At 28.9% G+C, this 57,671-nt stretch carries 52 protein-coding genes and 1 other RNA gene (2 of these 53 only partly in view); 43 read left to right on the top strand and 10 right to left on the bottom strand.

From position 1 onward, the window contains the following. The 15 genes from hemA to ABNT65_RS05625 form a co-directional block, all read left to right on the top strand. Positions 1 to 730, top strand: the 3' portion of a protein-coding gene (gene hemA / locus ABNT65_RS05695) for a glutamyl-tRNA reductase (RefSeq protein WP_348706505.1). Its footprint begins 539 nt before the window's first position; the window shows 730 of its 1,269 coding nt (coding positions 540–1,269); the start codon falls outside the window, past its left edge; the stop codon is at positions 728 to 730. Further along, positions 714 to 2,303: a hydroxymethylbilane synthase gene (gene hemC / locus ABNT65_RS05690; protein ID WP_348706161.1), complete on the top strand. Its 1,590-nt coding sequence runs from the start codon at positions 714 to 716 to the stop codon at positions 2,301 to 2,303. The genes hemA and hemC overlap by 17 nt, the downstream gene beginning before the upstream one ends. A 51-nt stretch (positions 2,304 to 2,354) precedes the next feature. After that, entirely contained in the window at positions 2,355 to 3,320 is a 966-nt protein-coding gene (gene hemB / locus ABNT65_RS05685) for a porphobilinogen synthase (RefSeq protein WP_348706163.1), read from the top strand. A gap of 22 nt (positions 3,321 to 3,342) precedes the next feature. Then, on the top strand, positions 3,343 to 3,648 hold the full coding sequence (locus ABNT65_RS05680; RefSeq protein ID WP_348706165.1) for a hypothetical protein: 306 nt from the start codon (positions 3,343 to 3,345) through the stop codon (positions 3,646 to 3,648). Between the two features lie 25 nt (positions 3,649 to 3,673). Beyond that, on the top strand, positions 3,674 to 4,960 hold the full coding sequence (gene hemL / locus ABNT65_RS05675) for a glutamate-1-semialdehyde 2,1-aminomutase (RefSeq protein WP_348706167.1): 1,287 nt from the start codon (positions 3,674 to 3,676) through the stop codon (positions 4,958 to 4,960). Between the two features lie 89 nt (positions 4,961 to 5,049). After that, the gene (gene hemE / locus ABNT65_RS05670) at positions 5,050 to 6,075 is read left to right on the top strand and encodes a uroporphyrinogen decarboxylase (RefSeq protein WP_348706169.1); all 1,026 of its coding nucleotides are present in this window, start codon (positions 5,050 to 5,052) and stop codon (positions 6,073 to 6,075) included. Positions 6,076 to 6,102: 27 nt separating this feature from the next. Next, a complete protein-coding gene (locus ABNT65_RS05665; RefSeq protein ID WP_348706171.1) occupies positions 6,103 to 6,720 on the top strand; it encodes a TlpA family protein disulfide reductase in 618 nt (205 codons plus the stop codon). Positions 6,721 to 6,805: 85 nt separating this feature from the next. Beyond that, positions 6,806 to 7,552: an EI24 domain-containing protein gene (locus ABNT65_RS05660; protein ID WP_348747395.1), complete on the top strand. Its 747-nt coding sequence runs from the start codon at positions 6,806 to 6,808 to the stop codon at positions 7,550 to 7,552. Between the two features lie 126 nt (positions 7,553 to 7,678). Then, positions 7,679 to 8,584 carry an oxygen-dependent coproporphyrinogen oxidase gene (hemF, locus tag ABNT65_RS05655; RefSeq protein WP_348747394.1) on the top strand — a complete coding sequence of 302 codons (906 nt, stop codon included), beginning with the start codon at positions 7,679 to 7,681 and terminating at the stop codon, positions 8,582 to 8,584. 90 nt (positions 8,585 to 8,674) lie between these two features. Further along, a protein-coding gene (locus ABNT65_RS05650) for an IS3 family transposase (protein WP_412766822.1) occupies positions 8,675 to 9,969 on the top strand; the annotation gives its coding sequence in 2 pieces (ribosomal slippage) (positions 8,675 to 9,041 and positions 9,041 to 9,969; 1,296 coding nt in all). Between the two features lie 268 nt (positions 9,970 to 10,237). Next, the gene (locus ABNT65_RS05645; protein WP_348747822.1) at positions 10,238 to 11,554 is read left to right on the top strand and encodes a dihydrolipoamide acetyltransferase family protein; all 1,317 of its coding nucleotides are present in this window, start codon (positions 10,238 to 10,240) and stop codon (positions 11,552 to 11,554) included. Positions 11,555 to 11,641: 87 nt separating this feature from the next. Continuing rightward, positions 11,642 to 12,379 carry a hypothetical protein gene (locus ABNT65_RS05640; RefSeq protein WP_348739236.1) on the top strand — a complete coding sequence of 246 codons (738 nt, stop codon included), beginning with the start codon at positions 11,642 to 11,644 and terminating at the stop codon, positions 12,377 to 12,379. A gap of 84 nt (positions 12,380 to 12,463) precedes the next feature. Beyond that, positions 12,464 to 13,507, top strand: a complete 1,044-nt coding sequence (locus ABNT65_RS05635; protein WP_348706177.1) for a helix-turn-helix domain-containing protein — start codon at positions 12,464 to 12,466, stop codon at positions 13,505 to 13,507. A 109-nt stretch (positions 13,508 to 13,616) separates the two neighbouring features. Then, entirely contained in the window at positions 13,617 to 14,144 is a 528-nt protein-coding gene (locus ABNT65_RS05630; RefSeq protein ID WP_348706179.1) for a nuclear transport factor 2 family protein, read from the top strand. A gap of 5 nt (positions 14,145 to 14,149) precedes the next feature. After that, positions 14,150 to 16,312, top strand: coding sequence for a DUF5916 domain-containing protein (locus ABNT65_RS05625; protein ID WP_348747393.1), 2,163 nt, complete (start codon positions 14,150 to 14,152; stop codon positions 16,310 to 16,312). Between the two features lie 227 nt (positions 16,313 to 16,539). On the opposite strand, the gene ABNT65_RS05620 is transcribed toward ABNT65_RS05625, so the two are convergent. The 4 genes from ABNT65_RS05620 to ABNT65_RS05605 form a co-directional block, all read right to left on the bottom strand. After that, positions 16,540 to 17,427, bottom strand: coding sequence for a TIGR01777 family oxidoreductase (locus ABNT65_RS05620; protein WP_348747392.1), 888 nt, complete (start codon positions 17,425 to 17,427; stop codon positions 16,540 to 16,542). Between the two features lies 1 nt (position 17,428). Continuing rightward, positions 17,429 to 17,998 carry a YdeI/OmpD-associated family protein gene (locus tag ABNT65_RS05615; RefSeq protein ID WP_348747391.1) on the bottom strand — a complete coding sequence of 190 codons (570 nt, stop codon included), beginning with the start codon at positions 17,996 to 17,998 and terminating at the stop codon, positions 17,429 to 17,431. 179 nt (positions 17,999 to 18,177) lie between these two features. Then, on the bottom strand, positions 18,178 to 18,561 hold the full coding sequence (locus ABNT65_RS05610) for a DNA-binding protein (RefSeq protein ID WP_348747390.1): 384 nt from the start codon (positions 18,559 to 18,561) through the stop codon (positions 18,178 to 18,180). Between the two features lie 650 nt (positions 18,562 to 19,211). Continuing rightward, the gene (locus ABNT65_RS05605; RefSeq protein ID WP_348706211.1) at positions 19,212 to 19,559 is read right to left on the bottom strand and encodes a DUF6249 domain-containing protein; all 348 of its coding nucleotides are present in this window, start codon (positions 19,557 to 19,559) and stop codon (positions 19,212 to 19,214) included. 143 nt (positions 19,560 to 19,702) lie between these two features. Between ABNT65_RS05605 and ABNT65_RS05600 the strand changes: the two genes are divergently transcribed. From ABNT65_RS05600 to ABNT65_RS05485, 24 genes are all read left to right on the top strand, one after another. Then, positions 19,703 to 20,281, top strand: a complete 579-nt coding sequence (locus ABNT65_RS05600; RefSeq protein WP_348739346.1) for an RNA polymerase sigma factor — start codon at positions 19,703 to 19,705, stop codon at positions 20,279 to 20,281. Next, entirely contained in the window at positions 20,268 to 20,672 is a 405-nt protein-coding gene (locus ABNT65_RS05595; protein WP_348706212.1) for a hypothetical protein, read from the top strand. The genes ABNT65_RS05600 and ABNT65_RS05595 overlap by 14 nt, the downstream gene beginning before the upstream one ends. A 7-nt stretch (positions 20,673 to 20,679) precedes the next feature. Further along, positions 20,680 to 21,393 carry a hypothetical protein gene (locus tag ABNT65_RS05590; protein ID WP_348747389.1) on the top strand — a complete coding sequence of 238 codons (714 nt, stop codon included), beginning with the start codon at positions 20,680 to 20,682 and terminating at the stop codon, positions 21,391 to 21,393. A gap of 151 nt (positions 21,394 to 21,544) precedes the next feature. Next, a complete protein-coding gene (locus tag ABNT65_RS05585) occupies positions 21,545 to 22,132 on the top strand; it encodes a nucleoside monophosphate kinase (protein ID WP_348706217.1) in 588 nt (195 codons plus the stop codon). A 183-nt stretch (positions 22,133 to 22,315) separates the two neighbouring features. Beyond that, entirely contained in the window at positions 22,316 to 23,374 is a 1,059-nt protein-coding gene (gene rsgA, locus ABNT65_RS05580; protein WP_348739225.1) for a ribosome small subunit-dependent GTPase A, read from the top strand. A gap of 54 nt (positions 23,375 to 23,428) precedes the next feature. Then, positions 23,429 to 23,977, top strand: coding sequence for an N-acetyltransferase (locus ABNT65_RS05575; RefSeq protein ID WP_348739223.1), 549 nt, complete (start codon positions 23,429 to 23,431; stop codon positions 23,975 to 23,977). A 201-nt stretch (positions 23,978 to 24,178) separates the two neighbouring features. Then, a complete protein-coding gene (locus ABNT65_RS05570; protein ID WP_348739222.1) occupies positions 24,179 to 24,895 on the top strand; it encodes a L,D-transpeptidase family protein in 717 nt (238 codons plus the stop codon). Between the two features lie 88 nt (positions 24,896 to 24,983). Continuing rightward, a complete protein-coding gene (locus ABNT65_RS05565; protein WP_348747388.1) occupies positions 24,984 to 25,562 on the top strand; it encodes a DUF1131 family protein in 579 nt (192 codons plus the stop codon). Positions 25,563 to 25,708: 146 nt separating this feature from the next. Then, positions 25,709 to 26,608 (top strand): alpha/beta hydrolase family protein, encoded by a 900-nt coding sequence (locus ABNT65_RS05560; RefSeq protein WP_348747387.1) that lies wholly within the window; start codon positions 25,709 to 25,711, stop codon positions 26,606 to 26,608. 81 nt (positions 26,609 to 26,689) lie between these two features. Beyond that, entirely contained in the window at positions 26,690 to 27,736 is a 1,047-nt protein-coding gene (locus ABNT65_RS05555) for a pentapeptide repeat-containing protein (protein ID WP_348747386.1), read from the top strand. Between the two features lie 303 nt (positions 27,737 to 28,039). Next, the gene (locus tag ABNT65_RS05550) at positions 28,040 to 28,513 is read left to right on the top strand and encodes a GNAT family N-acetyltransferase (protein WP_348747385.1); all 474 of its coding nucleotides are present in this window, start codon (positions 28,040 to 28,042) and stop codon (positions 28,511 to 28,513) included. 35 nt (positions 28,514 to 28,548) lie between these two features. After that, complete coding sequence (locus ABNT65_RS05545) at positions 28,549 to 28,935, top strand: hypothetical protein (RefSeq protein WP_348706235.1); 387 nt, start codon at positions 28,549 to 28,551, stop codon at positions 28,933 to 28,935. A 15-nt stretch (positions 28,936 to 28,950) separates the two neighbouring features. Beyond that, positions 28,951 to 29,373 carry a hypothetical protein gene (locus tag ABNT65_RS05540; RefSeq protein WP_348706238.1) on the top strand — a complete coding sequence of 141 codons (423 nt, stop codon included), beginning with the start codon at positions 28,951 to 28,953 and terminating at the stop codon, positions 29,371 to 29,373. Between the two features lie 35 nt (positions 29,374 to 29,408). Further along, positions 29,409 to 30,206, top strand: coding sequence for a cation transporter (locus tag ABNT65_RS05535; protein WP_348739217.1), 798 nt, complete (start codon positions 29,409 to 29,411; stop codon positions 30,204 to 30,206). 488 nt (positions 30,207 to 30,694) lie between these two features. After that, the gene (locus ABNT65_RS05530; RefSeq protein ID WP_348747384.1) at positions 30,695 to 31,465 is read left to right on the top strand and encodes an SH3 domain-containing protein; all 771 of its coding nucleotides are present in this window, start codon (positions 30,695 to 30,697) and stop codon (positions 31,463 to 31,465) included. Between the two features lie 114 nt (positions 31,466 to 31,579). Continuing rightward, entirely contained in the window at positions 31,580 to 31,867 is a 288-nt protein-coding gene (locus tag ABNT65_RS05525) for a hypothetical protein (RefSeq protein ID WP_348747383.1), read from the top strand. Continuing rightward, entirely contained in the window at positions 31,867 to 31,998 is a 132-nt protein-coding gene (locus ABNT65_RS05520) for a hypothetical protein (RefSeq protein WP_348739211.1), read from the top strand. The genes ABNT65_RS05525 and ABNT65_RS05520 overlap by 1 nt, the downstream gene beginning before the upstream one ends. A gap of 40 nt (positions 31,999 to 32,038) precedes the next feature. Then, on the top strand, positions 32,039 to 32,566 hold the full coding sequence (locus tag ABNT65_RS05515; protein ID WP_348747382.1) for a GldL-related protein: 528 nt from the start codon (positions 32,039 to 32,041) through the stop codon (positions 32,564 to 32,566). 327 nt (positions 32,567 to 32,893) lie between these two features. After that, positions 32,894 to 33,181 carry a hypothetical protein gene (locus ABNT65_RS05510; RefSeq protein WP_348739208.1) on the top strand — a complete coding sequence of 96 codons (288 nt, stop codon included), beginning with the start codon at positions 32,894 to 32,896 and terminating at the stop codon, positions 33,179 to 33,181. A 320-nt stretch (positions 33,182 to 33,501) separates the two neighbouring features. Then, complete coding sequence (locus tag ABNT65_RS05505) at positions 33,502 to 33,984, top strand: hypothetical protein (RefSeq protein ID WP_348747381.1); 483 nt, start codon at positions 33,502 to 33,504, stop codon at positions 33,982 to 33,984. Between the two features lie 91 nt (positions 33,985 to 34,075). Further along, complete coding sequence (locus tag ABNT65_RS05500) at positions 34,076 to 34,630, top strand: hypothetical protein (protein ID WP_348747380.1); 555 nt, start codon at positions 34,076 to 34,078, stop codon at positions 34,628 to 34,630. Positions 34,631 to 34,694: 64 nt separating this feature from the next. Next, positions 34,695 to 35,366, top strand: coding sequence for a hypothetical protein (locus tag ABNT65_RS05495; protein WP_348747379.1), 672 nt, complete (start codon positions 34,695 to 34,697; stop codon positions 35,364 to 35,366). A gap of 80 nt (positions 35,367 to 35,446) precedes the next feature. Then, positions 35,447 to 36,025: a DUF4738 domain-containing protein gene (locus ABNT65_RS05490; RefSeq protein WP_348739202.1), complete on the top strand. Its 579-nt coding sequence runs from the start codon at positions 35,447 to 35,449 to the stop codon at positions 36,023 to 36,025. A 554-nt stretch (positions 36,026 to 36,579) separates the two neighbouring features. After that, positions 36,580 to 47,184 carry an amino acid adenylation domain-containing protein gene (locus ABNT65_RS05485; protein ID WP_348747378.1) on the top strand — a complete coding sequence of 3,535 codons (10,605 nt, stop codon included), beginning with the start codon at positions 36,580 to 36,582 and terminating at the stop codon, positions 47,182 to 47,184. A gap of 226 nt (positions 47,185 to 47,410) precedes the next feature. Here the strand turns inward: ABNT65_RS05485 and ABNT65_RS05480 are convergent, their stop codons facing one another. Then, positions 47,411 to 49,855, bottom strand: coding sequence for a TonB-dependent receptor (locus ABNT65_RS05480; RefSeq protein ID WP_348747377.1), 2,445 nt, complete (start codon positions 49,853 to 49,855; stop codon positions 47,411 to 47,413). A 12-nt stretch (positions 49,856 to 49,867) separates the two neighbouring features. Continuing rightward, on the bottom strand, positions 49,868 to 51,559 hold the full coding sequence (locus tag ABNT65_RS05475; protein ID WP_348747376.1) for a M23 family metallopeptidase: 1,692 nt from the start codon (positions 51,557 to 51,559) through the stop codon (positions 49,868 to 49,870). Positions 51,560 to 51,707: 148 nt separating this feature from the next. On the opposite strand from ABNT65_RS05475, the gene ABNT65_RS05470 reads away from it, so the two are divergent. The 4 genes from ABNT65_RS05470 (at position 51,708) to rny (ending at position 54,082) form a co-directional block, all read left to right on the top strand. Continuing rightward, a complete protein-coding gene (locus ABNT65_RS05470; RefSeq protein ID WP_348739197.1) occupies positions 51,708 to 51,998 on the top strand; it encodes a hypothetical protein in 291 nt (96 codons plus the stop codon). Between the two features lie 13 nt (positions 51,999 to 52,011). After that, complete coding sequence (locus tag ABNT65_RS05465; RefSeq protein WP_348747375.1) at positions 52,012 to 52,299, top strand: cell division protein ZapA; 288 nt, start codon at positions 52,012 to 52,014, stop codon at positions 52,297 to 52,299. A 60-nt stretch (positions 52,300 to 52,359) separates the two neighbouring features. Continuing rightward, positions 52,360 to 52,468: non-coding RNA, 6S RNA (gene ssrS / locus ABNT65_RS05460), on the top strand. Positions 52,469 to 52,516: 48 nt separating this feature from the next. Then, on the top strand, positions 52,517 to 54,082 hold the full coding sequence (rny, locus tag ABNT65_RS05455; RefSeq protein ID WP_348706255.1) for a ribonuclease Y: 1,566 nt from the start codon (positions 52,517 to 52,519) through the stop codon (positions 54,080 to 54,082). A 449-nt stretch (positions 54,083 to 54,531) separates the two neighbouring features. On the opposite strand, the gene ABNT65_RS05450 is transcribed toward rny, so the two are convergent. The 4 genes in view from ABNT65_RS05450 to ABNT65_RS05435 are tightly spaced (at most 23 nt apart) and all read right to left on the bottom strand, a layout consistent with a single transcriptional unit that may run on beyond the window. After that, complete coding sequence (locus ABNT65_RS05450) at positions 54,532 to 55,248, bottom strand: DUF6733 family protein (RefSeq protein WP_348706258.1); 717 nt, start codon at positions 55,246 to 55,248, stop codon at positions 54,532 to 54,534. A gap of 22 nt (positions 55,249 to 55,270) precedes the next feature. Beyond that, entirely contained in the window at positions 55,271 to 56,044 is a 774-nt protein-coding gene (locus ABNT65_RS05445; RefSeq protein WP_348747374.1) for an enoyl-CoA hydratase-related protein, read from the bottom strand. A gap of 23 nt (positions 56,045 to 56,067) precedes the next feature. Continuing rightward, the gene (locus ABNT65_RS05440; protein ID WP_348747373.1) at positions 56,068 to 57,381 is read right to left on the bottom strand and encodes a hypothetical protein; all 1,314 of its coding nucleotides are present in this window, start codon (positions 57,379 to 57,381) and stop codon (positions 56,068 to 56,070) included. Positions 57,382 to 57,384: 3 nt separating this feature from the next. Further along, positions 57,385 to 57,671, bottom strand: partial view of an AMP-binding protein gene (locus ABNT65_RS05435; protein WP_348747372.1) — the 3' end only. It continues 1,348 nt past the right edge of the window; 287 of the gene's 1,635 nt are visible here — the last part of the coding sequence; the start codon falls outside the window, past its right edge; its stop codon occupies positions 57,385 to 57,387.

The following is a 57,671-nucleotide window of genomic DNA, read 5'->3' as shown; positions in this document are numbered from 1 at the left end:
ACCAGATTACAATACTAAAAATATCTTAGTATTTGGTTTGGGAAAAATGGGGAAGCATACCTGCAAAAACTTAGCTGAGTATACCAAAAATAAAACCGTTAGTTTAGTAAATAGAACGGAAGAGAAAACAAAAGAGTTTGTTAAAGAACACCCATTTATTAGAGAAGCTAGCTATAACAACTTAAAAGAAGAAATAGCCAATGCAGATGTATTGATAGTATCTACAGGAGCAGATAAACCAACAGTAACTTCTGAGTATATATCTGGTAAAGAATTATTGATTTTAGATTTATCTATGCCAGCAAATGTAGCAAAAGAAGTATCTGAAAAAGAAAATATCACATTGGTGAATGTTGATGAATTATCTAAGATAACGGATGAAACATTGGCTATAAGACAACAAGAAATACCTGTTGCAGAAGCAATTATAGATACACATAAAGAAGAGTTTAATGAATGGTTGAGTCATAGAAAGTTTACACCTGCTATAAATGCATTAAAACAATCTCTACTAGCTATTCAGAAAGATGAAATAAACTTTCATAAGAAAAAAATAGAAGATTTTAACGAGGAACACGCTGAAGTAATTACCTCAAGATTTATTCAAAAAATAACTACACAGTTCGTAAAACACTTAAAAGATGAAAATACTTCAATAAATCAAAGTATTGAAGTAATGTCAAGAGTATTCGGAACAACTTTACAATCAGTTAATGCAGAAGATAATTAGAATTGGTACACGTGAAAGTGAACTAGCTTTATGGCAAGCCAATAAAGTAAAAAAACAATTAGAAGAGTTAGGGTATGAAACTACAATAGTACCTATTAAATCAACAGGAGATATTGTACTAGATAGACCTATTTATGAGTTAGGAATTGTAGGAGTGTTTACAAAAAACTTAGATATTGCCATGTTAAATGGTGATATAGATATTGCTGTACATTCTATGAAAGATGTACCAACGGTTTTGCCTAAAGGTATTGTACAAGCAGCTGTATTAAAAAGAGCGAATCATAACGATATTTTAGTTTTAAAAGATAACGAAGAATTTTTAGGTCAACCTAAAGGAGTAATAGCCACAGGTAGTTTACGAAGAAGAGCACAGTGGTTAAACAGATATCCAACACATGAGGTAGAAGACTTACGTGGTAATGTAAATACACGTTTAGAAAAGCTTGATAATAGCGAATGGAATGGAGCTGTATTTGCAGCTGCAGGTTTAGAAAGAATAGGAAAAAGACCTAAAGGAGCTATTTCATTATCATGGATGATACCAGCACCAGCACAAGGAGCAATTATGGTTACGGCTTTAGAGGAGAATACATATGTTATTGATGCTTGTGAGCAAATAAATGATAGAGACACTCAAACCTGTACAGGAATAGAAAGAGAGTTTTTACACCGTCTAGAAGGTGGATGTACTGCACCTATTGGAGCCTTGGCTTATATTAATGAAGTAGAAAAAGAAATTAATTTCAAAGGTGTTTTATTGAGTAGAGATGGTAGCAAAAAAATAGAGATAAGTAAAAAGGTACCATTAGGGAGGCATAAATTTTTGGCCAAAGATTGTGCTGCTTATATTATTGATAGAGGAGGAAAATTAATGATGTTGGAGGATGAAGGAATAGAAAAAGAATTTTCTGTTTATTCTACTAAAAAATTATCTGAAGCACAAAAAAAATTATTACCAACTACGGTAAGTGTTGAAGATAGTGATTTTATCAAAATACGATTTAATCGCATTGCTCCAAAAGTAGTGAAACAAAAAATAGAAAATGTTGTAATAACTAGTAAAAATGGTGTTGAAGCACTTTTAAATAGTTTTACAAAAGAAGAATTACAGTTTGAAAATATTTATTGTGTTGGAAGAAGGACAAAAAAGTTAATAGAAGAAAGAATAGGAAAAGTAACTCATGTAGAAAGAAATGCTAGAAAATTAGCTCAATATATGTCGGGAGTTTTAAAAGGAGAAAAAGTAACTTATTTCTGTAGTAACATCCGTCTAGATACTTTATCTGCTATTTTAAAAGCTAATGATGTTAATGTAGAGGAAGTAGAGGCATACAAAACAATGTTAAGTCCTGTAAAATTATCTGAAAAGGTGAATGGAGTATTATTTTATAGTCCTTCAACTGTTGAGAGTTACATGAAGGAGAATGAGGGAGATAAAATCGCTTTCTGTATAGGAGAAACTACAGCAAATGAAGCGAAGAAACATTTTAAAGAAGTACAAATAGCTAAAATGCCAACGGTAGAAAGTGTACTTGAGTTAGTTAGTTTACATTTTGCTAAAGAATCATAAAAGCTAAAGATAGAATTTTAAATTCTATCTTTTTATTTACACATATATTATATGTTTAGAACAAGAAGACTTAGAAAAACAGAAAGCATCCGCAGGTTAGTTAGAGAAACAAAACTATCTGTGGATGATTTTATTTACCCTCTGTTTATTGAAGAGGGAACAGGTATTGAAGTAGAGATTCCATCTATGCCTGGTATAAAGAGATATTCATTAGATACTATTTCTAAAGAACTAGAAGAAGTAGTGTCTTTAAATATTCCAGCAGTATTACTATTTGGAGTTCCTTCTGAAAAAGATGATTCAGGAACCGAAACTTGGAATGATGAAGGAATTATGCAACAAGCCATTCGATTTATTAAAGAAAAATATCCAAGTTTATATGTAATTACAGATGTTTGTTTTTGTGAATATACATCTCACGGTCATTGTGGAGTAATACACAATAATGATGTTGATAATGATGCTACTTTAGTAAATATAGCTAAGCAAACAATTTCTCATGCCAAAGCAGGAGCAGACATGGTAGCTCCATCAGGCATGATGGATGGTACTATTGCAATGATGCGTGAAGCTTTAGACAATTCAGGGTATCCAAATTTACCAATAATGGGGTATTCAGTGAAGTATGCATCAGCATTTTATGGACCATTTAGAGATGCAGTAGACTCAGCACCTTCTTTTGGCGATAGAAGAACCTATCAAATGGATCCTTCTAATAGAGATGAAGGTTTACGAGAAGCTACTTTTGATGATGAAGAAGGCGCAGATATTTTAATGGTAAAACCAGCATTATCTTATTTAGATATTATTAGAGATTTAAAAAATAATTTTGATAGACCTATAGCTTGTTACAATGTAAGTGGAGAGTATGCTATGGTAAAAGCAGCAGCAGAAAAAGGTTGGATTGATGGTGATAGAGTAATGATGGAGAGTTTGTTGTCAATGAAAAGAGCAGGGGCAGATATAATTATCACCTATTTTGCTAAAGAAGCGGCGAGAGCTTTGTTAAATAAATAGGTAATATAGTTTTATTAATAAAATGGATTTTGAAAAAATAAAGACTAAGCTTGAAAGTAAATTTCCAGAATATAAGTATAGTATAGGGAATAGAAAATTAGCAGGAGATTGTATAATTGTGAAAAACACAAAATATAGTGGAGTTGATATTTTTATTAAAAAAGATAAAATATTAATAGAGGCTGCTATTCCAGAAATGAAAACAAGGCTAATGATTGGTACTGGAGTTTTATTCTTGAAGCTTTTTAGTAAAAAATTTAAAGAACCTTCAAATAGAATTCATAACTATCTAAAAGAAGAGGGGATGAATGTAGGTTATAGAGTTTAAAACAAAACAAATAATAATAGAGTTTATGTTTAAAAAATCACAAGAATTATATAATAAAGGGCTAGAAAATCTAGTTGGAGCAGTGAATTCACCCGTAAGAGCTTTTGCTTCAGTAGGAGGGAACCCATTATTTATAAAAAAGGCAAAAGGAAGTAAGATCACCGATGTTGATGGTAACTCTTATATAGACTTAGTATTGTCTTACGGACCTATGATTTTAGGACACCGTCATAAAAAAGTTCAAAAAGCAATTACAAAAGCTTTACAAAATGGCTATTCATTTGGAGCTTCAACTAGAAACGAAATAAAATTAGCAAAAATTGTATGTGACGCTTTTCCAGGGATGGATAAAGTACGTTTTGTAAACTCAGGAACGGAAGCTGTTTTAAGTGGAATCCGTTTAGCAAGAGCTTACACAGGAAAAGACAAAATTATTAAGTTTTCAGGATGTTATCATGGACATCAAGATGCTTTATTAGTAGCAGCTGGATCAGGATTAGCTACATTAAGTTTACCTGGAAGTAAAGGAGTACCTGAAGGAGCCGTGAAAAATACATTAATAGCAAATTATAATGATTTAGAAAGTGTTAAAGCACATTTTGAAAGTCATGATGATATTGCTGGAGTTATTTTAGAGCCTGTAGCTGGTAACATGGGTGTTGTAACTCCGCAAAATAATTTCTTAAAAGAGTTAAAAGAATATGTAAACTCTAAAGGAGCTTTATTGATTGTAGATGAAGTAATGACAGGATTCCGTTCAAAATTCGGAGGAGCTCAAGAACTTTTTGAAGTAGAAGCGGACATTACTTGTTTAGGTAAAGTAATTGGAGGAGGATTTCCTGTAGGAGCTTATGGAGCAAGAAATGAAATAATGGAAATGGTAGCTCCACTAGGAGGAATGTACCAAGCTGGAACATTAAGTGGTAATCCAATAGCAATGGCTGCAGGAATTTCTACATTAACAGAATTAAAAAAGCAAAATCCGTATGATAAGTTTAATGAAATAGCTCAAATTATTGAAGTATTTTTATTAGAGTCAGCAAAAAAGTATGGTGTAGAAATTACCGTAAATAGATTTGGTTCTATGATTAATCCTTTTTTCAGTAATAAGACAGTTACTAATTTTGAAGAAGCACAAAGCTCAGATACAAAGAAGTTTGCCACTTTCTTTTGGGAAATGATAAAAAACGGTGTTTTCCTACCACCTTCGCAATTTGAAGCATGGTTCTTATCTTCAGCTATTTCTGAAAAAGATATAAAGAAAATAGCAAAAGCTATAGATAAGTCTATGGAAGCTGTATCAAAAATGTAATTAGTACTTATAAATTAAGTATATAACCAGTATATTCTCAAGTAAAATAAAAATTACTTTTAGTATATTCGTAGTGACGTAAATAAAACATGATAAAAAACGATTTATTTTTAAGAGCTTTAAAGGGAGAAACAGTAGAACGTCCACCAGTATGGATGATGCGTCAAGCAGGTAGATATTTACCTGAATTTATGGAAATCAGAAAAAAATACGATTTCTTTACTCGTTGTAGAACTCCAGAACTAGCATCAGAAATAACAGTACAACCAATTCGTAGATACGGAATGGATGCTGCCATTTTATTTTCAGACATTTTAGTAGTACCTCAAGCAATGAATGTAGAGGTAGAAATGAAACCTAATTTTGGACCTTATTTACCAAACCCTATTAGAGATAGAAAAAGTTTAGATCAGGTAATTATACCTGATGTAGATGAAGAATTAGGGTATGTAATGGAAGCTATAAAGGCTACTAAAGAAAAACTAAATGATGAAATACCATTAATAGGATTTGCAGGATCTCCATGGACAATTTTGTGTTATATGGTACAAGGCCAGGGGTCTAAAAACTTTGATAAAGCAAAAGAGTTTTGTTTTTCACAGCCAATTTTGGCACACGAATTGCTTACTAAGATAACAGAGACCACAATTGCTTATTTAAAAGCAAAGGTAAAAGCAGGTGTAAATGCTGTTCAGGTTTTTGATTCTTGGGGAGGAATGTTATCTCCAACAGATTATCAAGAATTTTCATGGCAATACATTAATCGAATAATAGAAGCATTAAAAGATGATGTTCCAGTGATAGCTTTTGGTAAAGGATGTTGGTTCGCGTTAGATGTAATGGCCAAATCAAACGCATCAGCTCTAGGAGTAGACTGGACATGTAGTGCAAGAAATGCTCGCTATTTAACAGGAGGAAATATAACCTTACAAGGTAATTTTGACCCTTCAAGATTATTGTCTCCACCCGCTGAAATTAAAAAAATGGTAAACCAAATGATAAATGAGTTTGGTAAAGACAAATATATTGTTAACTTGGGGCATGGAATTTTACCTAATATTCCACTAGCAAATGCAAAAGCTTTTGTAGATGCTGTTAAAGAATATAAAGTTTAATAAGGAAATCCCCTTAAATAATTAATTATGAAGAAAATATTACTTGTATTATTAGTGTTAACCGTACAATTGAGTTTTTCACAATCAAAAGAGTTTTACAAAGATGCAGTTAAAGATTGTATAGTAAATTCAAACAAAGATGCTACTATGTTGAATGATATAGTTGACAACTGTGTAAAAGGAAAGTTTATTTCTAATTACGATTTTACAACTATTGGAGGAGAGGTAGTAAGTACAGATAAAATTGATAAACCAATTTTATTAATAGCAGCAGCTACTTGGTGTGCACCTTGTTGGGGAGAAATTCCTGCACTTAACAAAATGGTAGAAAAATACAATGGACAAATGGAGTTCATTATGTTATTTTGGGATAAAAAGGCTGGTGTTGAAAGAATGGCTCAAAAATTAGATAAAAGAATAAAGTTAGTTGCTTCTTCTGATGAAACTACGGATAAATCAACTATTGAAGTAAATGGGTTTGTTCATAAATTAGATTATCCAACTGCTTATTTAGTGTCAAAAGATAAAGAAATTATTAATTTTAAAAGAGGTGCAGCTTCACCATCTAAAAAAATGACTTGGGATCAAGTAAATGAAATTAATGAAAAACAATTAGAGGAATTCATAAAGCCTGTATTACAATAATACAAAGGTCTTCATAAAAATAAAATACAACCTCTTTCTATTAATTTAGAAAGAGGTTGTATTTTTATGGAAAATTAAAAAGATTATGATTCAAAAAATTGTAGAAGCAATAAAAGCATATTTTACTGCATTTGGGTTGATTTCTAAACTTAAGTTATGGAAATATTTTACTATACCTATCCTAATTAGTATTGTAACAGCCGTTAGTATTATAGCGCTATCTTTAAGTTATGCAGATAATATAGGACATTATGTAGCTAACTTTTGGAAATGGGAATTTGGAAAAAGTACATTTGAAATAGTTAGTACTTTTTTAAGTGGTTTACTAATTTTAACTATTGGACTTATTTTGTATAAACACATTGTTATGGCATTATCAGCACCATTTATGAGTCCGGTTTCAGAAAAAATAGAAGATTATTATAGAGGGGAAAATCATAAACACAGAGAAACTTCTTTTCATGAGCAATTAATTAGAGGAATAAGAATAAATGTTAGAAATCTTTCTAGAGAATTAATGTTAACAGTTCCTATTCTATTATTAGGGTTACTCCCTATTATAGGTTTAGTAGCTCCTATTATTTTATTCCTGATGCAAGCCTATTATGCAGGTTTTGGTAATATGGATTATACCTTAGAGAGACACTTTAAATATAGAGAAAGTATAAACTTTGTAAAAATAAATAAAGGAGTAGCTATTGGTAATGGAATTGTATTTATGCTACTCTTATTAATCCCAATAGTTGGTATTATTTTAGTCTTTCCTTTATCTGTAACAGCAGCTACTACAGAAACTATTAAGATTATTCAATCAAAAGAACTTCCAGAATAACTATTTTTGCTTTTCTAAAACTACTTCTAGATAAGACTACGAGGTATTTAATAAAGTAACAATTTTAATTTCGAGGCAAAGAAATAAGAGTATTATATCTTTTTACGATGCTAATAACCAAAAGTAATGAAAGACCAATTTTACGCATACATCCAAAATTTACAAGACACTATCACTTCTACGTTAGAAAAAGTAGACGGAAAAGCTACCTTTAAAGAAGACCTTTGGAAAAGAAAAGGAGGTGGAGGCGGAAGAACTAGGGTTATTGAAAATGGAGATATCTTTGAAAAGGGAGGCGTAAATATTTCTGCTGTTCATGGAGAATTACCAGAAGTACTTAGAAAACAATTTAAAGTAGAGCATGGGAACTTTTTTGCATGCGGCTTAAGTTTAGTAATACATCCTAAAAATCCATTTATACCTACTGTTCATGCAAATTGGCGTTATTTTGAGATGTATGATGCTTCTGGAGCTATAGTAACCCAATGGTTTGGAGGAGGACAAGATTTAACTCCCTACTATTTATTTGATGAAGATGCTATTCACTTTCATCAAACATGCAAAGAAGCGTGTGATAAACATGACAGTAACTTTTATCCAAAGTTTAAAAAGACTTGCGATGAGTATTTTTGGAATGCACATAGAAATGAAGCTAGAGGAGTAGGAGGTTTGTTCTTTGATTATTTAAAAAAGACGGATGAATATACAATGGAAGATAGGTATAACTTTGTTACAGAGGTAGGAAATAGCTTTTTAAAATCGTATGTACCTATTGTTGAAAGAAGAAAAGCAATAGCTTATACTAAAGAAAACAAAAATTGGCAAGAAGTGAGAAGAGGTAGATATGTAGAGTTCAATTTAGTTCATGATAGGGGAACTTTATTTGGGTTAAAAACAAATGGAAGAATTGAAAGTATTTTAATGAGTTTACCACCAACAGTACAATGGATATATAACCATCATCCAGAAGAAGGAACAGAAGAAGCTAAATTACTTAAGGTTTTAGCCGAACCAAAAGAATGGATAGAATAAACAATAAAAAAGGTAGCATAAAAGATAGTTACCTCTTTTTTTATAAAATATGTCTCGTCCTGAAATAGCGTTACACAATTATGTAACATTATGAATGACAATATTTACCGCAAACGTACACAGAAAGATTATACTATGAGTTTTAAACTTTCGGTTGTATCGGAAGTAGAAAAAGGCGAACTAACTTACAAACAGGCTCAACTTAAATATGGGATTCAAGGTCGTAGCACTGTTTTAGTATGGTTAAGAAAATATGGTAACTTTGATTGGGATCATCAAACACCATCTACTATGCCAAAATCACCAGAACAAAAACTATTAGAGTTAGAACAAAAATTACGTCAATTAGAAAAGCAAAATAATCGTTTAAAAGCTCAAGCAGCAGCAGTAGAGAAGAAAGCGATACTATTTGATATGATGATTGATTTAGCTGAGAAAGAGTATAAGATTCCTATCAGAAAAAACTCCAAAACCGAGTAATTGATATGTTTGTTTTACAAAAGAAAGAAAGTATTTCTTCCACCTGTAAATTACTCGGGTTTAGTAGGCAGGTGTATTATCGAGCTAATTATAGAGTTACCAAAGCTCACACCATAGCCAATAAGGTTGTTGAGTTGGTTAAGGATGTAAGAATGGAACAGCCAAGAATTGGAACAAGAAAACTGTATTATATTCTTTCAGAAGAATTAGGCAGTTTAGGTGTAGGAAGGGATCGATTATTTGATATTTTACGAGCTAATAAACTATTGATAAAACGACAAAAAAGTTACCATATTACAACCAACTCACATCATCGTTTTAGAAAACATGCTAATCTTATTGAAACTTTGGAAGTAAATCGACCAGAACAAGTATGGGTAGCAGATATTACTTATTTAGGGAGCCGTAAAAAACCTATGTATTTATCATTAATTACAGATGCATATTCTAAGAAAATTGTGGGATACCATTTGGATAAAACTTTAGCGGTGAACTCAACTGTAAAAGCCTTGGTCATGGCTATAAAAAACAGAGTATATCCAGAGAAGGAACTTATCCATCATTCAGATAGAGGGATACAGTACTGTAGTAACATCTATCAAGATATTTTGTCAAAACAAAAGCTTAAATGCAGTATGACAGAATCATATGATCCATATCAAAATGCCATAGCTGAAAGGGTTAATGGAATCTTGAAACAAGAGTTCTTTACCAATACTACAAATCTAGATATTAAGATAATGGAGAAAATAGTAAAACAATCAATAACTATTTATAACTCTAAAAGACCGCATTGGTCATGTCATTTTAAAACTCCTGACCAAGCACATCAACAAAACATTATGAAAATAAAATCATATCGAAAAAAAACATCATCTAAAGCTATAACTTTAGATGATGTTTAATATATTTAATCAATAAATAACTGTAACGGTTATTTAGGACTAGTCAATATTATAATCTAAGAACATCATAAATAGATAAAACTATAAATGAATTATTCTTAATATAAGGTCTTTTTAAGATGTTTTTTAATAATTAATCACTTGTGTTTTAGGTTTTTTTTAGGAATAATTTAATTTATTTCAACGTTGCTACTAAAAAAACATGCCAAAAAACATGGAAAAATCACTGGATTTTAGTAACTTCGCAAGCGTTAAAAACTATACATTAATGGCTAGATACGAATTGAAGTTACCTAAAATGGGCGAAAGTGTTGCTGAGGCAACGATTACTTCTTGGGTTAAAGAAGTAGGTGAAACTATTGAAATTGATGACACCATAGTAGAAGTAGCTACGGATAAAGTAGATAGTGAAGTGCCTAGTGAAGTAGAGGGTAAACTTATTGAAATATTATTTGATAAAGATGCCGTAGTTCAAGTAGGACAAACTATAGCTATTATAGAAGTTGAAGGAGAAGGAGCAGTAGAAGAAAGTACTAATGAAAGTGTAGTGGTTGAAGAAGCTGTTGCTGAGGTTGAAAAAACTATGGAACAAGCAAAAGAAATGGTAAGTCTTAGTTCAAATGCTACATTAGATACTACAACAAGTAACCGTTTTTATTCACCTTTAGTAAAAAGTATAGCACAAACAGAAGGAATATCTGTAAGCGAGTTAGAAACTATAAAAGGAACAGGTAAAGAAGGACGTGTTACTAAAACGGATATTTTAACTTATATAGAAAATAGAGGAACTACTACTGTAGCTACAGAAACTGTAACCTCTCAAGTAACACAAAGACCAGCAGTAAAACAAGCAGCCGTTCCTGTTACTATGAGTGGAGAAGATGAGATCATTGAAATGAGCCGTATGGGGAAATTAATCTCAAAGCATATGGTAGATTCATTACAAACCTCAGCGCATGTACAATCGTTTATTGAAATAGATGTCACAAATATTGTTAATTGGAGAAATAAAGTTAAAGATGCTTATTTAAAAAGAGAAGGTGAAAAACTAACGTTTACACCAATCTTTATGCAAGCTGTGGCACAAACTATTAAAAAACATCCTTTAATAAATATTTCTGTAGATGGAGATAAGATCATCAAAAGAGGAAATATCAATTTAGGAATGGCAGCAGCTTTACCTGATGGTAATTTAATTGTTCCTGTAATTAAAAATGCAGATCAGTTAAGTTTAGTTGGTATGACTAAACAAGTAAATGACCTAGCAACTAGAGCGAGAGCTAATAAGTTAAGCCCAGATGATATTCAAGGAGGAACTTATACAGTTACTAATGTTGGAAGTTTTGGAAGTATTACGGGTACACCTATCATAAACCAACCACAAGTAGCCATTTTAGCATTAGGAGCTATTGTAAAGAAGCCTTCAGTTATTGAAACTCCAGAAGGAGATTTTATTGGAATTCGTCAAAAAATGATTGTATCACATTCTTATGATCACAGAGTTGTTAATGGAGCTTTAGGAGGCATGTTTATCAAAACGTTTAAAGAAATATTAGAAGCTTGGGATGTAAACCAAGACTTTTAAAACTATTTTAAGATAAAATAAAAATGCTCAGGAAACCCTGAGCATTTTTATTTATGTATATTCGCTGAAATTTATAAATAATTAAAAATGACAAAAAAATTAATTGCTTTATTATTGTTTGTAACAACAATAAGTATGGCACAAGAAAAGGCTTTACTTCGATTAAACTATGAAAAAGGGGATGCATTCGTAGTTAAAATGAAAATGAATCAAGTGGTAGAGGGCGCTATGGAAATGAATATTGGAATGAATATGGAAATGGATATTAAAGATGTTCAAGATGGAGTGTATTCCTCTGAAATGAGTTTTAAAAATACCTCTATAGATATGATTATGGCTGGGCAAACGATGAGTTATAACTCAGATATGAAAGAGGAAGAAATGGATCCATTTGCTAAAGGAGCGCATGGACAAATGAAAACACTTTTAGAAACTGTAGCCATGTTCAAGTATAATGAATTTGGAGAAATAACAGAAACAAAAATTATATCTGGTTCAGGAGATGTATCTAAATTTAAAGAAAACAATAACTCAATTGTCTATCCAAAAGAAGCAGTGACTGTTGGTATGGAATGGAAGGATTCCAAGACAACTTCTGAAGGTGTAAATACAAATTTTGTTTATAAAGTAACTTCAATAAAGAAAGATAAAGTACTATTAGATGTTACAGGAACTGTAGGTGGTATCGCCAAAGGAGATATAAAAGGTACTGCAACTATTGATAGAGCAACAGGTACTATTGATATAATGGATATATTAATGAATATGGATATTATGGAGAAAAAAATGAAATCTAACATCAAAATAACAACAGAAAAAAAATAAATAAAAATTATTTAATTTTGTGAAAAGCTCAGAAACTTCTGAGCTTTTTTTATTTTAGTGCTACTTAATATTTTTATAATTACTGTGAATTTTAACACACCTATATTATTCTTTTTTTGTGCTTTAGGCGTATTTAACGGCTTTTTATTAAGCCTTTACTTTATATTTTTTCATAAGGTAAAAAGAGTCCAAAATTTATTTTTAGGCATTTTACTATTAGTACTAAGTACAAGAATAGGGAAGTCAGTTTATACAATTTTTACTCCACGTGAAGATAGAGACTTGCTAATACTTCAAATTGGCTTATCAGCCTGTTTTTTAATTGGTGTATCGTTATTTTTCTATATAAAAACCTCCATAGAAAATAAAAAGAAATTTCCTAAAATAGGAAAGTTACATTATGCGGTTTTAATAGCAGTTATTCTAATAGTAGGTCTACTCAAGCCCTATAAAACACACAGAGCTTTTTGGGCTAACTATTTTGTTCAGTTTATTTACGGTGTTTGGGGTGTTTATGTATTAGCGGCTGGATATTTATTAAAAGATATTTTTAGCAAATTGATAAAAAGAGAACGTACCACTACTTCTGAAATATGGTTAATAGCTGTATTCTTAGCCAATTTGCTGATTTATATAGCCTATATAATAGGATATTTTTACTTGTATTTAATAGGAACATTAACCTTTTCTTTCGTGTTTTATGGTTTGTTAATTTTTTTACTATTTAAAAAAAACAGAGAAACTATTTTTAAAGACATTCCCGAAAAATACAAGGCAAAAAAAATTGATAAAACAGAAGTTGATAAACTCATTTCTGATTTAAATAAATTAATGCAGGAAGAAAAACTATATAAAAATTCAACCTTAAAATTAAAAGATGTGGCAAAAGAATTACATATAATTCCTCATAAACTATCTCAATTAGTAAATGAAAATCTAGGTAAAAGCTTTGCACAATTTATTAATGAATATAGAGTTGAAGAAGCCAAAAATATTATAAAACAAAATACACAATACACCTTAGAGTCTATAGGATATGAAGCTGGCTTCTCTTCAAAATCTAGCTTTTACGCTACTTTTAAAAAAAATACAGGCATGACTCCATCTGAATATAAAAACCAAGAATAACAGTAGGTTAACAGTCCAAAATTATAATTTAGGACGCCTAAATTATAATCCAAAATCGATTTTATTACACATTTTATCAGTTTTGCTAAGAATTTAAAAAACTTTTAAAATGAAAAATGTAATAGTAAGCATTGCTATTTTATGCTCTCTTTTGAGCTTTTCACAGACTGAAAAAAACACACAACAAGAACTTTTAGCAAGCGCTAATGGAAACCATAGTAAGATAACATGTACTTCAAAAAATAAAAGTTTAAAAGATTGTAAAACTCCACAAGAAGAGGCATCAGTTAAAAAAGCTTTAAACAATTACATTAATGGAAGTTCTTACAACAAATTAGCAATGTTAAAAAGTGCTTTTGCTGAGAATGCTACTTTATACTTAACCATGAAAGATGGTGAGTTTAAAAAATTGGCTCCAGAAGATTATGTAGGTTTTTTTAAAAAAGGTACACCTAATAAGTTTAACGGACGTGTTGGTAAAATTTTAGAAGTAGCAATTGTAAAAGATATTGCTACAGCTAAAGTAGAGATTCTGTTTTCTAAAGGAAACTTGCGGTACATAGATTTATTCTTGTTAAAGAAGATTGATTCAGAGTGGAAAATAATAAGTAAAACAGCTACTAAAGTAGAAGGATAAGAAGAATGAGAAAGTTTATTTTAGTTGTATGTAGTTGTTTTTTGTACGGAACAAATTTTGGCCAAGAATTAAAGATTCCTTACAAAAAAGTAACGATAGCTATTGATGGGCATTTTGAAGAAAAAGTATGGCAGGATTTACCAGTGCATACCAACTTTTACAATTACATGCCCATTGATGAAGGACAGGCAGAGAATCAAACCGAAGTAAAAATTTTCCATAATAAAGAATACATTTATGTAGGAGTTACTTATAAAGACACTACAGAGAAAACACAAGTTAGTACTTTAAAAAGAGATGTTTCCATAGCTTCTAGTGATTCGTTTATAATGGTTTTAGATACTCAAAACCAAGATCAAAACGGGTATTTATTCGCTATTAATTCATTAGGGAATCAAACAGATGGATTAATTGAACGCGTAAATAATGGGTATAACTTAAATTTTAGTTGGAATGCCGTTTGGACATCTAAAGCAATTCAAAAAGGAAAGTTAAAACAGTATGAGATAGCGATTCCTTTAAAAGCATTAAGCTATAAAAAAGGGAATTCAACATTTGGAGTTCAGTTTTATACAAGAGATATAAAAAATAACACATGGACCCTCTATACTAATGTAAAAAGGAACTATCCTACTTTTGATTTACGATTTAATAAAAGTTTAGAAGTGGAAGCGCTTCCTGAAAAAGCAACCTCTCGTTTTGCCGTAATACCATCATTTACAGTAAATCATCAAAAAGAGATAGGTGATAATAAAACAGAAACTACATACAAGCCTAGTTTAGATGTACAATATAATGTTACTTCTTCCCTAAAACTAGATGCAACTATCAATCCAGATTTTTCGCAGATAGAAGTAGATCAACAAGTAACCAACTTAACAAGGTTTTCTGTATTTTTTCCTGAACGACGTAACTTTTTCTTAGAAAACTCTGATTTATTTTCAAACTTAGGTGTTAATGGAGTGAATCCTTTTTACTCAAGAAGAATAGGTGCGGATAGAGAAGTACAATTTGGAATTAAACTATCTGGTAATGTTGCGCCTAAAACAAGGTTAGGTGTATTAAATGTTCAAACAACTTCTAATGATAATTTAGCAGCACAAAACTATGGAACTTTAGTAGCAGAGCAACAAATTTCTAACAATTTTACAGCCACAGGTTTTATAATTAATAGACAGGAAACCAATAATTTTTCATTTGGAAATGATTTCAATAGAGTAGCAGGAATGAATGTTAATTATAAGTCGGATGATAAAAAGTGGACAGGTGTAGCAAACTATGGTCAAAGTTTTAACCAAGGCATTACTAAAAACAATAGTTTTTACCACGCAGGTATTTGGTATAATAGAAGAGGTTTTAGCTGGAATACATCGTTTAAACAAGTAAACAGAAATTATATTACAGATGTTGGTTTTACACCAAGATTGTATAATTATGATCCTATTAATGCTAAAGTAGTTAGAGAAGGGTACTCTCACTTTAACGGTTCTGTTATATTAACCCGTTTCCCTAAAGAGTCTAAAACGATTAATTCACAACGCTATCTTTTATTGGAGAATAATTCCTTTTGGAATGAAAACGGAACCTTAACACAAATGTCTTGGTATTATAACCATGCTATTTGGTTTAAAGATTTATCCTTTGTGTATACAAACCTTAATTATGATTATGAAAACCTACAATATGGTTTTGATGTATTACAGAATGGAAATTTTATTATGCCTGGTATTTATAGATATGGTAGAGCACAGGTTGGCTATAATACTACCCCAAATAAAAACATTGTAGCAAAAATTGAAAATCAATACGGTAGTTATTATTCAGGAACTCGATATAGAGGTGTTTTAAGTTTGAAATACAGGTTGTTACCTTTTGCTAATTTAGAAACACTTTATGAGTTAAATTCGATTGATTTAAATGAATTAGGCAATAGAACCTTTCACTTAGCTCGTTTTACAGGTGAAGTATTTTTTAACAATCGGTTAAACTGGACTACCTACGTACAATACAATACACAAAGAAACAACTTTAATGTAAACTCAAGATTACAATGGGAATACAAACCATTATCGTATATGTATCTGGTAGTTACTGATAATTTTGATAAAACAATACAACGTACAAATTGGGGAGCTGCTTTTAAAATTAATTATCGTTTTGATTTTTAAGTGTGGCATGAGGAGTTAGGAAAAGTAGTAGATATAGTTATAAGAAGTTAAGAAGTTAAGAAGTTAAGAAGTTAAGGAGTTAAGGAGTTGAAGAGGAGGGCTTATATTTAAGACATATATTTATAATTATTATTAGACCTCACAGGTTTTTAAATCTGTGAGGTTTATTCCTTATATAGTATATAAGCTTCTTTTATAGCTGTCAAAATAATGATACTTATAAAATGTTACTTCATAAGTAAATCTTCTAAAGCATTACTAAGCTTAGTGTGTTTAAATGTATAATGTTGCTGTGTTTTAGTTGCGGATATTTTACTTCCGTACAATAAAATACAGGCCAATTCTCCTAAAATAAGTTTCAATACAAATGAAGGAACGGAAATAGGTGCTACTATCTTTTTAATTACTTTTCCTAAGGTTTTGGTGAAAGAAGTATTGGTTTGATGCTCAGGAGCCACCGCATTATAAGTTCCAGTAAATTGTTTATTCTCTATAGCTAATATAAAAAGCTGACATAAATCATCAATATGAATCCAAGGCATGTATTGTTTGCCACTACCTAATACAGATAAGAATAAAGGCGTATTCATTTTAGATAATGCGCCATTTTGTGCACTTAAAACAATACCAATTCTTAAAATAGTAACCGGAATAGAAAGTGTTTTAAATTGATTGGAAGCTTCTTCCCAATTAATACAAATTTCAGAAATAAAATCATTTCCAGAAGGATCATTTTCAATAAATGTCTTCTCAGTAGTAACCGCTCCATAATAACTAATTCCTGAAGCAGCAATAAAACCTTGTAAGGGTACTTGCAATTTTTTAATATAGAAAAAGAGTAGGTTGGCAGAAGCCACTCTACTATTCATAAGTTCTTTTTTTCTTTTAGTAGTCCATCTTTTATCAGCAATACCAGCTCCAGCTAAATGAATAATATGGGTAATACCTTCAAAAGCTTTTTCATCAATATAGTGTTCAGTTATATTCCATTTAAATTCATTATCCTTTTTAGGATTTCGAGATAAAATAACAATTTGATGATTCAGTTGTTTTAATAGTTTTTGTAAACGTTTACCTACTAAACCAGTTCCACCAGTAATAAGAATCTTAGCCATACTATCGTTGTTTTTTATTAGCCTCACATAAAGCAATGACTTCTTTAATTCGTTTTTCTCTTGTTGCTACTCTTTTAGCTTGATATACCCAATACAAATAGTTTCTCTTGTAAGAAGGAGCAAACCCTTTATAGTTTTTATAAGCAATAGGGTGCTTGCTAAAAGCAAGTTGTAAATCTTCAGGAATAACTAAATTGTCTATAGGGTCTAAAGTAGTCCATGAACCATTTTCTTTAGCAATTTGTACTTTTTCTAAACCAGCGGAATGCATTAAGCCACTAGAGGTTAATTCCTCTATATAGGTTTTATTAAGTTTACTCCAAACACTTTTAGGCTTTCTTGGGCAAAAATATTGTTGCCGTTTTCCATTACCTAAACTCTTTACAGTAGAGTCTATCCATCCAAAACACAAAGCTACCTTAACAGCTTCTTCCCATAACATACTAGGTTTTTTAGTTTCTATTTTATAAAATATTAAATAAATACCTTGGAATTGCGAATAGTTTTCTGATAGCCAACTCCGCCATTCGGTAGTATTTTTAAAATAATAATAAGGCTTAGACGGCTCCATGTTTTTTTCTTTCAAAAATAAAGATATATTTCAATATGTTTAAAGTAAAAGAAAAAGAGATTACTTCAATTTCTCACAATTACTTTGAGTTTAGTTATTAAGAAGAAGTCTTAGCTGATGGTGTAATCTGTTTGTTACAGAAAAGGATTACTTTAATGTATAAGAATAGCGTTAAGTTTTTATGTAACCCTTTTAAAACTAGCTAATTTTAAAGCATTTTTAATCAGTTTACCAGGTTTGAAAATAGTACGAACCTTTGTAATGTTTTTAGCACTAACATCTTCTATATTTTCATTACCTGTACTACTAATGCTTGCGCGTACAGAAAAATACTCACCAACATAAACATTCTTACCATCAGCAACATCTATGGCTATTTTAGTAAAAACCGATTCTAAAACAGCTAATACATCGGCTTTACTAACCGAAGAAGTTTCGGTAGCATATTTAGCCAAATCATCTAATTGTGTTTTACCATTGCTAATAGTCGCAGCATAATACTTGTGGGGAGCTTCTAAATTTCGAGCATTTCTTTTGGGGATTACCTTAAATTTTATAGACATATCATGACAATTTTTGAAGTTAATTCCTTTTACCAAGTAAATATAGAGTATTTGAGTACTAATAAAAAGTTAAAAGATTTAGATCTTTTAGCTAAAAGGTCTACATGTTTTGTTCAAAAGATCTACATGTTTTGTTCAAAAGGTCTACATGTTTTGTTTAAAAGATCTATATGTTTTGCTCAAAAGGTTTATATGTTTTGTTCAAAAGGTTTACATGTTTTGTTTAAAAGATCTATACATTTTACTTAAGTAAAGATATACAGTCGTTTATTAGCTAATAAAAAAAGTCTGAATGAAAGTTTTCATCTTCGGAATTATTCTGGTATATTTTTTATTCAATTATCACGTTATAAAAAATAATTGAACTGACATTCAGGTGTTTAAAAGCTGGTTTTTTAGCATTGATAATAATCTAATTCAGGTGAAAATGAATGTCAATTCGAGTGAAATTATTTGCAATAAAATGGAAAATAATTTTATATCGAGAAGTTTTCGTCTTCGAGATTGTTCTCGATACATTTTTATTCCGTTATCACTTCATAAAAAATACTCGAATTGACATTAAGTAGTTTAAAAGCTAATTTTTAGCTATAATAATTGAATTCAGGTGAAAAGGTTTTGAGGAACTAAAAAACGTATTAAAACTTATTTTACTCCTTATCTAAATTTTTAGTAAGATTAAAACCAAGAAATAAACCAGCACCACCCATTAAAAATACCATTGCTGGGTATAAAGGATCTTCATCAATAGTGGTATAGGTATTAATAAGCAATGCTAAAAACACTCCTAAACCAATACCCATTAATAATAAAGATATATTTAAGATTACTACACGCCAAGTAAAGGTAGATTTTCTTTTTTCTCCTGTCATAAATATCTTGGCATCAACACCTTTTTCAATAAGAGCCAATCGTTCTTTATTACGTGTTGAAAAGTATAAATAGCAAATACCAAATATAATTGCGAATAAAAACATAAATACTACTGCTGCTTCCATATTTTAAAATTTAATAATTATTTTTAATTGTTTGTGGGTATGACAGTCAAACCTAAAAAAAGGTTACACTAAATTTTAAAAAAAATAATACAATTTTTTTGTAACCTTTTTAAAACTACAAAAGTCAAAGGGATAAAACAACTATTATTAACGATCAGTTTTACATAGAAAAAGTACTGAATGGTGATGCAAATGCTTATGCCTATCTTGTAGATAATTACAAGGTATTGGTATTTACATTGGCAGTAAAAATGCTAAAGAGTAGAGAAGAAGCAGAAGAAGTAAGTCAGGATACTTTTATAAAAGCCTATAAGTACTTAGCCAATTTTAAAGGCGATTCTAAATTTTCTACTTGGTTGTATAAAATAGCGTATAGAAATTGTTTAGATGCTTTAAAAAAGAGGAAAGAAAAGTATAATACTGATACTATTGATGAAGTTACGCTTCATAAAATAAAAGCAACAGACAGCGTTTTAGAAGGTATAGAACGAAAGGAACGAGCGGTAATTATTAATGAATGCTTATTACAGTTACCCGAAGAAGAACGTTCTATACTTTGGCTGTTTTATTTTAAAGAATTAAGTTTAAAGGAAATTATGGAAGTAACAGAATTATCTGAAGCGAATGTAAAAGTAAAGCTCCACCGAGCAAGAAAACGACTTTTAACAGTAGTTAAAAAGAATGTTGAACCTGAATTAATAAAACAATATGGGAGAAAATAAACACATAGAGGAGTTAGATGCTTTTGCTAAAAAGTATATGCAGGAGCTAGAAGTAGCTAAACCTTCCATTGATTTTACCGCTACTATTTTAAAAGCCATTGAAAAGCAAGAGAATAAAGCGGTATATAAGGTTACGCCATTAATTTCTAAAAAAGGGTGGTTTGTATTGGTATTAGGGTTAATTGCTTCTTTAGTATATGTAGCCAATGGTAAATCTCTTAAGGAGTTTGGTTGGTCTAAGTACACACCTGAGTTAGATTGGTCTTCTCTTAATGTATTTGAACATATTACGGTATCTAACGCTATGGTGTATGCTTGCTTTTTTGCGATGTTGCTAATTTTTGTGCAAATCTATTTTCTTAAAAATTACTTTGTTAGGAATATTGAATAGTGAAGTGATGAAAAAGATAATATTAATAATTTTCTTACTATCTACCGTTACAAGTTTTGGTTGTAGTTGTTCTCAATTAAGACTAACAAATGCTTTTTCCGGTATTGAATTTATTGGAATTATAAAGTTTACTTCTTTAAAAAAAGTAAGTGATTTTGAAGAGTTTTATAAAGTGGAGTATGAAGTCATAGAACAGTTTGTTGGAAATAAAAAAACAGAATTATTTATTGAAAGTCAAGAGAGTAGTTCATGTAGTTTTATTCCTGAAATTAACTTTGAGTATTTCATTTTAGCATATAAAAATGAAAATGGATTTTTAGTAACTTCATTTTGTTTAGCTAAAAATATTCCGACTTTTAAAGTATTATCAATATTGAGAGAGGTGACTAAAGCTAATATTCATAAAAATACAACTCAAAATATTATACAATACACAAAAGAAAAATTAAACACAAACTTATTTAAAAAAGAAATCAAAGGAGCTTTGATTTATGAAGTCAATTTGAATTCTAATTTAGAGGTTACAAACCTTAAACCTTATAATGATAAAGCAAAAAACAACTTCAATAAAAGAATAAAAAAAGAACTTAGAGATAAGTTCCGATACAAGAAAATGAATAAGGAATTGAAAATAAAAGGAGAGAATTTTAAAGCATTTATAGTTCTTAATTGGATAGAAAATTATAAAAGAAAGTTAGTAATAGAAACAACGAAAATTTAAATAAAAGCAGGCTAAGAATATTTTCTAGTTTACTCTGATACTCCTGGTATGTATATGTATAGTTGCTACTGCTAATATTTACTAGTAGCGTCAATAAGTAGATTACAGCTTATTTAGAAAAATAATATTAGAAAGAAATTAAAAAATTACAATGAAAAAATTAAATATCCTTCTTTTCGATTGGAGATTTCCAAGAGATATAATTGAAAAAGCATTAGCTTCTGAGTTAAATGCTTCTATTTTTAATTTAACTAGTTGCCTAAAAGAACAATTGAGAAATAATGATGATTTAGGAAAAGAAATGATGAAGTTGGTGGAAAATGGAGAAATGCTTACAAAAGAAATTATAGGAAGATTTATATCAAGAAACTTACAAACATTTAGTGGAAATATATTGTTATCTGAATATCCAAGAACGTTAGAACAATATGATGGACTGACAAAAGTTTTAAAAAATGACAAAATAGAGCTTCAAGGTATATGGTATTTTAAACAACGTGAACCTAATCAGTTTATGAAAAAGCATTTTGAGAATCCAAAAGAAAAACAATGGATTGATAAATATGGTTCTGAAGTTATTAAAAAATGGAAAATAGAATTTAACAAAAGACGAGAACTTATTGTGCAAATACAAAATATATCAGATACCACTAAATGGAAAACAATAGAGGTAGATTATGCTTCTAGTTTAAACGCTGAATGTATAAAGCAATTGATAAAATATTCAGTAAATGGATAGTAGATTGTATTGAAAGTAAAAAGAAATTTTTAAAAGTTAAATTAGTACTTGTTTTGTATACATTTATAAATATTTTATTTAATATTTGTTAATTATTGTTTTTATTTTTGATTTATTGTAAATATTAAGATTGATTATTCAAATGTTTAATAGAATATTATCAATTTGAACTAAATAAGAGAAATGACAATTGAAGCATTAGGATATAATAGTAAATTAGAAAATTATAGAAAGGAGCAAAAATTAGATTCTTTTAAAGTAGGTAGAGTAATTTTAGAACATAAAGATCGATACATTGTTAAAACTGAATTAAACGAATTTGATTGTATGCTTACAGGGAATCTAAGATTCTCTGTTGATAATATAAGTGAGTTACCTTTTGTTGGAGATTGGGTAGCAATTTCAGAATATGATGAACAGAAAGCATTAATTCATAACGTTTTTCCTAGGAGTTCAATTATAGAAAGAAAGGCAGTTAGGAGAAAAGGAGAAACTCAAATTATAGCAACAAATATTGATGTTGGACTTATTATACAATCTGTTAATAGAGATTTTAACATTAATCGACTAGAGAGATATTTAACTATTTGTAATACTTCTAAAATCGAACCAATTATTATTCTGAGTAAAATAGATTTAATTGAAGAAGTAAAACTAGAGGAGATACTAACTCAAGTAAAAAAGAGAATTAAAAATGTTCTTGTACTTGCTTTAAGTAGTGAATCTAAAAGAGGAATTGATAAGTTAAAGTCCAAATTAATTAGTGGTAAAACTTATTGTTTATTAGGTTCTTCTGGTGTAGGGAAATCTACATTAATTAATACAGTGGTTGGAGAAAAAGTGATGAAAACTGGTGTAATTAGTAAGAGTATAGACAGAGGAATGCATGTTACTACACATAGAGAATTGATAGTTTTTCCAAAAGGAATTCTCATAGACAATCCAGGAATGAGAGAAGTTGGGATAACAGATACAGCTGATGGATTTGAAACAACATTTAAGAGTATATTTAGCATCGCACAAGGTTGTAAATACAATGATTGTACTCATAGTAATGAAGATGAATGTGCAGTATTAGTTGCTTTAGATAAAGGTGTTTTAGATTCTGATTTATATGAGAATTTTCTTAAAATGGAAAAAGAAAGACTATATTTTGAATCAAATGTTCAGGAAAGAAAAAAGAAGAGTAAAAAATTAGGAAAGTTGATTAAAAATATGAAGAAAAATAAGTATAAATATTAAAAGGATATTATAATAACTCTAATTAATACATAGGTGTAATAATAAACCAGCCCCATGATAGATATAAAAGAAAATAGAATGATAATTAGACAAGAAAATAATAATGACTTTAAAGAGGTTTTTAGTGTAATAGAAAAAGCATTTAAAGAAGAAGAATTTACAGATCATAAAGAACAATTTTTAGTAGAGAGATTAAGAACATCAAAAGCTTTTATTCCTGAATTATCAATAGTTGCAGAAGTCAATGGAAAGATTGTAGGGCATATTTTGATAACTAAAGTGAAAGTTAAAAACAAAACGAAAGAATTTGACTCTTTAGCTCTTGCTCCTGTTTCTGTAATTCCTGAGTTTCAAAATAAAGGTATCGGTGGAAAATTGATAACCCATTCTCATAATAAAGCGAGGGAATTAGGTTATAAATCAATTATTCTTCTTGGCCATGAAAGTTATTACCCGAAATTTGGTTATGAACAAGCTGATAAATATGGAATCAAATTACCTTTTGAAGTACCAAAAGAAAATTGCATGGTAATTGAATTGGTTGAAGATGGGCTTAAAGGAGTAAATGGAATGGTTGAATATGCTAAAGAATTTAACGGGTAAAAATCTTTATTCTAAAAAGGGTATAGTTTGTAGTACAGTGAGATAAGGTGTGTGTTTAAAAACTAAAAATAACAAACCAAGGGCAATTTTTTGATAATTTATAGAAACAAATTGAATATAAAAAGTTTACTTTAATTTGAATGATAAGTAAATTACATAAAATTTGTTTAGTAGCCCAAATACATAATGCTTACTAAAAAAATGAATAGAAAATTAGTTTTAATATTAAGTTTAGTTACTGTAATTATCATCTTTTTTAAATACAGTAAATCTGTTTATTTACCAATTGTAAATAAAATTAAAAATAAGGAGACTGTTGAATCAAGGATAGATAAAATAGAAGATAAAGTTTGGAGTCGTCTTGAAAAAAAACTAGGTATAGTTGGATACAAAAAGAGTTACCCTAAAGAGTTAATTCTAGTAGCATTCAAAGAAGAAAGAATACTTCAAGTTTACTCAAAAAATCATAATGAAATTAAATTAATAAAAGAATATCCTTTTACGGCTTATAGCGGCAATTTGGGGCCCAAACTAAAAGAAGGAGATAGGCAAATTCCTGAAGGAGTATATAAAGTTGAATATCTAAATCCAAATAGTTTGTATTACCTTTCAATTAAAGTTAGCTATCCCAATGATTTTGACAAGTTAAAAACTAAATTACCAAGTGTTTCAGATATGGGAGGTGATATTTTTATACATGGTAAATCTGTGACAATAGGTTGTATACCTATTGGTGATGAGGCAATAGAAGAAGTATTTGTACTAACACAAAAGGCAATTAGAAATAAAGTTAAAATAATAATTAGTCCAAGAGATTTTAGAATAAACTCAGAATACCCAAAAATAGATGGAATAAATTGGGAGAACGAATTATATGACGAAATTCAATCAGAATTGAAAATATTACCTAGAAGTTAAATTTGTTAGAAAGTATTTTATAAAAGTTAGGTTAAATTTTAATGTACCCTTTTATATGTAACTATCAACTAGATTAGATAATTAAAATATGAGAATATTAATTTTAATATTAAGTTTTATAGTAATAACCTCTTGTAAAACTGATAAGAAAGCAGAAAAAGCTCCTTCAAAAAAAATAGAACCAAGCACTTCAATAAGTACAAATGAATTAGTTTTAAAAGAGAATTCTTTTGGAAAACTTAATTTAAAGAAGGGAATGACTATTGAAGAATCAGTAATAAAAAAAGCATTTAATAACTTAAAAGTATCTAAAAGTATTGGCACGCAAGATGGGCCGGATTATTATATATATAAAATTGGTGATAAAATTGCTTTAACAACGGTAAGTATCCAAAGCAATGTATTGTCTGAAGTATTGATGGATAAAGAGTCCAAATTATCTGATCAGTATGGAGTAAAAATAGGAATGCCTTATAAAGATGTTAAAAATAAACGTTCTAACATGAGCGTAATAACAGAGCATTATCATATTTACCTATATGAAAAAAAATCTAATATTATTTATGAAATGTCTTTAGGAAATTATAATGGCCCAGATAAAGAAGAATATTCAATTGAAGATATTGAGAATAGTAATTCAAAAGTTATTAGAATTATATGGAGATAACATTTTTAGGATAAATAAAAATAAGATTTGTTTTACAGTTTTTAGATCATAACTAACAAGTTTAGTATAATTAAAAAGAATAAAAAATAGTAACCTAGTTAAAACTAGACATGTCTAATTTTTGTAACAAAACAAAGATACTTTGAATGAAAACGAATCTTATTTATCTGTTAATTATAATAACTAGTTGTACGTATAATAAAACTTCTAAAACTAATATAGAAAATGTAGAGAATCATAAATCTATAGACGCTATAAAAACAGAAAATGTAATTTTTAAAAGTGAAGGTGTTAAGTTATCGGGTACAATTTATAGCCCTAAATATCCACATTCAGCAGTTGTAATAGTGCACGGGTCAGATAGAGTGCCTCGAATGAGAAAACTAGCAGAATTCTTAGCAAAACATAATATTTCAGTACTAACTTATGATAAACGAGGAGTAGGTGAGTCTGGAGGAGTTTATGCAGGACCAGAAGTTGGTACTAATAATATTAGTATTGACAACTTAAACTTATTAGCAAAAGATGCTAATGCTGCTGTAAAACTACTTCATAAAAAAAATAAAGACCTATCCATTGGTCTTTTAGGAGCAAGTCAAGCTGGTTGGATAATGCCAATAGTAGCTAATAACAATTCATTAATAGAATTTATGGTTTTGTTTAGTTGCCCAACAATAACTACTTTAGAGCAATTAAGATTTCAATTTTATACAAATGGAAGAGTAGACTTTTGGGAAAATCATTCAGAAAAAGAAGCGCGTGAGCATATTAAAAATGACCCTGATAGGTATCAATTTAAAGCTACTGATCCTAAAGAATACTTGAAGGATATTTCTGTTCCTGCTCTTTGGTTATTTGGAGAAAAAGATATTCAAATTCCTGTAAAAATGTGTATTGAACAACTTAATAATTTAAAACTAAAAAATAAACCTTTTGAATATGTTTTATTTCCATCATTAGGACATAATACAAATAAAATAAAACCGCTAAATATTTCAATTAATTGGATAAAAAATAGGTGTTTAAGAACGGTATATGTAAAATAAAAACGGCTAATTAGGATACTAAAAAAAACTAAAAATAATTTTTAAAAAAAGTTATAGAGGTTAATTTAAAAATTTTAAAAAATGGAAAATGAAAACAAGAAAATAGAAAGTGTAACTATTGAACAACTGAGTGAAGAAATAAGAAATCTAGAGAGAAAACTAATTGTTCAAGAACATAGATTAATAAGATCTATAATTAATTTATTTAAGTCTTATTGGCTTAGAGACTTAAGATATACAAGAATAGCTACATTGAAAGCCTTTTTATGGAATTTGTTACCTACTAGAACAGGAGCTTTGGTTATTACAGGAAGTTTATTAGTAGGGGTTTTAACAATTTTTTTAATGGCTAAATCTAATTTTCTTATTGAAAAACAAAACTATTATCTTCAACAGCAAAATTATCAAGAGGCCTTTTCTAATATAGAAAATCATAAATTATTAATTAAAGAAAAGTTATATGATATAGAGGAACATGGCTTCCCACGTTACTCGTCAAAAATAAGAGAACAAGCTTTAATATCATTTTTAGAAATATCAAATCAAAAATTGATAAAACCAATTCCTCCAGTTGAGATATCGTTAAAAAGTCAAGTTAAAGAAATAATCAAACAGCTTAAAAATGATACTATAGAGAATACCTATTTTGCAGTTAAAGATCAAAATAAAATGGTTGATATTAATTTAAGCGATGCTATTCTAACCAATATTGATTTTGGGAATATTAATAATAAAAATTATCAATGGGATTTGAGAAGAGCTGATTTAACAAACTCAAAATTGAGAGGAGATTTTTCTAAGGCTCATTTTACACTCTCCAATTTGTCTAATATTAAGGCGATATCGTTTCCTAGTAAAATAAAAAAGAAACCTCAATATCCAAGGACACATTATAAAGAGGTTGTTAACTTTTCAAAGGCAATATTTATAGGTGCTGATTTATCTAGTGCAAATTTTAGAAATGCAAATTTAAAAGGAGCAATGTTTGATGGTGCTGATTTAAGGAATACTTCTTTTATAGGTGCTGATATTAGTGGAGCAAATTTTTTTAAGGCAAAAAATTTAACTTTAGAACAAGTTAAAAAGGCTAAAAACTGGAAGAAAGCATTGTATTTACCGAATGAATAGTTTGTAAGTGTAGAGAATAAATAAGTTAGATAGACTTTTTTAATGTATGTGAAGGTTTATCTAATATAATAGCATAACTTATATTATTGTGTATCACAAGTATTCTTACTCAGATACTTTTAGTATTCGTAACAACTATTACTATCCTCAACAAGTAAGTTTCAACTTGTTTTAAACTAATATATTAAGGAATGAAGATTATTAAAGAAAAAGATAAACAGTTTTGATACTTGTGAAAAATCACTTTATTTTTACGGTATATTACAACGTAAAAACAAATTGGTAATTAATTAAAAAGCTGAAATGAAAATTAGAGAAGTACATAAAGATGATTATACCATTTCAACAGACAAGGATAAATTAGATATTGTAAGTATTCACAAATTCCTTGCAAATGAAACAGATTGGGCTAACGGAATTCCAATCGATACATTGAAAATATCAATTGAAAACTCTTTAAATTTTGGACTTTATTACAAAAGCAAGCAAATAGGCTTTGCTAGAATAATTTCAGACTATTCAACTATTGCATATTTAGGAGATGTTTATGTTTTAAATGAATATAGAGGAAAAGGATTAAGTAAATGGTTAATAAATGAAATAATGGAGCATCCAAACCTACAAGGGTTAAGACGTTGGATTTTATTAACAAATACAGCAGAATGGCTTTATAAAAAATTTGGGTTTACAGAAGTGCTTAATCCTGATTTTTATATGGAGAAACATAACCCGAATGTATATAAAAGAATAGATAAAACTAACCTTAATAAAGCGTAAATAGATAATCTAAGAGGTTTAGTAAGTAATTTATTATGAAAAAAGAAAAAAATATAAAATACTTTTGTTGGTTTTCAATAATTATAGCAATTATTCATTTCACAATGGAAACTTGGTATCATTTTAAATTTGGACAATCAATTATACAATTAATATGTGATTATATTGGTATTTCATTGCTTTTATTTGGAGGGATTACAGTATTAAACAAAATTGAAGCAAAAGGACTTCTTTGTGGTGCTTGGGGATTTATTTTTTGTCTAAACTATAGAACTTTTGCTTGGAGAATGGATGAGTTTACAAATGGAAGTTCAACCGAATTAATAGATAAAACTTTAATCGTTTTAAGTTTTACTTTGTTTTTTTCTCTAATTTCTTTTGTTTATTCTCTAACAATATGTTACCCCAAAGAAAAAGAATAAAAAGAAAAACAAACTTTGAAAAATAAAAGAAAATCAATTATTCGTACAATAATTTTGCATGCATTTATAATTCTTGGGATTGGTCACGGAATTGGAATAATGGGAATTATAGATATTGTTAGTATTCCTAACTTAGTTTATGATAAAGGTTTTACTTTAACAGGAGAGTTTAGTGATACAATTATGTCAATAGGACTTGTATCATTAATTGGTAAAATACTATTAATTATCAGTTTATTTCTAAAAAGGAAGTTGTCTAAACAAATTTTAGAAATTGTTGGAATTATTTTTTTGTGGATGTCAGTTTACTTTTTAACATCAGGAAATTGGGATTATAATTCTGTTTATGCAATAGCTTTTTGGACAAGTGTTCCTTTTTTAATCTCATCATTAAATTTAGTATTTTTAATATTTTTGGAAACAGAAAAAATGGATTAAAAGGAAAATAAAAAACTGAAAAGCAAATAAACTAAATGAAAAAAACAATATTTGAAATTACAAAAATGGATTGCCCTTCGGAGGAAAACCTAATCCGAATGAAATTAGATGGAATTTCAAGTATTGTAAATTTGGATTTTGATATACCCAATAGGAAATTAATTGTTTTTCATAATGAAGATGTTGTTGACCAAATCGAAAAATCTATTCTAGAACTAAATTTAGGAGGAAAGAAAATCTTAACAGAACAAACTGATAAAACTGATTTTAAAGAAAACACTAACCAGAAGAAGCTACTTTGGTATGTACTAGTAATTAACTTTGCCTTTTTTATAATAGAAATAACAACAGGAATAGTTTCAAAATCAATAGGTTTAGTGGCAGACAGTTTAGACATGCTTGCAGACAGTTTTGTTTATGGAATTAGTTTGTTTGCTGTTGGAGGAACTTTAAAGAGGAAAAAGCGAATAGCTAAACTTGCTGGATATTTTCAAATAATACTAGCAATTATAGGGTTTATTGAAGTTTTAAGAAGATTTTATGGAGAAGAGAAACTTCCTGACTTTTCGACAATGATTATTGTTTCAGTTTTTGCACTTATTGCAAATGGCATTTGTCTTTATATTTTACAAAAATCAAAGAGTAAACAAGAGGCTCATATGAAAGCAAGTATGGTTTTTACCTCAAATGATGTAATTATTAATTTGGGAGTAATAATTGCTGGATTTTTAGTAAGCTGGTTGAACTCAAGTACACCTGATTTAATTATTGGAACAATTGTATTTCTATTGGTAGTTCAAGGAGCATTTAGAATATTGAAATTAAGTAAATAAACAAAATTTGAAAAAGATGATTAATAATATGTAAATAAGCTAGCTTATCTATAGGAAATATGAAAAAAAGACATTCCACATATTAAATTTGAATCTGGAACTTCATTTGATTTATTATTTTTTGATGGTTGGATGAATTTATATGAACCTCTATTTAAAATCCTGGAGCCTAATTTTCACACCAGTACTATTATTTATGTTGATAATGCTAATATGAAAGAGGGTAGAGATTTTTTTAAATCAATTCCAAAAGAGAAGTACCAAATAACATCAAGAAATCATAATAAAGCAGCTATAATAGAATTAATAAAATGAGTAAAGTAATAATTTGTAGCTTTTTTGCTTTAAAAGGTAACACTGTCTTTTTATTAATACCTTTAAAATAGTTTCTTTTTGAGGGATAAGAAGTAAATAAATATAATTATTTTCATCTTAACAAAATATTTAAGAATACGTTTTATTGTATAATAAGTTAACAAGCAACAAAAATGAATAAAATAATATTAATTATTCTAGTATTAACAGCATGTAGCTCTTTTTACGGACAAGAAATACGATATGTTAATGCAGATAATGGATTAATAGTTAGAGAAAAACCTAATAAAAACTCAAAACGATTAGGTAAATTCAAGTATGCTGAGAAAATAGAAGTCCAAGAAAAAACAGGTATTAAGTTTTCGATAGTTGATAATGGAGAAAAAATAAACGGTTCTTGGTTAAAGGTTCAAGGATCTATGGATAATAAACCAATAAAAGGATATGTTTTTAGTGGTTTTTTAACAGGTAAAGAGCTGAAAAAACGTTTAGAAATAAAGTTTAATAGTTTTATAGTTGAGTTAGATAATGTAGAACTTTTAGAGAACTTAAAAGCTTTAAAAAAAATTCAAAAAGACACTGTTAAATTAAGTTTAGATTTGTCTGAGACACCAGAAAACAAGTACCTTAAAATTATCCAAAAAAAATATAAAAAAGTAGAAGTTTTCCAACAATATGAAAATAGCATAACAATAATGGATAAAGGACCGCATTGTGATTTAACAGAATGGAAACACTTTTATTCTGAATGGAAGAAATTACCATACGATGAAACTAAAAATTCATTTAAAACTTTTGAATATTCAAGGAAAGATTGGAAACAATTTATTCCTATAAAAATAGAAGAACTTAAAAAAGCAGTGAATGAGTTTTGTGGAGAAAGATGGTCAAGTTTAATTAAGAATATTAAAAAGCGGATGAATATCCAAGTGGTGTTTCAATAAGTAGGATATTTTTAAAAATTATTTTGACAAATAAAAATAATCAGGTTATTGAAAGAATTATTGAGTTTGAAATCCCAATGGGCTGTTAAAATCTAATTATTCATAATAAATTGAATGAAAAAAGAAGAGATAAATAAAGATTTCAACAATAAGTTTTCAGAATTAAGAATACTATTGAACTCATGGAATTTGATTCCAGAAGCGCCAAAAAATGAATTAGATAGCCTAAACTTTCAAATTTTAAGCCATTTATATAAAGATGCTACTTTTAATAAAATAAAACGTGTTTTGGAAAGTGAATTATCTACTACTTATGGTTTCTATAAAGATGAGTTTGAAGCAGAAGAAATAGCAACAGAAATAATGCAATGGTGGAGTTCAACAAATAAAGTTTTTGAATAATGGCAACACAAGTATGTCCAAAATGTAAAGAGAACTCATATACTTGGAGAATAGATAATGAAATATCAGATTTGACAATTTGGAGCTGTTATAATTGTTATTATGAAGAATTTGAAAAGGAGCTAGAATAGTAGGAATATAAAAGAGGTAATCTACAAAAAAATAAGCTAAATGAATAATCGTCAGTTTTTAATAAGTATAAGTCTTGGAGTCTTATCTAGTTTTATTGGAGTTATAATGACTAATATGTCTTCTGAAGAAGAAATGATTAATTTAGGATGGAATATGTTTGATTATGGAATTAGAATCGGGACTTTTTTAGGGATTATTATGTTATTGTCAAATGGGACTTTTATAAAAACTAAGTATTTTAAAATCTCGCAAGGAGTTTTTTCTTTAGTGATAATAGGGGCTCTATTTAAAATTATGCATTGGACTATATATGCAAACCATATAATTGTAACTGGTTTAGTTGTAATAATGATTTTATATATTTTGAGCTTTTTAGAAAAAACAATAAAGAAGCGTCTAGATTATTTGAAGTTAATTTGGGTTATTATAAACTATGTTTTCGGAATTTTGGTGTTTTTGAAATTTCTTAAAAGAGAGTACTTAGTATTAGGTACTTTTATAATATGGTTGATTATAATTGAATTTTTAATTATTGGACTAAAAAATAGAACGATATTAAAAAAGTAAACAGGCGATAAAACTAAAAAAATAGGCTATATGTTTACTCGAAAATTTAGTGTTTTTACCTTTGATATCCCTAGTAGGTATGCGTAATGGCTACTGTTAGTATTTACTAGTAGCGTTAATAAGTAAATTTCTGTTTACTTAGGATAAATATATTTAGTAGCGAATATTAATAATGAAAAAGATAAACAGTTTTTAGTACTTGAGAAAAATCGTTTTATTTTAGGAGCGTATTAATGTAATGTATTATCTATCATGATTTGGAGTACCTTAATAATATTGATTATTTTTTTATTGTTTTTGACAAATTCAAAAATAGAACATATTAAATTGAGAAATAATTCAAAGAAAATTTATGCTGAAGTTGTTGAATATAGAAAAGAAAAAGGATCAATGAGAAATGATTATACTCTTTTGAACTATCCTTATGTTAAAATAGAAACAGAAAAAGGAGAGTATATTGTTGTTAAACTAAGATTTGCAGATAATTCGAGTAAACCTTTTAAAATAGGTGAAAAAATAGTAGTCTTTTGGTATATGGATGATTTATTATATTGGAATGCTTATGATAATGGTTTATATAAATATTTACCAGAGAGTTGGAAAATTATAAAATAAAACGATTTATTAGTTCACTTATATTTAACAGATTGTAATCTGACTGAACATATTAAATAAATTAGAGGTTTGTAACCTGTAAAAGATAGACTCGTAAAGATTATGAGGAAATATCATTTAATACTATTAGTAATAATTATAGCTTTGAATTCCCCTTGATATTCCTAGTATGTGTGCGTAATGGCTCCTGCTAGTATTTACTAGTAGCATCAACAAGTAAGTTTCTATTTATTTTAGATAAATATATTTAGGAGCGAGCATTAATAATGAAAAAGATAAACAGTTTTAAGTACTTGTGGAAAAGTTTATAAAAAAACAGGATGGACATTAATATATCATATTACTTAGCCGAACACGGATGGAGTACTTGTTGGATCAATACAAATGACAATAATTATGAAATATCTATAACTCACATTTTCCTTGAGGATCCAATAGAAGAATGTATAAATTGTTTAGTTCGAATGATGAACGGACAAAAAAAATCCGAGTTTAAATGGTATGGAGAACCAGGAGGTGAAAGAATAAAATTAAAAGAAATACCGACTAATAAAAATTTTGTAAAATTTATTGTAGAACAGTTCACAACAGACATTGGAGACAATATTGATGATTATGAAGAAAGTCTTCAATTTTCAATTTCTAAAAAACTATTAGTAACTATGTTTTATTATGAATTCAAAAAAATATCTGAACTTTTAAAAGATAAAAATTATAATAAAAATCGAAATTCAGACTTTCCATTTAAGTCATTCAAAACATTTGAAAAAAAAGTTATGGAATACCTTAATGAAAGAGATTAATCAACTTGCTAAGATTTAACACAGAGAATACTTAGTATATTAAAAGAGAATAATAAATTTATAATCTGTAAAAGATAGATTCATAAAGATTATGAGTAAATATGATTTAATATTATTAATAATAGTTATAGCTTTAAATTCTTGTAAAAAAATAGACTCAAAAAAAATTAGTAAAGTAGATAAAGAGGCTGTGAAAATAGAAAAATATGACTTTGAAGTTAAACAAGATTCAGTTTACAATTCTTATTTGGTAAATGATAGTTTAACATTAGTGTTATATTCTAATATGGAAAAGATTCTACATAAGTCCAAATTTAAGATAGTAAAAGAACCTATTAAAAATAGACATATAGACAATCTTATAGATACGATAGTGACGAGTAAATTTAAAAATAGTGAAATAATTACTTATCAAGGACATAGTAAAAAATGGGTGACTAAGGCTAAAATTAGAGATTCAGACTTTGAATTGAATAACTTTATCATAGTTGGAACAAAAGGATATGTTATAGAAAAGTCACTAGCAAAAGGAATACAAACGGATACATTAAAAATAGGTAATTTAGAACAAACTTCAGTGTTTAGTTTAATATTTGATAAATCTGGAATTTTAAAGTTAATTGAATATAATGGGTATGTTGATTAATAAATGCTATTTAAATTCGAACTTAAATTACAATATCTTTTAATAATATAGGTACTTAAAAAGAATGACAGCAGATGAGTTTAAAGAAATTTTAAGAAAAGGTTCAAATAAAGCCAAAGAAGAAGCTGTATCTAATGTAACACCAGAGTTAGAAATCTTTAATATTCTAATTGAGCTATTAAAAGACAGTAAGTATTGTAATCGCTTTTTTGCCATATATCATTTGATTGATAAATTTTCTAAGTTTCTTGAAAATACCAACGAAGTTGTTATTAATACCATTTATGAATCATTATTTGACGATTTTCCCCCAGTGGTAGACAGAACTATTTGGGCATTAAGTATTATTGGGGATAAAGCATTAGCTAAATTAATAAAGGAGTATTATTCTTCAACAGAAAGTAACAAAATTAAGATAATACTTGCGATTGGGAGAGGTAATTTTACTCAGCGTACTAAAGATAGAATTCAAGTTTTATTAGATGGAATTAAATCTAAAAATGACAATTTAAGGTTTCATGCAATGGGTGAAATTATTTCTAATACACAATCAACATTTGGAGATAAACAACAATCAATTGATTTAGAAAGTATTCATATAAAGGTTTTACCAGTAGCAAAAGAGTTTACTGAATCGGAGGATGATTATATTAAGGATGTTTCTACTCAATATATTAACTGGGTAGAAAAAAACTATAATAGAATATATAACAATGCTAATTTAGATCTAAATTAAAGTATTAAAATAAAAAGATAGATTTGTAACCTATAAAACCTAATATATGCTAATTAAACTAATTAGCAAACCATTGAACAATGAAGCAATTTTTAATTTTAATAATAGTATTTTCAATTTTATTCAATTGCAATAGAAAAAAGGGAGAAAAAACTGAAACTAAATTTAAATCAAGAACAGATTTAAAAGTAAAACAGAAAGCTACTCCTAAAAAAGTAGACACAATTGTTTCCTATTGGCAAACAGACTTTGATACGATACGAAAAAATCAAGAAATAAAAATAGAAAATGATATACATAAACTAGCATTGATAACATATTCCTTAAATGACAGTTCAATAGTAAATGTTAATGAGAATTATAAAGGGATTTATCATGATTATGCAACAGAAATAATATTGACAAAACGTAATGATACAATTCTAAACAAAAAATTAACTAAAAAAGCTTTCAAGGATAGTTTAAATTCGGAATTCTATAAATTGGCTGTTTTAATGAATATTGAATATGATGGAATTCGTTCAAATAGACTCTTTTTTAAAGGAGAATTCAATGTCCCTGATACGGATTGGGTAATTGGAAACGAATTTGGAGTTTACTATCAAACTGAAAAAAAGAATAAAATTGATTCGTGGAATTATGAAGATATTGGGTTGTAAAAGTAAAAGATTATTCAATAAAAATAGAAACTACTTTACAGTGAAATGTAAGGTAGTTTTTTGTTTAAAATATATCTTTTAATATAATAATTTATTAACAATATATTAGCTTTTAATAGGGTTCTTTGATCAGATTTAGACGTATATTCACCGTTACTATATATTACAAAGATTTTAATCTTTGGCTCTAACCAAACAAACACCTAAAATGAAAATAAAAGAGAAATTTCATTTAAAACATCAGCAAATTTATAATGGACATTTAAAAAAACTTCATAAAAAAACTAAAAAGCGGATGTTTGAATAAATAGATCTAATTTTTCTGAAAATTAGATCATCATATACTTATAAGAATACATAAGTATAATAACTTTTCGAGTTAAAAAACTACATTTTATTAATATGATTAATCTCTAGAAGTCATTTAGATTTTTAGGGAAAAGTAATCTTATTCAAGAAATTTTGAAGCTTACATAGGCAAGTAATGTTGTTTTATACCAATTATAAAACGTTCGTTTTTGGTCTATGAGGCTGATACATAAATTATAAAAAATATGGATTTATTAATTTTTTTTCAAAAATTAAACAAAGAAGGAGTAAAATTAACCTTAAAAGATGGGACATTACGTGTTAAATCAAATAAAAAAGTAAAACAAGAAATACTTTCTGAGATAAAAGAAAATAAAGAAATAATTATTGACTACATACAAAGTTATCAAAAAGAGAATATAAATGTTGAATTGAAAGAAAAGTATAAGGATAAAAATATAAAAGTAAAATTATTAGAAAAAATAAAACCATTTGATAAAAAAAAGATAAAAAAAATACCGCTATCTTTTAATCAGGATCGATTATGGTTTATAGATCAATTAGAAGGAACAACTACATATCATCTTCCTACTGTGATTAATATAAAAGGGACATTGGATATTGAGGTATTAGAACAATCGTTAAAAAAGATTGTTTCACGCCATGAAGTACTGCGCACAAACCTTATAGCTATTGAAGGCATAGCATATCAAGAAATAGTAAGCCAAGAGGAGTGGTCATTAGATCAAGAACATGTAGAAAATGAAGAGAGATTAAAAACTACGTTACAAAAGTATATAAGTACTCCTTTTGATTTATCAAAAGATAACAAGTTAAGAGCATGTTTATATAGTTTAGGAGATGAAAAGTATGTATTAGTATGTGCTTTTCATCATATTGCTAGTGATGGATGGTCTTCCCATATTTTTGTAAAAGAGTTTGTTGAACTATATAGTTCTTTAAGTTTAGGAATAAAATACAATTTACCAGAAATAAGTTTACAATATTCAGATTACGCACTATGGCAGCGTGACTATTTAAAAGGTGAGGTATTAGATAGTCAACTGTTGTATTGGGAGAAAAAACTAGAAGGAGTAAGTACTTTAGAATTTCCTACAGATTATACACGCCTTGATAAAAAAAGTATGGATGGAGGTTTTATTTCCGTAAACTTGGATGAAGAATTTAGCCTGTCTTTGAAAAATTTATGTAAGGAAGAAGGAGTTACTTTATTTATGCTTTTATTATCAACGTTTAAAGTATTACTATCTCGTTATACAGGACAGGAAGATATATGTGTGGGTACCCCAATAGCAAATCGAACACAATCAGAGTTAGAAGTAATGATTGGCTTCTTTGTAAACACATTAGCACTTCGTAGTGACTTGAGTGGAAATCCCACTTTTAAAGAATTATTAAATCAAGTTAAAGAAACTACTTTAACAGGTTATGATAATCAATTAGCACCTTTTGAGAAAGTTGTAAGTAGAGTTGTAAAAAAACGTAATTCTGTTATACATCCTTTATTTCAGGTAATGTTTGTATTGCAAAATACCCCTTCAAATTCAGAAATAGAGATAGAAGGTGTTACAATTTCAGAAAAAGAGTTTGAGGTTACCACTTCTAAGTTTGATTTAACAATGAATGTCTCAGAAAATGAATCAACTCTTTCTATAGGATTAGAGTACTGTACATCATTATTTAATAAAACTACTATTAATCGTATTCTCGTTCATTATCAAGAATTATTAAAAGGAATTATAAGAGATATTAATCAACCTATTAATAAGTTATCTATATTAACTCAAGAAGAAGAAAAACAGTTATTAGTGGATTTTAATGGAACTTCCATTGATTACCCGAAAGATATTACATTAATTGATTTATTTGAAAAACAAGTAAAAGAAACTCCTAGGGCAATAGCAATAGTTTATAAAACACAAAAGTTAACTTATAAAGACTTAGATAAATTATCTAATCAATTAGCTCATTATTTAATCTCAAATAAAACAATAGGTAGAGAAGATGCAATAACCGTAGCTTTAGAAAGAAGTGAATGGTTGATTATTTCTCTATTAGCGATATTAAAAGTGGGAGGAGTATATGTTCCAATAGATCCCAATTATCCAGAAGAACGAAAAAAATATATTCTTAAAGATAGCGGAAGTGTTTTTACAATTAATGATTTTTTCATAAATAGATTCAAAGAAAATTTAGATGAGTATTCAGTAAAAAAACTGGATATAGATATAGAGCCTAATAACTTGGCTTATATTATTTATACATCAGGAAGTACAGGAACCCCAAAAGGAGTAATGATTGAACATCATAGTATTATTAATACTATACTATCTCTAATAAAATTATATTCAATTACTCCAGAGAGTAAATGTTTACAATTTATTAATCAGTCGTTTGACGCTTCTTTTTCAGAGATTTTTACAACACTTTTAAAGGGAGCAAGTTTGTATATAATTGAAGAATATAAAAAATATGATGCTTTACTTTTTAAAGAATATATTGAAACTAATAGCATTACAGTTGTTACATTACCTCCTGCTTTTTTACAATTGTTGGAGGTTGAAGATTTACAAGTATCTACATTAATTACTGGAGGAGAAGCTATTCCTTTAAGGTTGGCAAAAGCTTTTGCGAAAAGATGTAATTATATAAATGCTTATGGTCCTACAGAAGCTAGTATTTGTGCAACTGCATTTAATGAAAATATAGAAAATCTTGTTCCTATTGGAAGACCTATTGATAATACTCAAATCTATATTTTAAATAGGACTAATGAATTACTTCCTTTAGGTGTAATAGGAGAGTTATGTATAGGTGGTAGAGGAGTTGCAAGGGGGTATTTAAATAGAGCGGAACTTACATCTGAAAAATTTATAAAAAACCCGTTTAAAAAAGGTGACCGTTTATATAAGACAGGTGATTTAGCAAGATGGTTACCAGATGGAAATATAGAGTTTTTAGGCAGAAAAGATAATCAAGTAAAAATTAGAGGTTATCGTATAGAATTAGGAGAAATAGAAAGTGTATTATTAAGCTTAGAGTTAATAAATCAATGTTGTGTTTTAGTTAAGGAAGATACAATGGGAAATCAATGTTTAGTTGGTTATGTAGTTGTAAAAAGTGTTTTTAATAAGGAGTTATTAAAAAGTAAATTAAGTGAGGTTTTACCAGATTATATGATTCCAAGCTTGTGGGTTGTATTAGAGGAAATACCATTAACTAGTAATGGAAAGTTAGATAGAAAAGCTTTACCAGAACCAGATGCTTTTAAGTTATCTACAAAAGAATATATATCGCCAAGAAATAATAAGGAATCACAAATATCTGCTATTTGGAAAGAGTTATTAAATATAGAAAAAATTGGAGTATATGATGATTTTTTTGAATTAGGTGGACATAGTTTATTAGTAGTTCAATTAATTTCACGTTTACAAAAAGAAGGTTATCATATTGAGGTAAAAGATATTTTTGAAAACCCTACAATTGCTGCCATTGGAGAAAAGATATCTAAAGGAATTTTAGGTTATCAAGTTCCTGTAAATGGGATAAAAGAAAATGTAAAGGAAATTGTACCATCAATGGTTCCCTTATTAAATTTTGAACAAGAAGATATTAATAAGATTGTATCTGAGATTGAGGGAGGTACTTCAAATATTCAAGACATCTATCCGCTCTCACCACTGCAAGAAGGGATATATTTCCATTATTTAATGAGTAATGAAGAGGAAGGAGATCCATATGTGTTATCAAACTTATTATCATTTTCAAGTAAAGAAAAGAGAGCTTCTTTTATTGAGGCTTTACAGTTTGTGGTAAACCGTCATGATGTATTACGAACTTGTGTATTAGGTGAAAATTTACCAAGAGCTGTTCAAGTGGTGTTAAAGGAAGCTACATTGTTAATAGAAGAATTACAAGTAGATGTATCTAAAGACATTTTATCAGAATTACTAGAAGCCTCAAGTAATCAATGGATTGATATAACTAAAGCGCCTTTATTGACATTAAAATCAGCAGATGATAAAGTAAATGGTAATTATTACTTGATTATAAACCAGCACCATTTAATATTAGATCATGTTGGTTTAGAAAAAATAATTTTTGAGATAGAAATGTATGTATCTGGTAAAGGAGACACTCTTACAACACCAGTTTTGTATAGAGATTTTATAGGGCATACTTTATTCCAGCAATCAATGAATGATAGTGAATCGTATTTTAAAGAATTATTGCGAAATGTTGATTCTCCAAGTTATCCTTTTGGTTTGTCTGATATAAAAGGAGATGGTAGTAATATTAAAGAATTGAATATTACTTTATCAAAAGGGTTAAGTAAAGAGCTAAGAGAGTTTAGTAGTGCCTTAGGAATAAGTCCAGCAGTTTTATTTCATGCAGCTTATGGAGTGGTTATTGGTAGATGTAGCAATACAGGTTATGCACTTTTTGGATCGTTATTTTCAGGGCGCTTGCAAGGTTCTTTAGGGGCAGCAGATTCTTTAGGCTTATTTATTAATACTTTACCTTTTTTTATAAGTCTTCAGTACTCTGTGTCAGAGTATATCACAGAAGTAAAAAAAAATTTAGAGGGTTTACTGTCTTATGAACAAACACCTTTAGCAAATATTCAAAGTTGGAGTAATTTTTCTAATGATGTTCCTTTATTTAGTGCCTTATTAAATTACCGTCATTCCCAAACTCCTAAAGAAGAGAACAACAGTAATTTAACAGATTTAGGAGTAAGTATTATAAGAAGTTATGAACGTACCAACTATCCATTTTCTATAGATGTTGATGATTATGGAGTTGATTTTGGACTTACTGCTCAAATAGACGATAGTATAAATGGTAATCGTATACTGGTTTATATGCAAGAAGTTTTAGAAAGTTTATTGAAAGCATTGAAATCGGATGATTCTACAGCAGTTTCAGATTTAAATATGTTACCTGAAATAGAAGTACATCAGCTTTTAAATACTTTTAATGATACTGAAATGAAATATCCATTAAACACTACTATTGTAGATTTATTTGAGGCACAAGCTGTAAAAAATCCCGAAAATAAGGCTGTAGTTTATAATAACAATTCCATTACTTATAAAGAGTTAAACGAACGGGCTAATAGATTAGCTAATTATATTAATAACGTTTACCCAACAAGTAGTTTAGTAGGGATTTGTATGTCAAAAGGCATTGATATGATTGTAAGTGTTTTAGGGGTGTTTAAATCTGGTAGAGCTTATATACCTATTGATATCAACTCACCTTCAGACCGAATTGATTATATTATAAAAGATGCAGAGCTAGAGCTAATAATTACTACTAGCATAGATGAAGAATTATTAATGCCATTTGAGCATATTCAAAAATTGATATTGGACGATGAAGAAGAAGCTATAGGAAAAGAATTAGCTAATAAGTTGGATATAGATACTACTGTAGAAGATGTTGCTTATGTTATTTATACTTCAGGAACAACAGGAAAACCCAAAGGAGTTTTAGTCAAACATTTAGGATTATTAAATGTAACCTTAAGTTGGCAAGAATTATTTGAGTTAGATGAAACTACTAGGTTACTACAAATAGCAAATTATGCTTTTGATGTTTTTGTAGGAGATTTATGTAAGTCTTTATTATCAGGTGGTCAAATGATTATTTGCCCTAATGATGTTCGTTTGGATTTAGCAGGATTATATGAGTTAATAAATCATTATCAAATTACAATTTTTGAAACTACTCCATCATTAGGTGTTCCTTTAATGGATTATGTGTATGAGAATAAATTAGATATTTCGCCTTTAAAGCAAATAATCTTAGGGTCAGATGTTTTTCATGTCCATGATTTTAAACGCTTACATAAACGATTTGGTAAAGAAATAAGAATAATTAATAGCTATGGAGTAACAGAGGCAACAATTGATAGTTCATATTATGAGGCTGAGGATTTAGCTAGTTTGCCATATTTATCTCAAGTTCCAATAGGAAAACCATTGGGAAATATGAGTTTCTACATTTTAGATGATTCTAAAAAATTAGTTCCTCAAGGAGTTTCAGGAGAATTATATATAGGTGGTTTAGGTTTAGCTAAGAGTTATTTAAATAAAGAAGAACTTACTAAAGAAAAATTTGTGTCTAACCCATTTATAAAAAATACATTATTGTACAGCACAGGTGATTTAGCACGTTGGTTACCTGATGGAAATATAGACTTTATAGGGAGGAAGGATAGCCAAGTAAAAGTGAGGGGATACCGTATTGAATTAGGAGAAGTAGAAAATGCATTATCAGCTTTAATAGGAATTAAAAAGAGTTGCGTTTTAGTAAAGAAAGATTCAATAGGCATAAATCACTTGATAGGATATGTCGTGTTAAAAAACAATGTAGATAAAAGTGAGATTGAGAGAGGTTTAAAGTCGGTTTTGCCAGAGTATATGGTACCAACCATATGGGTAGAATTAGAAGAAATACCATTAACGGCTAATGGTAAAGTAGATAAAAAATCATTACTAAAAGAAGAGGTGTCATTACTTTCTAGTAGTTCTTATGTATCACCAAGAAATGAGATAGAGGAAAAATTGGTAGTTATCTGGCAAGAATTATTAGGAGTTAATATAGTGGGAGTTTATGATAATTTTTTTGAATTAGGAGGACATAGTTTACTTGTGGTTAAATTGATATCACAAATGCAAAAGATAGGTTTAAATATTTCTGTTAGAGACTTTTTTAAAACCCCTACAATAGCTGCTACTGTAGAAAAAATATCCACTATAACATCTGTATATAAGGTGCCTGTTAATAGAATAACCAAAGATGTAGAACATATAACTCCAGAAATGCTTCCTTTATTAGAATTTAACCAAGAAGATATAGATAAAGTTATTTCTAATGTTGGAGAGGATGTTTCTAATATTCAAGATATATATCCATTATCTCCTTTACAAGAAGGAATGTTTTTTCATTATTTAATGAATAACCAAGAAAAAGGAGATCCTTATGTGTCTACTAGTTTACTGTCTTTTAAAGATAAGGAGAAACGTACAAATTTTATAAAAGCATTACAGTTTGTTGTAAATCGTCATGATGTATTACGTACCTGTTTTATAAATGAAGGTTTACCACAAGCAGTTCAAGTAGTACTTAGGGAAGTAACATTGATAGTAGAGAATTTGAAAATAGATGCTTCACAAGATATATTATCAGAATTAAAATTATTAATAGCTCCTGGTAATCAATGGATGGATGTTTCAAAAGCACCATTATTGGAACTAAAATCGGTTGATGATCCAAACAATAATACCTATTATTTAATTTTTAATCAGCATCATTTAATATTAGATCATGTAGGATTAGAGAAAATAACTTCTGAAGTAGAGTTGTATTTATTGGGGCAGGAGTCTAGTTTATCTAAGCCTGTTTTATATAGGGACTTTATAGGTTATACTTTACATCAAGAATCTATAAATAATAGTGAGTTATATTTTAAAAAACTATTAGGTGAGTTAGATACTCCAACATATCCATTTGGGTTATCAAATACTAAAGGAAACGGAAGTAGTATTAAAGAGTCAAGTTTTATTTTATCAGAGGCTCTAAGTAAAGAAATTCGTGATACCTGTGTTAGATTTGGTATGAGTCCAGCGGTTTTATTTCATGCAGCTTATGGAATTGTAGTAGGAAGATGTAGTAATATGGATTATGCTATTTTTGGGACGGTATTTTTAGGTCGTTTACAAGGTTCATTAGGCGTGGAAGATTCCTTGGGGTTATTAATTAATACTTTACCATTTTTCATAGAATTAAAAGAAAATGTTTTTGAGTATATAGCAAAAGTCAAAGATAGCTTAAGAGCTTTATTACCATATGAACAAACACCACTATCAAACATTCAAAAGTGGAGTGGCATTTCTAATGATATGCCTTTATTCAGTGCGTTATTAAATTATCGACACTCTTCTCAATTAGAAGAGAGTAATACTGTTGATTTAGGGTTTACAATGATAGAATCTTATGAAAGAACTAACTATTTGTTTACATTGAATATAGATGATCTTGGAGAAAGTTTTTTACTAACTTCTCAAGTAGATAGTAGTATTAATGCTAGTAGTATAAACTTATATATGCAAGAAGTTTTAATTCAGCTATTAGAAGGTTTAAAGTTAGAAGAAGAGATATTAGTAAGTAATATAAAAATTTTACCAAAAGAAGAAGAAGAAAAATTATTAGAAATTAGTAAAAATTTAGAGTCAACTAACTATCCCCAAAATAAGACTATTGTAGATATATTTGATGAGGTAGTAAGGAAAAACCCAAAAGGAATAGCAATTGTTTATGAAAAAGAGGTGCTAAACTATGAAGAATTAGATCAGCGTTCTAATCAATTAGCATATTATTTAAGAAAGTTGGGCGTGCAGCCAGATACTTTAGTAGGTATCTGTTTAGAACCTAGTTTAGATATGATTATAGGAATTTTAGGTATTTTAAAATCAGGAGGAGCATATGTTCCCATTGATCCAAGTTATCCACAAGATCGTATTGATTACACATTAAATGATGCTGGTATAAATATAGTAGTGACTAGCAAATTTGGTCAAGAAGTCATAAAAAATAAAACAGAAACTGTAGTAATAGATTTAGATAATCAAAGGGATATTATTTCTACTTTTCCGAAAGAAAAAATAAGTAAAGTAATAAATCCAAATAATTTAGCTTATGTAATTTATACTTCAGGAAGTACAGGAAAACCAAAAGGGGTATTAATAGAACATACTAATGTAGTTAGATTATTTAAGAATGAATTTTGTTTATTTAACTTTTCTTCAGATGATGTTTGGACTTTATTCCATTCTTTTTGTTTTGATTTTTCTGTATGGGAAATGTATGGAGCTTTATTATTTGGTGGACGTTTAATAATTGTTCCTAAATCAGTAACAAAAGATGCTATATCTTTTACAAATTTATTAGTTGAACAAGGAGTTACTATCTTAAATCAAACTCCAAACTCTTTTTATGTACTTCAAGAAGAGTTTTTATCTAGAAAAATAGAGACTATTTCTCTTCGGAATATCATTTTTGGAGGTGAAGCATTAAACCCGACTTACCTTAGAGAATGGAAGCAGAATTACCCAAGTTGTAAGCTAATTAATATGTATGGCATAACAGAGACAACTGTACATGTTACTTATAAAGAAATTAAAGTAGAAGATATAATTAGTTCAAGAAATACTATTGGTGTAGCGATTCCTACTTTAAGTTGTTATCTTTTAGATGAAAATTTAAATATTGTTCCCCAAGGAGTAATTGGGGAAATATTTGTTGGCGGAGCAGGAGTTTCAAGAGGCTATTTAAATAGAGAAGAATTAACTAGTGATAAATTTATTGTTAATCCATTTGATAACAAAAGTGCAAATAAATTATATAGGTCGGGAGATCTAGGACGTTGGTTGCCAGATGGAACAATTGAATATATTGGAAGGAAAGATAATCAAGTTAAGATTCGAGGTTACCGTATAGAGTTAGGAGAAATAGAAAGAGCTTTATTATCTATAGATAACATTACTCAGTGTATTGTTTTAGCAAAAAAAGATAGGGCAGAAAATAATAATTTAATTGGGTATGTAGTTGTAGAAGGAATATTTAATAAAGAAAAAATACAACTTAAACTGAAAGAGTACCTACCAGATTATATGATTCCTACCTTATGGGTTGAATTGAAAACAATGCCATTAACATCTAACGGAAAATTAGATAAAAATGCCTTACCAGAAATAGAATCATCAAGGTTGTCTACAAGATATTTTGTAGCTCCAAGAAATGAGATAGAATTAGAGTTAACTGCTATTTGGAAAGAATTACTTGATATAGAAGAGATAGGTATAAATGATAATTTTTTTGAATTAGGAGGTAATTCACTTTCTATTATGAGACTGAAAGCTAAAATTATAAAAAGTTTTAATAAGTCTATTGATGCACATTTCTTATATAATAATCCAACGATAAATCAAATTTCTTCAGCTCTTATCCAAGAAACAGAACAATCAACTTCAATTGAATTATTAAGTAAACTCTCAACTCATAGAAGTAATGTTATAGAAATAGCTATAATCGGTTTTCCATATTTAGCAGGTGATAGTACAGTGTATAAAACTTTAGCAAAAGAAATAACAGAGCAATATAATAACATAGCTTTTTATGCTTTGAATTTGCCTCGAGATGTAGAGGAGTATCAAAAGATAACTGATGAATCTTTTGATGGTTTAACCGAAAACATTTTATTAGAAATAGATGAAAAAATTAAATGCCCAATAGTTATATGGGGGCATTGTGCAGGGGCTAATTTTGCATCATATATAGCTAAATCTATAGAAAGTAGAAGAAATGATTTGTTGGCATTTTGTTCAGGAGCTGCTTTACCAATTCATTTATATAATAATGTAACTAATAGTTTTAATCCAACTGAATTTGAAATTAAGGAAATATTATCTAAAGCAGGTTTAAAGGAATTAAATCAAAATTTTCAAGAAGAAGATTGGAACTGGATTGTAGAAAATTACACATATGATTTGAAAATTTCAGAGTTAAGTGCTTTTCAATATGAAAAAAAATATAAAAATGAACCTATAAATTCAATTACTTATGTAATTGTTTCAGAAGATGACCCAGTTACTAAAAATCACCATGAAGAATTAGGTGTGTATCTTTCTAAATTTGATGATGTAGTATATATAAAAATAGAGTCAGGAGGGCATTATTTTATTCAGACAAGAGCTGCAGAAGTAGTTAATATAATAAATAAAGTACTAGAACTTATGGTAGTAGCAGAAGCACTAAATTAATTGTGGTTTGAATTTTTTTCAATTGGTTATAAAAATGCTCTTTTTACTTCAATAAAAAAGATTAAACCACTTCATAAAAAACAAATGGAAAGACTTCTGGTTGTTTAATCACAAAAAAATCCGTTTTATTCATTTAAAACGGATTTTTAAGTAAAGAAGCTTTTAGCTTCTATTTATTGTTAGCTCTATTAGAGTAAAGTATAATAAATGACGATTAAGTATGTTTTTAAAGTTTCATTTTAGCTGTTACATTTAAAACCCTACCTGTCATATAATTTGGTATTCCATACTGTGCTTTACTATAAGCATCACGAACCCATGTATTAGTAATTGAATTACGAATGTCAAATACATTGAAAAGTTCAACACCAATGGTAAACTCTTTAAAATGACGTAAAAAATTTGTAGAATTTTGTTTGTTAGCATCTGCTAAAACATAAGAAACCCCTAAGTCAGCACGTTTATAATCATCCAATCTATTTTGGTAAGAATACACATCAGCATAAGCAGGCGCGCCTCCAGGAAGTCCAGTGTTATACACAATATTCAAATAAGCCTTTAAATCAGGCAAATTTGGAACATAATCTTGGAAAAGAATACCCAGTTTTAAACGTTGATCTGTAGGTCTAGCAATATAACCTCTGTTATTAATATTCTCTTCCGTTTTTAAGAAACCTAAACTAATCCAGCTATCACTTCCCGGTACAAATTCACCATTTAGACGAACATCCATACCATATGCATAAGCATCTGTATTGTTGTCAGCTCTATAACGAATACGAACATTATCTACAGAATAGGCATTTACATTAGTTAGGTTTTTATAATATAATTCAGTGGTCAGTTTAAATGGGCGTTCCCAAAGCTCAAAACTATAATCATTACCAGCTACAATATGAAAAGATTCTTGGGCTTTTACTTCTGGGTGAATATTTCCATCATAATCTCTTAGTTCTTTATAAAACGGAGGCTGTGCATACAAACCACCAGAAACTCTAAATAACATATCTTTTTCCCAATCAGGTTTAATAGCAAATTGAGCTCTAGGACTAAATATAACATGACTTTTTGAAGCCTGTTTTTCTGTAGCCACTTGCCAATAATGGGCTCTTACACCTAAATTAAACCATACTTGATGTTCTTTCCAATTGGTTTTTCTACTAAATTGTACAAATCCTGAAAGACGATTTATATCTACAGTATTTTTAGCCTTTACATTTTGGTAAGGTAGTATTTCTCCTGTGAATGGCTCATAAGGCTGGTTATTGGTTATAAGATGATGAGGTGGACGTACAGAAAATCCTAATGAATCTATAATTTCCCATTCGTTAATTCTATCTTTTATATTTTCTATTTGGTATCTTACTCCAGCTTTCCATTCGTTAGCACCATCCTTTAAAGTAGCTCGTATTTGAGCAGTATTTATTAAAGCATCTAAATCATTCCTAGCGTGGTTAATTTGCGAACCAATACCTTGAGAAAACTTAACTTCTCCAAAATCTTCAGAACCAATATTACTATCAACTTCACCTAAACTATAAGCAGCAGCTATGTCAAAATATTCTTCCTCTTGTGTATTGAAAGAGGAAATAATCCCAGTAATTTTTAAATTATCTGAAACTTTATAATCTGCTGAAAAAGCACCAAAAGTAGTTTTAAACTTATCTTGCTCTTGACCTTGATAAAAAACGATTAATTCTAAAGGATTGGCAATAGTACCAAAACGAGTTTTACGAGTTAAAGGTTTGTAATTGTAATCATTCAAAGAAAAGTTACCTAAAAAGTTTAAAGCAAGTTTTTCAGAAGCTTTATAGGAAAGAAACGTTTGTACATCTGTAAATTGAGGTCTAAAATTAACTTCAGTTTGTTTACTATTTACAAATAAACTGTTATCTCTATAACGAACTCCAACAATAGCACTTAATTTATTTTTTAAAAAAGTATCTTCAAGTGTTATGCTACCACCTAATAAACTTAAATCAATTTGAGCTCCAAAGGAAGTAGGTTTTCTATAAGTAATATCTAAAACAGAAGAAAGTTTATCACCATACTTGGCTTGAAATCCACCAGCAGAGAAGTTTATATTTTGTATCATATGAGGATTAATAAAACTTAATCCTTCTTGTTGCCCAGAACGAATTAAAAAAGGGCGATACACTTCAATACCGTTAACATATACTAAATTTTCATCAAAATTTCCACCTCTTACATTGTATTGTGTACTTAATTCATTATTATTACTCACACCAGGTAAGGTCATTAACACATTTTCCACACCAGCATTAGCACCTACTAAGTTCTGTACTTTTTTAGTGTTAATTTGGGTAATACCTTGAGCCTCTTTTTTAGTGTTTTTTACAACTACTTCTTTTAAATTCTCATTAGTAGATTGCATTTTAGGAGAAAAAGTAAAAGTTTTACTTCCTCTAGCCGTAAACTTTTTTACAATTTGTTTAAAGGATACATGACTAAAAGTAACCTTTACAGTTTGACGAATAGGAATGGTAAATTCATAATTACCATTTTTGTCTGTAGTTGTTCCTTTGTTTAAATAAGAAATAGCAACATTTTCTATTGGTTGATTGTTTCTTGAAGTAATTTTCCCTTTAACAATTGCAGTTTGCGCAAAGCTAATAACAGGTAATAAAAGTAATATGATAAGTTTTTTCAATGTAATATATGTTTACTTTCTAAAAAACGTAGCTTTTAATGTTTTGGTATTTCCTACGTTATCAGAAACTACAAGTTTAAAAAGATGTTTGCTACCAACCAACTTTTTATCGCTAAAATCGTAAGTTAAGATTCCTTTTTTGTGATTGTACTCCATTAATACCCATTGTCCATCAATAGTAGCCCTATAACTACCAATACCAGAGTCATTATCTTTTATTTTAACTTTTAGATAATTTAGTTTTGATACCCATTTACCATTATAAAAGTTAATAGGCTTTATATATGGTTGTTTAGTATCAAAGCGTAAAGCATAATTGCCTAAAGATTTAGTAGAGGTATACACTTTATCTACTTTTTTCTTAGTAGAAACGTATCTTGGATATTTAGAGTTGTTTACATTGGCAATATATACTTGTTGCTTTTGTAAATCGTTTAAATGTGTGGTTTTAAAAGTTAGTGTATAACGTTTGTCTAAAGGAATAGTTGGTTCATGAATTTTAGCAATACCATCTTCTATTTTAAAATCAATAAAACAATCAGAATAAAATGTATTTTTTGGAAAAGCTATGGTAACTAAATTTTGTTCAAACTTGTTAAAGTTGCTAGCTATAATTTTGTAGTTTGTGGTATCTTTTTGTTGAAATAGTAAGTTATTTTTAACCCCTTTAACAGGAATAGTTATAGAAGTAGTATTATTTTTAATGTCCTTAGCTATAATCTCTACAGTATAGCTTTCTTTAGGTTCAACAATAAGTTCTCCATTATCTACCAAATCTTTATATAAACTAAGTTTGTTAGGAGCAACTTTATGTGTTTTTTGAAATCTGCGTTTATATTTTTTATAGTGTTCATAATCAATTAACAAATTGATATACTTACTTTCAGAAAATGAAAAAGTTTCTACATCATGGTAATATACACGTTTACCATTAACTTTCATTTCCAAACTATAAATTCCGTTTTTATTCCGAGCATGATTAAGTCTGTCAAAAACACTAATTCCAAAACCTATTTTACCACTAGCAGTAATTCTATTAGTAATAAATTTTCCTTTTTTTACTTGTTTAAAAGGTAAGGTAGTTTTATTGGCTGTATTATTAATTCTAGCGTAGTTACTCAAAGGATATACAATAACTTCACGCAATGTTGGTTGGATAGTATCCTTAGGGTTTAAACCAAACAGTAATGGATTAATTATTTTTTCAGTTTTAGTGTCTCTAATTTCATAATGTAAATGTGGTCCTCCTGAACCACCAGTATCACCAGTAAAACCTATTAACTGTCCTTTTAAAACAGGGAATTTTTCAGGCTTAGGAAAAAGATTACCAATAGCATATTTTTTTTTCTTGTACTGCATTCTTTTTACATATCCTTGTATTTCTTGTGAATACTTTTGTAAATGTGCATATACGGTAGTATATCCATTAGGGTGTTCTATATATAATGCCTTACCAAAACCATACTGACCCACTTTTATTCTAGAAACATAACCATCGGCAGCAGCATATAAAGGAATTCCTTCTTTACCCTGTGTCTTTATATCAATACCAGAGTGAAAATGATTACTCCGAAGCTCTCCAAAGGTTCCAGAAAGAATTATTGGTATTTTAAGGGGAGAATCAAAATAATCTTGTGGGTATTTTTTTTGTGCTACTAAAATTCCACTAAAAAGTAATGCGAAAGTGATAATGTAAAGCTTCAAAATTGCAATAGTTTTATTACAAAACTAATAAAATAATCACAAACATTTACTCTGTTGGAAATCAGTTTTATACTAAAAAGCTGTAAAAATTTTGTTAAATTAATCTATATTAATAACTTTGTAACAATAGTTTTATTCTCTATAATAAATGAGTAATACTCAAGAAGCAATTCATTTACTGGAAGATAAGTTGAAAAAATTACTTTCATATTATGAATTTTTGAAAGAAGAAAATAGAATATTATTTCAAGACAATGCTAAATTACAAGCTTTATTGGAAGAGAAGCAACAAGAAATAGAGGCAAAGCAAAAAGAATATGATTTGTTGAAAGTTGCAAAAACTATTGAAGGCAGTAACGAAAATACAAGAGAAACAAAACTCAAGATAAACGCTTTGGTTAGAGAGTTAGACAAATGTATTAAACTCTTAAATACCTAAAAAGTTCTTTAACATGACAAAATTAAAAGTTAATGTTATAATAGCAGGGAGAACCTATCCGTTAACAGTGAAAGACACGAAGGAAGAAGAAGGATTACGAAAGGCTGCAAAAGACATTAATAAATTAATTGCTAAATTTGAAGAAAGTTATGCTGTAGCTGATAAACAAGATGTATTAGCTATGTGTGCCTTACAATTTGCTTCAAAAGTAGCTTTAATGTCCATGAATAAAGAGGAAGAAGATACTGAAGTATTAGAAAAAATACAGTCGTTAACAGAAATGTTAGACGCACATTTATAAATAACGTTCTTTAGAAATAACATATTAATATACTGCCTACATTAGTACATTGTTTAATAAACTCAACACTATTAAATTAAAAAGGATAAGTCTTGATTAGTAAAGTGTGCCGGCTTTGTTTCGGATTCTTGATCAGTCAGTTAGTCCTAAACCTGTTTATCTGGAGTTTATAAAACCCTATTAATGTAGGCTTTTTTTATACAAGTAAATCAAAATTATGGAGGGAGTATTATTTCCTGTTTTAGCAGGAATTATAGGTTTAGCGATAGGTTTTTTTATCGCGAAAATGTTAGAAAAATCAAAAGCAAATAAATTAATACAAGAAACAAATAAAGAAGCCAAAAGAATAGTAAAAGAAGCTAAAGTTGAGGCTGACGCAATAAAGAAAGATAAAATTTTACAAGCAAAAGAAAAGTTTATAGAGCTTAAAGCTGAGCATGAAAAAGTAATTTTATCAAGGGAAAAGAAAGTATCAGATGTAGAAAAAAGAATTAGAGATAAAGAAAGCCAAATATCTTCTGAATTAGATAAAAACAAAAAGTTAAATAAATCATTAGAAAAGAAAGAGGCTGACTACGATTATAAAATTGAATATATAGAAAAAAGAGAGTCTGAAGTTGAAAAACTACATAAACGCCATGTAGATATGCTAGAACAAATTTCTGGTTTATCTGCAGACGAAGCAAAAACAGAACTTGTAGCATCATTAAAAGAAGAAGCTAAAGCAGATGCAATGTCTTTTATACAAGATACTGTTGAAGAAGCTAAAATGACAGCTCAACAAGAAGCGAGAAAAGTAGTGTTAAATACTATTCAAAGAGTAGGGGTAGAGCAAGCTATTGAGAATTGTGTGTCTGTATTTAACTTGGAGTCTGATGATGTAAAAGGTAGAATAATTGGACGTGAAGGGCGTAATATTAGAGCTTTAGAAGCTGCTACTGGAGTTGAAATTATAGTAGATGATACGCCGGAGGCAATTATATTATCTTGTTTTGATCCTGTTCGTAGAGAAATAGCTAGATTATCAATGCATAAATTGGTAACAGACGGTAGGATTCATCCAGCAAGAATAGAAGAAATTGTTCGTAAAACTGAAAAGCAAATTAATCAAGAAATTATAGAAGTAGGTAAACGTACGGTAATTGATTTAGGAATTCATGGTTTACATCCAGAGTTAATTAAAACAGTTGGGCGTATGAAATATCGTTCTTCTTATGGTCAAAATTTATTACAGCATTCACGTGAAGTAGCGAATCTTTGTGGACTTATGGCTGCAGAAATGGGCTTAAATGCAAAAGCAGCTAAAAGAGCAGGGTTATTACATGATATAGGTAAAGTACCTGAAACTGAAAGTGAGTTACCACATGCATTATTAGGTATGCAATGGGCTGAGAAGTATGGGGAAAAGAAAGATGTTTGTAATGCTATAGGAGCACACCATGATGAGATAGAGATGAAAACCATGTTAGCGCCAATAGTACAAGTTTGCGATGCTATATCTGGTGCTAGACCAGGAGCACGTCGTCAAGTACTAGATAGTTATATCCAACGTTTAAAAGATTTAGAAGATATTGCATTTGGATTTAATGGAGTTCAAAAAGCTTATGCAATTCAAGCAGGTAGAGAGTTACGTGTAATGGTTGAAAGTGCAAAAGTAAATGATGAAAAGGCTGCTGAATTATCGTTTAATATTTCTCAAAAAATACAAAATGATATGACGTATCCTGGACAGGTTAAAGTAACTGTAATTAGAGAGACAAGAGCTGTTAATGTAGCTAAGTAATATATCTTAAGTTAAAAAAATAAGAAGAAACTGCCTTTTTAGGCGGTTTTTTTTATGTGAAAATTATTTGGTTTGCATATTAAAACTAATAGATTAAATGTGAATTAAAATCTATATAGTACTATTTACAGAAAATAATATTACATAAAAATAATTTATATTTAATAGTGAGAAATATTTAATCGTTAATTCTATTAGTTTAAAATTGATTATATAAAAAATGGTTTGGAATCTAGTTAAAATAAGATGATATCCTGAAGTGTGGAATTTTACGTTACTAATTTTTAAGAACAGTACTTATTTTAAATTAACTGACAATATATATAAAAGCCCTATCTATATAATTAATAATAGATAGGGCTTAGCATATATAAACAGCTTTTAATCGCTGGGTAATAAACCAAAGCTACTTTCCCAATACTAATGTCGGGAAGTTTTTTACTAGATGTTTATATTGGAATAAATGCTTGAATTTTATAAAACTCTTTTGAGTTAGTACGGTCTCCAGAAATATTTGGACCAGCAGCAAATCTAAACCAAACTCCATTATTAAGAGTTGTTTTAACATAAGCACCTAAATATTGATATAATGTAACTGTATCACCAACATCAACTCTAGTTTGACCTAAATGTTCGTAGAAAGCACCAAAAGAAAAACTTTTACTTACTTTATACCCAGGTATAGCCCAGTTAAGCATCAAGTCTTGTGAACTTCCTTCACCACGTAAACTCATATAATAGGCTGTATACCCTTCAAATTCAAAATTTCCATTATTATAAACCATAAATAAGCTAGGAATAAGACTTTCAGCTATTTTTGTTTCTGCTGCCCCAGAAAGTAATTTACCATGTCCAAAACCTAAACTAGGGTTTAAGTATAACTTGTTGTCCGCTAAAGAATATCCTAAACCAATTCCTGTTTCTAAGAACAAGTCTTTTCCTTGATTACCAAAAGATGGGTTAACCCAAAAAACACTGTAAAAAGTTAAATTGGTTTTAGGTTTAATTTCATGAGAGCCTAAGAATACATTGTTAAAGCCAGCTCCACTATTATGAATAGGCATAATTGCAAAGGATGTTTTGCTCTTTTTTTCTTCCTTTTCTTGTGCATTAACAGTAAATGTTAAGCATAATAATACGATACTGATTGAAATTAATTTTTTCATGATTATAAAGTTGATTTGAATTTTAATGTTGATAAATTGAATTAAAGTTTGGTGATCTTTTTTCTAAAAAGGCATTCATGCCTTCTTTTTGATCTTGTGTATTGAACATAGCGTGAAAAATTCGTCGTTCGAAAACAATTCCGTCTTTTAAACTACATTCTAATGATTGATTAATAGCTTCCTTAGAGGCTATTAGTGCGGTTTTAGAATAATTAGCAATATTCTGCGCATAACTTATTACTTCTTGTAAAAAGTTATTTTTTGGAAGTACTTTAGAAACCAAACCAATTTGTTCAGCTTCTTCAATGTATATGTTTCTTCCTGATAGGATAATATCCATGGCTTTAGACTTTCCAACGAGTGAGGTTAGTCTTTGAGTTCCTCCAATACCTGGAATAACCCCTAATTTAATTTCTGGTTGTCCAAAAACAGCAGCTTCAGAAGCAATTATAGTATCACACATCATGGCTAGTTCACAGCCACCTCCTAAGGCATACCCTGAAACGGCAGCAATAATTGGAGTTTTAATTTTAGTAAAGGTCTCCCAATAACCAAAGTAATCTTCTTCAAACATCTGAGAAAAGCTTTTACTAGCCATTTCCTTTATGTCTGCTCCAGCGCAAAATATATTTTCATTACCGGTGATTACAATACACCCTACAGATGGTGATTTATCATACTTTTCTAAGGCCGAAATAAGTTCGTACATGATGTCAGAGTTTAGTGCATTGAGAGCACTGGGTCGATTTAATTTGGCAATAACAACCCTATCTATTTGTTCAAATAGTACATTCATTTATATAGTATTTAATTTAATTTTTATGAGTCCCAGATTGCTCCATAGGCAGGAATACCTCTTTCTTCCATACCATGAACAACCTTTTGTGTAAGTTTTTGATTAGAAATACATATAACAGCTTCAGCATCAAATTCTTTGTAAGTTTTATAGGCAAGCTTAACTAAGTCAGGTTTGCCATCTGCATCTGTATCCCAAATAATGGCATTGGGTTGTACTGCTTTAATTTCATTTACTAACTCTTCTCCGTATGTTTTAGCTGGGTTTCTTGTTGCCCAAACTAATACTGAAGGGGTTTCATTTAAAAGTAAATGAGGTAAGCATGGACCAATACCACTACCAGTAGCTACCCAAATAACTTTATTAAAGAGCTTATCTACATTACCAACGCCAGCCGTAGGGATTCCTTTTACCCAAATTTTTTCTGGCTTATCGGAAATAAAGTTTCCAGTCCAATCACCAGCTCTGGAAATTGTTAGCCTAAAACCATCTTTGTCTGGAGAAGGAACATTAGCAAAAGAGTGCCATTCTAATAAAGGGTTTCTACTCAACGCGGTTGAAGAACCTGCAAAAGGAGTAACACCATAATTGAAAGAAGTTAAGGCAACATGATTGGAAGGTCTAACAATGTCAATGTCTACTTTTTTCAAACGTAACCATGGTAATACTACACTAATTGTTAATGTAATTAGAATCCAAAAATCTATACTAGACAAAATACTTTTAGGAGTGTTTTGAATACCTATAAATAAAAACATTTGTACCCAAAAAAGAATTAGTACAGTCCAGCCACCAAGCCTATGCGTTAGTTCAAATTGATTATGATATTTAGCTCTCATTTTTGGCAAAGCCATAATAATAATAATCGTTAGTAAAACTAAAATTACAGAGGTAATGATAATAACACTTAAATTAACACCAGGTAAATCGTTTAAATAATGATGGTAAAGTGAGCCTACAAAGGCAAAATACCATAGTGTACCCATACTTGTACTGGAACTATGAATACCTCCAAAGTGATAAATTTTAGCGCATATTCTTCTAATAAATAAAGGCCAAGATTTTGGAGCACTAGTCGCTATTTTAAATAGCAAATTGATAACGTATTGTTGTCTAATTAAAATACCTAGAGCAAAATTAAATAGTATAATTTGTGCTATTTTATTTAAAGCAATACCGTCAGCTTGAAACCAGTTCCAAGTGGTAAGTGCTTTTATAAACACTATAGTATTGATAAGAGTTATTAATATAAATAACCTGTGATATGGAATGAACCAAGGATGCTTTCCTAATCTATATAAAAGACTTTTTTTAGGAGGTAATGTGATATTTTCCATGATTTATTTAGTTAAAGTTTCTTTTAGTTTTCTTTTATCAATTTTACCTCTAGATGTTTTAGGAAGTTCTTCTAGGAAAATAAACTCACTGGGTAAATAATAGTAAGGCAGATCTTTTTCTATAGCCTTTTTAATTGATTCTAATAAAGTGTTTGTTTGTGTTGTATGAAGACTGATAAAAGCAACAAGATAAGTTTGATACTTAATAGTAACAGCTCTTTTTACTTCAGAGAAACTTTCTATAATTTTACTTATTGAATCTAATTCAACTCTAAACCCTTTGATTTTTA

This window comes from Tenacibaculum sp. 190524A02b (assembly GCF_964036645.1).
Taxonomy (GTDB): domain Bacteria; phylum Bacteroidota; class Bacteroidia; order Flavobacteriales; family Flavobacteriaceae; genus Polaribacter; species Polaribacter vairaonense.
Note: the sequence above shows the minus strand (reverse complement) of the source record. Positions and strands in the feature narration are given on the sequence as shown.

Excerpts from the sequence above, each read along its gene's own strand:
- ABNT65_RS05565 (WP_348747388.1), top strand. The coding sequence starts at position 24,984 with ATGAGAATATTAATTTTAATATTAAGTTTTATAGTAATAACCTCTTGT.
- ABNT65_RS05610 (WP_348747390.1), bottom strand. The coding sequence starts at position 18,561 with ATGTCTATAAAATTTAAGGTAATCCCCAAAAGAAATGCTCGAAATTTA.
- ABNT65_RS05520 (WP_348739211.1), top strand. The coding sequence starts at position 31,867 with ATGGCAACACAAGTATGTCCAAAATGTAAAGAGAACTCATATACTTGG.
- ABNT65_RS05665 (WP_348706171.1), top strand. The coding sequence starts at position 6,103 with ATGAAGAAAATATTACTTGTATTATTAGTGTTAACCGTACAATTGAGT.
- ABNT65_RS05505 (WP_348747381.1), top strand. The coding sequence starts at position 33,502 with ATGGACATTAATATATCATATTACTTAGCCGAACACGGATGGAGTACT.
- ABNT65_RS05660 (WP_348747395.1), top strand. The coding sequence starts at position 6,806 with ATGATTCAAAAAATTGTAGAAGCAATAAAAGCATATTTTACTGCATTT.
- ABNT65_RS05595 (WP_348706212.1), top strand. The coding sequence starts at position 20,268 with ATGGGAGAAAATAAACACATAGAGGAGTTAGATGCTTTTGCTAAAAAG.
- ABNT65_RS05570 (WP_348739222.1), top strand. The coding sequence starts at position 24,179 with ATGAATAGAAAATTAGTTTTAATATTAAGTTTAGTTACTGTAATTATC.
- hemC (WP_348706161.1), top strand. The coding sequence starts at position 714 with ATGCAGAAGATAATTAGAATTGGTACACGTGAAAGTGAACTAGCTTTA.
- ABNT65_RS05440 (WP_348747373.1), bottom strand. The coding sequence starts at position 57,381 with ATGGAAAATATCACATTACCTCCTAAAAAAAGTCTTTTATATAGATTA.
- ABNT65_RS05630 (WP_348706179.1), top strand. The coding sequence starts at position 13,617 with ATGAAAAATGTAATAGTAAGCATTGCTATTTTATGCTCTCTTTTGAGC.
- ABNT65_RS05500 (WP_348747380.1), top strand. The coding sequence starts at position 34,076 with ATGAGTAAATATGATTTAATATTATTAATAATAGTTATAGCTTTAAAT.
- hemL (WP_348706167.1), top strand. The coding sequence starts at position 3,674 with ATGTTTAAAAAATCACAAGAATTATATAATAAAGGGCTAGAAAATCTA.
- ABNT65_RS05555 (WP_348747386.1), top strand. The coding sequence starts at position 26,690 with ATGGAAAATGAAAACAAGAAAATAGAAAGTGTAACTATTGAACAACTG.
- ABNT65_RS05620 (WP_348747392.1), bottom strand. The coding sequence starts at position 17,427 with ATGGCTAAGATTCTTATTACTGGTGGAACTGGTTTAGTAGGTAAACGT.
- ABNT65_RS05535 (WP_348739217.1), top strand. The coding sequence starts at position 29,409 with ATGAAAAAAACAATATTTGAAATTACAAAAATGGATTGCCCTTCGGAG.
- ABNT65_RS05470 (WP_348739197.1), top strand. The coding sequence starts at position 51,708 with ATGAGTAATACTCAAGAAGCAATTCATTTACTGGAAGATAAGTTGAAA.
- ABNT65_RS05645 (WP_348747822.1), top strand. The coding sequence starts at position 10,238 with ATGGCTAGATACGAATTGAAGTTACCTAAAATGGGCGAAAGTGTTGCT.
- ABNT65_RS05615 (WP_348747391.1), bottom strand. The coding sequence starts at position 17,998 with ATGGAGCCGTCTAAGCCTTATTATTATTTTAAAAATACTACCGAATGG.
- ABNT65_RS05530 (WP_348747384.1), top strand. The coding sequence starts at position 30,695 with ATGAATAAAATAATATTAATTATTCTAGTATTAACAGCATGTAGCTCT.
- ABNT65_RS05515 (WP_348747382.1), top strand. The coding sequence starts at position 32,039 with ATGAATAATCGTCAGTTTTTAATAAGTATAAGTCTTGGAGTCTTATCT.
- ABNT65_RS05640 (WP_348739236.1), top strand. The coding sequence starts at position 11,642 with ATGACAAAAAAATTAATTGCTTTATTATTGTTTGTAACAACAATAAGT.
- hemB (WP_348706163.1), top strand. The coding sequence starts at position 2,355 with ATGTTTAGAACAAGAAGACTTAGAAAAACAGAAAGCATCCGCAGGTTA.
- ABNT65_RS05525 (WP_348747383.1), top strand. The coding sequence starts at position 31,580 with ATGAAAAAAGAAGAGATAAATAAAGATTTCAACAATAAGTTTTCAGAA.
- hemE (WP_348706169.1), top strand. The coding sequence starts at position 5,050 with ATGATAAAAAACGATTTATTTTTAAGAGCTTTAAAGGGAGAAACAGTA.
- rny (WP_348706255.1), top strand. The coding sequence starts at position 52,517 with ATGGAGGGAGTATTATTTCCTGTTTTAGCAGGAATTATAGGTTTAGCG.
- ABNT65_RS05485 (WP_348747378.1), top strand. The coding sequence starts at position 36,580 with ATGGATTTATTAATTTTTTTTCAAAAATTAAACAAAGAAGGAGTAAAA.
- rsgA (WP_348739225.1), top strand. The coding sequence starts at position 22,316 with ATGACAATTGAAGCATTAGGATATAATAGTAAATTAGAAAATTATAGA.
- ABNT65_RS05560 (WP_348747387.1), top strand. The coding sequence starts at position 25,709 with ATGAAAACGAATCTTATTTATCTGTTAATTATAATAACTAGTTGTACG.
- ABNT65_RS05495 (WP_348747379.1), top strand. The coding sequence starts at position 34,695 with ATGACAGCAGATGAGTTTAAAGAAATTTTAAGAAAAGGTTCAAATAAA.
- ABNT65_RS05605 (WP_348706211.1), bottom strand. The coding sequence starts at position 19,559 with ATGGAAGCAGCAGTAGTATTTATGTTTTTATTCGCAATTATATTTGGT.
- ABNT65_RS05550 (WP_348747385.1), top strand. The coding sequence starts at position 28,040 with ATGAAAATTAGAGAAGTACATAAAGATGATTATACCATTTCAACAGAC.
- ABNT65_RS05575 (WP_348739223.1), top strand. The coding sequence starts at position 23,429 with ATGATAGATATAAAAGAAAATAGAATGATAATTAGACAAGAAAATAAT.
- ABNT65_RS05545 (WP_348706235.1), top strand. The coding sequence starts at position 28,549 with ATGAAAAAAGAAAAAAATATAAAATACTTTTGTTGGTTTTCAATAATT.
- ABNT65_RS05450 (WP_348706258.1), bottom strand. The coding sequence starts at position 55,248 with ATGAAAAAATTAATTTCAATCAGTATCGTATTATTATGCTTAACATTT.
- hemF (WP_348747394.1), top strand. The coding sequence starts at position 7,679 with ATGAAAGACCAATTTTACGCATACATCCAAAATTTACAAGACACTATC.
- ABNT65_RS05590 (WP_348747389.1), top strand. The coding sequence starts at position 20,680 with ATGAAAAAGATAATATTAATAATTTTCTTACTATCTACCGTTACAAGT.
- ABNT65_RS05445 (WP_348747374.1), bottom strand. The coding sequence starts at position 56,044 with ATGAATGTACTATTTGAACAAATAGATAGGGTTGTTATTGCCAAATTA.
- ABNT65_RS05625 (WP_348747393.1), top strand. The coding sequence starts at position 14,150 with ATGAGAAAGTTTATTTTAGTTGTATGTAGTTGTTTTTTGTACGGAACA.
- ABNT65_RS05490 (WP_348739202.1), top strand. The coding sequence starts at position 35,447 with ATGAAGCAATTTTTAATTTTAATAATAGTATTTTCAATTTTATTCAAT.
- ABNT65_RS05585 (WP_348706217.1), top strand. The coding sequence starts at position 21,545 with ATGAAAAAATTAAATATCCTTCTTTTCGATTGGAGATTTCCAAGAGAT.
- ABNT65_RS05465 (WP_348747375.1), top strand. The coding sequence starts at position 52,012 with ATGACAAAATTAAAAGTTAATGTTATAATAGCAGGGAGAACCTATCCG.
- ABNT65_RS05680 (WP_348706165.1), top strand. The coding sequence starts at position 3,343 with ATGGATTTTGAAAAAATAAAGACTAAGCTTGAAAGTAAATTTCCAGAA.